This window comes from Kineococcus rubinsiae (assembly GCF_011839805.1).
Lineage (GTDB): Bacteria > Actinomycetota > Actinomycetes > Actinomycetales > Kineococcaceae > Kineococcus > Kineococcus rubinsiae.
Genome location: NZ_VWPY01000004.1, coordinates 115,344 through 159,051, shown reverse-complemented (window position 1 = coordinate 159,051; position 43,708 = coordinate 115,344). Strand labels below are relative to the sequence as shown.

General features: G+C 73.5%; 47 protein-coding genes (1 of these 47 running past the window's edge). 23 read left to right on the top strand and 24 right to left on the bottom strand.

The features are described 5' to 3' along the window. Positions 1 to 228, top strand: a 228-nt coding sequence (locus F1544_RS04585) for an integrase core domain-containing protein (RefSeq protein WP_167582534.1), incomplete at its 5' end; no start/stop codon positions are given. A gap of 432 nt (positions 229 to 660) precedes the next feature. Here the strand turns inward: F1544_RS04585 and F1544_RS04580 are convergent. The 5 genes from F1544_RS04580 to F1544_RS04560 form a co-directional block, all read right to left on the bottom strand. Next, on the bottom strand, positions 661 to 1,722 hold the full coding sequence (locus tag F1544_RS04580) for an aminoglycoside phosphotransferase/kinase family protein (protein WP_167582531.1): 1,062 nt from the start codon (positions 1,720 to 1,722) through the stop codon (positions 661 to 663). 85 nt (positions 1,723 to 1,807) lie between these two features. Further along, positions 1,808 to 2,638, bottom strand: coding sequence for a carbon-nitrogen hydrolase family protein (locus tag F1544_RS04575; RefSeq protein WP_208971273.1), 831 nt, complete (start codon positions 2,636 to 2,638; stop codon positions 1,808 to 1,810). Positions 2,639 to 3,102: 464 nt separating this feature from the next. Beyond that, positions 3,103 to 3,552, bottom strand: a complete 450-nt coding sequence (locus F1544_RS04570) for a hypothetical protein (protein WP_167582293.1) — start codon at positions 3,550 to 3,552, stop codon at positions 3,103 to 3,105. Positions 3,553 to 3,787: 235 nt separating this feature from the next. Next, the gene (locus tag F1544_RS04565) at positions 3,788 to 4,549 is read right to left on the bottom strand and encodes a hypothetical protein (RefSeq protein ID WP_167582527.1); all 762 of its coding nucleotides are present in this window, start codon (positions 4,547 to 4,549) and stop codon (positions 3,788 to 3,790) included. Between the two features lie 35 nt (positions 4,550 to 4,584). Then, positions 4,585 to 5,400: a hypothetical protein gene (locus F1544_RS04560; protein WP_167582525.1), complete on the bottom strand. Its 816-nt coding sequence runs from the start codon at positions 5,398 to 5,400 to the stop codon at positions 4,585 to 4,587. 158 nt (positions 5,401 to 5,558) lie between these two features. Here F1544_RS04560 and F1544_RS04555 point away from each other — a divergent pair, with 158 nt between their 5' ends. Together F1544_RS04555 and F1544_RS04550 are read left to right on the top strand one after the other, a co-directional pair. Beyond that, the gene (locus F1544_RS04555) at positions 5,559 to 5,999 is read left to right on the top strand and encodes a hypothetical protein (RefSeq protein ID WP_167582524.1); all 441 of its coding nucleotides are present in this window, start codon (positions 5,559 to 5,561) and stop codon (positions 5,997 to 5,999) included. A gap of 171 nt (positions 6,000 to 6,170) precedes the next feature. Then, positions 6,171 to 7,028 carry a hypothetical protein gene (locus F1544_RS04550; RefSeq protein ID WP_167582522.1) on the top strand — a complete coding sequence of 286 codons (858 nt, stop codon included), beginning with the start codon at positions 6,171 to 6,173 and terminating at the stop codon, positions 7,026 to 7,028. 205 nt (positions 7,029 to 7,233) lie between these two features. On the opposite strand, the gene F1544_RS04545 is transcribed toward F1544_RS04550, so the two are convergent. The 4 genes from F1544_RS04545 to F1544_RS04530 form a co-directional block, all read right to left on the bottom strand. Then, complete coding sequence (locus tag F1544_RS04545; protein WP_167582520.1) at positions 7,234 to 7,833, bottom strand: hypothetical protein; 600 nt, start codon at positions 7,831 to 7,833, stop codon at positions 7,234 to 7,236. Between the two features lie 89 nt (positions 7,834 to 7,922). Next, positions 7,923 to 8,357, bottom strand: a complete 435-nt coding sequence (locus F1544_RS04540; RefSeq protein ID WP_167582518.1) for a hypothetical protein — start codon at positions 8,355 to 8,357, stop codon at positions 7,923 to 7,925. A gap of 94 nt (positions 8,358 to 8,451) precedes the next feature. Then, a complete protein-coding gene (locus tag F1544_RS04535; RefSeq protein WP_167582516.1) occupies positions 8,452 to 8,934 on the bottom strand; it encodes a hypothetical protein in 483 nt (160 codons plus the stop codon). Positions 8,935 to 9,219: 285 nt separating this feature from the next. Then, complete coding sequence (locus F1544_RS04530; protein ID WP_167582514.1) at positions 9,220 to 9,633, bottom strand: hypothetical protein; 414 nt, start codon at positions 9,631 to 9,633, stop codon at positions 9,220 to 9,222. Positions 9,634 to 9,765: 132 nt separating this feature from the next. Here F1544_RS04530 and F1544_RS04525 point away from each other — a divergent pair, with 132 nt between their 5' ends. The 3 genes from F1544_RS04525 to F1544_RS04515 all read left to right on the top strand — a co-directional run bounded on the left by F1544_RS04525 (position 9,766) and on the right by F1544_RS04515 (position 11,783). Next, positions 9,766 to 10,491: a hypothetical protein gene (locus tag F1544_RS04525; protein WP_167582512.1), complete on the top strand. Its 726-nt coding sequence runs from the start codon at positions 9,766 to 9,768 to the stop codon at positions 10,489 to 10,491. Positions 10,492 to 10,641: 150 nt separating this feature from the next. Next, positions 10,642 to 11,181, top strand: coding sequence for a hypothetical protein (locus F1544_RS04520; RefSeq protein WP_167582510.1), 540 nt, complete (start codon positions 10,642 to 10,644; stop codon positions 11,179 to 11,181). A 59-nt stretch (positions 11,182 to 11,240) separates the two neighbouring features. Beyond that, on the top strand, positions 11,241 to 11,783 hold the full coding sequence (locus tag F1544_RS04515) for a hypothetical protein (RefSeq protein ID WP_167582508.1): 543 nt from the start codon (positions 11,241 to 11,243) through the stop codon (positions 11,781 to 11,783). A 59-nt stretch (positions 11,784 to 11,842) separates the two neighbouring features. Here F1544_RS04515 and F1544_RS04510 read toward each other — a convergent pair whose 3' ends face one another. Together F1544_RS04510 and F1544_RS04505 are read right to left on the bottom strand one after the other, a co-directional pair. Continuing rightward, positions 11,843 to 12,595: a hypothetical protein gene (locus F1544_RS04510; protein WP_167582506.1), complete on the bottom strand. Its 753-nt coding sequence runs from the start codon at positions 12,593 to 12,595 to the stop codon at positions 11,843 to 11,845. A 121-nt stretch (positions 12,596 to 12,716) separates the two neighbouring features. Next, positions 12,717 to 13,100: a hypothetical protein gene (locus F1544_RS04505; protein WP_167582504.1), complete on the bottom strand. Its 384-nt coding sequence runs from the start codon at positions 13,098 to 13,100 to the stop codon at positions 12,717 to 12,719. A 158-nt stretch (positions 13,101 to 13,258) separates the two neighbouring features. On the opposite strand from F1544_RS04505, the gene F1544_RS04500 reads away from it, so the two are divergent. After that, a complete protein-coding gene (locus tag F1544_RS04500) occupies positions 13,259 to 14,641 on the top strand; it encodes a hypothetical protein (protein WP_167582502.1) in 1,383 nt (460 codons plus the stop codon). 105 nt (positions 14,642 to 14,746) lie between these two features. Further along, on the top strand, positions 14,747 to 15,187 hold the full coding sequence (locus F1544_RS04495) for a hypothetical protein (protein WP_167582500.1): 441 nt from the start codon (positions 14,747 to 14,749) through the stop codon (positions 15,185 to 15,187). Between the two features lie 61 nt (positions 15,188 to 15,248). Here F1544_RS04495 and F1544_RS04490 read toward each other — a convergent pair whose 3' ends face one another. From F1544_RS04490 to F1544_RS23325, 3 genes are all read right to left on the bottom strand, one after another. Beyond that, positions 15,249 to 15,569 (bottom strand): hypothetical protein, encoded by a 321-nt coding sequence (locus F1544_RS04490; protein WP_167582498.1) that lies wholly within the window; start codon positions 15,567 to 15,569, stop codon positions 15,249 to 15,251. Between the two features lie 62 nt (positions 15,570 to 15,631). After that, on the bottom strand, positions 15,632 to 15,838 hold the full coding sequence (locus F1544_RS26790; protein WP_208971306.1) for an MBL fold metallo-hydrolase: 207 nt from the start codon (positions 15,836 to 15,838) through the stop codon (positions 15,632 to 15,634). Continuing rightward, complete coding sequence (locus F1544_RS23325; RefSeq protein ID WP_208971272.1) at positions 15,835 to 16,002, bottom strand: hypothetical protein; 168 nt, start codon at positions 16,000 to 16,002, stop codon at positions 15,835 to 15,837. The genes F1544_RS26790 and F1544_RS23325 overlap by 4 nt, the downstream gene beginning before the upstream one ends. 277 nt (positions 16,003 to 16,279) lie before the next feature. Here F1544_RS23325 and F1544_RS04480 point away from each other — a divergent pair, with 277 nt between their 5' ends. Then, the gene (locus F1544_RS04480) at positions 16,280 to 17,224 is read left to right on the top strand and encodes a phosphotriesterase family protein (protein WP_167582496.1); all 945 of its coding nucleotides are present in this window, start codon (positions 16,280 to 16,282) and stop codon (positions 17,222 to 17,224) included. Between the two features lie 469 nt (positions 17,225 to 17,693). After that, positions 17,694 to 18,011, top strand: a complete 318-nt coding sequence (locus tag F1544_RS04475) for a hypothetical protein (RefSeq protein WP_167582494.1) — start codon at positions 17,694 to 17,696, stop codon at positions 18,009 to 18,011. 5 nt (positions 18,012 to 18,016) lie between these two features. Here F1544_RS04475 and F1544_RS04470 read toward each other — a convergent pair whose 3' ends face one another. Further along, positions 18,017 to 19,597: an FAD-dependent monooxygenase gene (locus tag F1544_RS04470; RefSeq protein WP_167582492.1), complete on the bottom strand. Its 1,581-nt coding sequence runs from the start codon at positions 19,595 to 19,597 to the stop codon at positions 18,017 to 18,019. Positions 19,598 to 20,032: 435 nt separating this feature from the next. On the opposite strand from F1544_RS04470, the gene F1544_RS23320 reads away from it, so the two are divergent. The 4 genes from F1544_RS23320 (at position 20,033) to F1544_RS04455 (ending at position 24,998) form a co-directional block, all read left to right on the top strand. Beyond that, complete coding sequence (locus F1544_RS23320) at positions 20,033 to 20,488, top strand: alpha/beta fold hydrolase (RefSeq protein ID WP_208971270.1); 456 nt, start codon at positions 20,033 to 20,035, stop codon at positions 20,486 to 20,488. A gap of 36 nt (positions 20,489 to 20,524) precedes the next feature. Beyond that, a complete protein-coding gene (locus F1544_RS23315) occupies positions 20,525 to 20,941 on the top strand; it encodes a hypothetical protein (RefSeq protein WP_208971269.1) in 417 nt (138 codons plus the stop codon). Positions 20,942 to 21,023: 82 nt separating this feature from the next. Then, positions 21,024 to 23,603, top strand: a complete 2,580-nt coding sequence (gene mprF / locus F1544_RS04460) for a bifunctional lysylphosphatidylglycerol flippase/synthetase MprF (RefSeq protein ID WP_167582490.1) — start codon at positions 21,024 to 21,026, stop codon at positions 23,601 to 23,603. Positions 23,604 to 24,014: 411 nt separating this feature from the next. Continuing rightward, positions 24,015 to 24,998: an aldo/keto reductase gene (locus F1544_RS04455; RefSeq protein WP_167582488.1), complete on the top strand. Its 984-nt coding sequence runs from the start codon at positions 24,015 to 24,017 to the stop codon at positions 24,996 to 24,998. Positions 24,999 to 25,062: 64 nt separating this feature from the next. Here F1544_RS04455 and F1544_RS04450 read toward each other — a convergent pair whose 3' ends face one another. Beyond that, a complete protein-coding gene (locus F1544_RS04450; RefSeq protein ID WP_167582487.1) occupies positions 25,063 to 26,109 on the bottom strand; it encodes a glutathione S-transferase family protein in 1,047 nt (348 codons plus the stop codon). A gap of 154 nt (positions 26,110 to 26,263) precedes the next feature. Here F1544_RS04450 and F1544_RS04445 point away from each other — a divergent pair, with 154 nt between their 5' ends. After that, entirely contained in the window at positions 26,264 to 27,052 is a 789-nt protein-coding gene (locus F1544_RS04445) for an MBL fold metallo-hydrolase (RefSeq protein ID WP_167582485.1), read from the top strand. 18 nt (positions 27,053 to 27,070) lie between these two features. On the opposite strand, the gene F1544_RS04440 is transcribed toward F1544_RS04445, so the two are convergent. After that, positions 27,071 to 28,366: a DUF445 domain-containing protein gene (locus F1544_RS04440; protein ID WP_308469876.1), complete on the bottom strand. Its 1,296-nt coding sequence runs from the start codon at positions 28,364 to 28,366 to the stop codon at positions 27,071 to 27,073. A gap of 127 nt (positions 28,367 to 28,493) precedes the next feature. Between F1544_RS04440 and F1544_RS04435 the strand changes: the two genes are divergently transcribed. The 3 genes from F1544_RS04435 to ligA are packed head-to-tail and all read left to right on the top strand — an operon-like array spanning position 28,494 to position 32,402. Beyond that, entirely contained in the window at positions 28,494 to 29,519 is a 1,026-nt protein-coding gene (locus tag F1544_RS04435; RefSeq protein WP_208971268.1) for a uroporphyrinogen decarboxylase/cobalamine-independent methonine synthase family protein, read from the top strand. A 42-nt stretch (positions 29,520 to 29,561) separates the two neighbouring features. Continuing rightward, positions 29,562 to 30,098, top strand: coding sequence for a GNAT family N-acetyltransferase (locus F1544_RS04430; protein ID WP_167582483.1), 537 nt, complete (start codon positions 29,562 to 29,564; stop codon positions 30,096 to 30,098). 45 nt (positions 30,099 to 30,143) lie between these two features. Continuing rightward, positions 30,144 to 32,402 (top strand): NAD-dependent DNA ligase LigA, encoded by a 2,259-nt coding sequence (gene ligA, locus F1544_RS04425; RefSeq protein WP_167582481.1) that lies wholly within the window; start codon positions 30,144 to 30,146, stop codon positions 32,400 to 32,402. Between the two features lie 43 nt (positions 32,403 to 32,445). On the opposite strand, the gene F1544_RS04420 is transcribed toward ligA, so the two are convergent. Continuing rightward, positions 32,446 to 33,399: an AraC family transcriptional regulator gene (locus F1544_RS04420; protein WP_167582479.1), complete on the bottom strand. Its 954-nt coding sequence runs from the start codon at positions 33,397 to 33,399 to the stop codon at positions 32,446 to 32,448. Between the two features lie 91 nt (positions 33,400 to 33,490). Here F1544_RS04420 and F1544_RS04415 point away from each other — a divergent pair, with 91 nt between their 5' ends. Further along, positions 33,491 to 34,219: an SDR family NAD(P)-dependent oxidoreductase gene (locus F1544_RS04415; RefSeq protein ID WP_167582477.1), complete on the top strand. Its 729-nt coding sequence runs from the start codon at positions 33,491 to 33,493 to the stop codon at positions 34,217 to 34,219. Between the two features lie 82 nt (positions 34,220 to 34,301). On the opposite strand, the gene F1544_RS04410 is transcribed toward F1544_RS04415, so the two are convergent. Together F1544_RS04410 and F1544_RS26135 are read right to left on the bottom strand one after the other, a co-directional pair. Beyond that, entirely contained in the window at positions 34,302 to 34,682 is a 381-nt protein-coding gene (locus F1544_RS04410) for a RidA family protein (protein ID WP_167582475.1), read from the bottom strand. A 101-nt stretch (positions 34,683 to 34,783) separates the two neighbouring features. Then, a complete protein-coding gene (locus F1544_RS26135; protein ID WP_167582473.1) occupies positions 34,784 to 35,995 on the bottom strand; it encodes a methyl-accepting chemotaxis protein in 1,212 nt (403 codons plus the stop codon). Between the two features lie 81 nt (positions 35,996 to 36,076). Here F1544_RS26135 and F1544_RS04400 point away from each other — a divergent pair, with 81 nt between their 5' ends. Continuing rightward, entirely contained in the window at positions 36,077 to 37,891 is a 1,815-nt protein-coding gene (locus F1544_RS04400) for an ABC transporter ATP-binding protein (RefSeq protein ID WP_208971267.1), read from the top strand. Between the two features lie 50 nt (positions 37,892 to 37,941). After that, positions 37,942 to 38,955: an ABC transporter substrate-binding protein gene (locus F1544_RS04395; RefSeq protein WP_167582471.1), complete on the top strand. Its 1,014-nt coding sequence runs from the start codon at positions 37,942 to 37,944 to the stop codon at positions 38,953 to 38,955. A 44-nt stretch (positions 38,956 to 38,999) separates the two neighbouring features. Here F1544_RS04395 and F1544_RS04390 read toward each other — a convergent pair whose 3' ends face one another. Further along, the gene (locus F1544_RS04390; RefSeq protein WP_167582469.1) at positions 39,000 to 39,980 is read right to left on the bottom strand and encodes an EamA family transporter; all 981 of its coding nucleotides are present in this window, start codon (positions 39,978 to 39,980) and stop codon (positions 39,000 to 39,002) included. Positions 39,981 to 40,018: 38 nt separating this feature from the next. Here F1544_RS04390 and F1544_RS04385 point away from each other — a divergent pair, with 38 nt between their 5' ends. Further along, the gene (locus tag F1544_RS04385; protein WP_167582467.1) at positions 40,019 to 40,558 is read left to right on the top strand and encodes a CGNR zinc finger domain-containing protein; all 540 of its coding nucleotides are present in this window, start codon (positions 40,019 to 40,021) and stop codon (positions 40,556 to 40,558) included. A gap of 51 nt (positions 40,559 to 40,609) precedes the next feature. Then, positions 40,610 to 41,455, top strand: coding sequence for an FRG domain-containing protein (locus F1544_RS04380; RefSeq protein ID WP_208971266.1), 846 nt, complete (start codon positions 40,610 to 40,612; stop codon positions 41,453 to 41,455). Positions 41,456 to 41,509: 54 nt separating this feature from the next. Here the strand turns inward: F1544_RS04380 and F1544_RS04375 are convergent, their stop codons facing one another. The 3 genes in view from F1544_RS04375 to F1544_RS04365 are tightly spaced (each overlapping or abutting the next) and all read right to left on the bottom strand, a layout consistent with a single transcriptional unit that may run on beyond the window. After that, positions 41,510 to 42,583 carry a zinc-binding dehydrogenase gene (locus F1544_RS04375; RefSeq protein ID WP_167582465.1) on the bottom strand — a complete coding sequence of 358 codons (1,074 nt, stop codon included), beginning with the start codon at positions 42,581 to 42,583 and terminating at the stop codon, positions 41,510 to 41,512. Further along, positions 42,580 to 43,509, bottom strand: coding sequence for an alpha/beta fold hydrolase (locus F1544_RS04370; protein ID WP_208971265.1), 930 nt, complete (start codon positions 43,507 to 43,509; stop codon positions 42,580 to 42,582). Before F1544_RS04370 ends, F1544_RS04375 begins: the two co-directional genes overlap by 4 nt. Next, positions 43,502 to 43,708: the 3' end of a flavin-containing monooxygenase gene (locus tag F1544_RS04365; protein ID WP_167582463.1), read on the bottom strand. Its footprint extends 1,317 nt past the window's final position; 207 of the gene's 1,524 nt are visible here — the last part of the coding sequence; its start codon lies beyond the right edge, outside the window — the gene reads right to left on this strand; it ends in the stop codon at positions 43,502 to 43,504. The genes F1544_RS04370 and F1544_RS04365 overlap by 8 nt, the downstream gene beginning before the upstream one ends.

Genomic DNA, 43,708 nt, shown 5'->3' with positions numbered 1-43,708 from the left:
GCACTGGGTGCCCGGCAGAAGTTCATCCGCCCGCACTGCCCCTGGCAGAACGGCAAGGTGGAGCGGTTGAACCGGACCCTGGCCACCGAGTGGGCCTACCGGCAGGTCTTCACCAGCAACGCCGAACGGGCCGCAGCCCTTGCCCCGTGGATCGAGCACTACAACACTCAACGCCGTCACAGCGCACTCGGTGGCCTCCCGCCGGTCAGCCGCCTGTCACCAACGTGATGGCCAGGTACATCTAGCCGGTGGGCGTGTGGAAGTCGGCCCAGCGGTCGGCGTTCCCCACATCCCAGGTGCTCGCGACGCTGGACAGCAGAAAAAGGTAGGCGACCAGCTCGTTCTCAGAGCGTGGGGTCGTGGACCAGGTCACGGTGTGCTCGCGCCGCAGGTGAGAGCCGTCGAGCTTGCTGCGGCGGACCTGCTCGTCCCTGGGGTCACCCTCGATGAGCCGCGGGTGGTCTCGGCCCGGGCGCAGGCCGCGTCCTGCTCGACGCCGTGCGTCCGAGGTGTCTCGGTGAGCCGGTGCCGCAGCAGGGCCCTCGGATCCTGACCGCACGGATGGCGCGGATGCGGGTGATCCTCTTGCTCAGCTTGCGCTCGCACATCGGCATGACCGGGCGTCAGCGGTCGCGCGACCAGCGGCACGACCGCGCGTCCTCACCAGGTCAGGGACAGGTAGTCCTCCCCGCGGGCCCGCAGCAGGGCCGTGGTCGCCCCGTCCTCGAGGCCGGGACGCATGGCGGTCTCCCACCGGGCGTTGAACGCCACGATCCACCCCGCCGCCGCACCTGCGGCCCTCCGCTCCGCCTCGTCGAAGGGGACGCCGCGAGCCTGTTCGTAGTCCTGCAGGAACACCGCCGTCTCCTCCGGGGTGGACAACCCGCCACCGCTGCTGGAGCTGGAGGCGAACCCGGCGGCGCTGAAGGCGGCCACGACAGCCTCGGCGTCCGCGACGAGCTCCCAGTCGAAGGTGCCCACCAGCTGCCCGTCGGCGACGGCCACGTTGCCGGCGTACCAGTCGGCATGCCCGACCACGACGTCGTGGCTGCGGTGGGCGAGGACCTGCTCACTCGCCCGCCGCGCGAAGTCGTCCAGCCACTCGCAGCCCGGCGGGCAGGCGGTGAAGTCCACGATCGGATCGTGCGGGACCGGCCAGGGACCGTGCTGGTAGCGGCACCACGACGGGCCGGTGCCGGCTCCTTCGACCAAGGCGCTGTCGGGGTCCTCGGAGGTCGCCTGACGCAGGAGGTCGACGTGCCGGGCTAGTCCTCGGGCCAGCAGTCGGCGCACCACCGGGTCACGCCCGTCCGGCGCCTGGCCGGTGCTCAGCCGCGTCTCGGCCACCAGGACGTGCCCGGCCACCTCGAGGGGCCCGGCCAGCGGCTGAGGGCAGGGGAACCCGGCCGCGACCAGCAGGTCCTTCGCTCTCGTCGCTGCGACGACGGCGGGCACGTCGACCGGGCGACGGTGCGCCTTGATCACCACGTCCCGGCCGTCGGTGAGCCGGACGCCCCAGACGACGTCGATGCGACCGGCCCGGAACGTCACGTGGTCGATGGATCGAGCGAGGTGGTCGCGGGTGAAGCCGTCGAACAGGGAGAGGACCTGTGCCGTCGAGAGGTCGCCCAGGACGGCCCTCTCGGTGTCGGACAGCGTGGCCGGTGCGCCGGTCAAGGCGCGCGCGGGCTCGTCATCGGTCGCACCGGTGGGGAGGTCCACGGCGGGAACGTTCTCACGAGCTCACCGGCACGGGAAGCGTCGACCGATCCCGCGAGCACCTGGCGCGGTCGGGGAGCGAACCGAGTCAGAGCGCGGTCCTGTCGCTGCTGCGAGGGTCCCGCACGTGGTGCCCTCGGTAGAAGCTGCCGTCGAGGGCGCTGGAGCGCCAGGGACGTGCCAGGTCCAGCGCGATGTGGAACTCCGGGTCCGTGCGGTCCAGGTCGGCGAGGACGATCTCCTCACCAGCGGACGCCGCCGCCAGAGACGTCCCGTCGGGGCCGAAGAGTTCCGAGGGCACGAGGTGGTGGGTCTGGGCGACGGAGCAGACGGCGACCCAGTAGTTGTTGATGGCGGCCAGGGCTTGCGCCTTCGTCCGGAAGATCGCGTCGACGGGGTAGGTGGGCAGGAGCAGGCAGTCCACCCCGAGGGCGGCGTACTCACTGAACACCTCGAGGAAGTTGATCTCCACGCACACGGCGATGCCGAAGCGGTACCCGTCGACCTCGAACACCGTCGGCTCGGTCCCGGGGGTGTAGAAGTGCAGGGTCTCAGTGGCCGAGCAGAAGCGCTTGTCGTAGCGGTCCACCACCTGCCCGGTGTCGGAGATGACGTACACGCTGTTGTGCGGTCGGTGCGGAGGCGTCAGCGGGTGGGCGGAACCCAGGACCACCCACACTCCGAGCTCGGCCGCGAGATCGGCCACGGCCTGCGTCTCCGCCCGCACCGTCGGCCAGTCCGTGTCCGCGAAGTCGTGGACCTGCTCCTTGGCGTACCCGGAGAGGTGGCCTTCGGGGAACAGCACCAGCCGCGCTCCCTGCGCCGCCGCGGTCCGCATCAGCCGGCGGGTGACCTCTCCGTTGCGGTGGGGGTCCGGGCTGGCGTCGGGCTGGGTGACGGCGATGCGGAGGGTGCTCACACGCCCAGTCTGTCGGCGCGAGCTGACGTCGAGGTGGACGCCGGGCGCGGTGGCGGCGCGCGATCCACGGTCGTTCGTCACGCACGACCGCGCGGGTTCCCAGGACCACGCGGATCGCGGCACGACCGGGAGGGCGAGGGGGCCGCTGATCTGCGTGTCCACCACCGTCTCGCGGTGGAGGATCACCGGCTCAGGTTCCGAGCGGAACGAGGGCGCCGGAGGCGCCTGACTCCGCAGCGTCGAGCACGACGGCTGCGACACTCGCCCGGCTGGTGGAGGCGGGGAGGAGCCGTCGAGGAACCCCTTCGAGCGCGACCGACCGGGGTTACGCGCCGCCTGGGCGGTGGGTCGGCGGACCGGGGATCGGCCCGCGACGCGGTTGCACCTCACCGCTGGAGAACGCCAGGGACGGCTTCTCGGACGTGTGACCCAGCTGCGGTAGGGGGACTGCGGTGCAACGCGTCTCAGCCGGTGGGCCCGTCGTCGGTGCGCAAGGGCCGGAAGCACCAGGAAGCGCTGAGCCAGGCCGCTGCCACCGCGGCTGCCGTGGCGAGCACGGTGCCCACCAGGTGGACCGGGCCTGGCGGCAGGCTCCACGCGGAGGCGGCGGCGATGAGCGCGCCACAGCACACCGCCAGCACGGCTCGGGCCAGGACGACGTGCTCACGCACCAGGTGGACGGCCAGGCATCCACCGACCGTGCCGCTGACGAGGCCGGAGGCTGCACCGAACAGCGCACCGAAGGGAGCCCCGTAGAACACGCCGAGAGCCAGCTCGGATCCGGTGCTCAGCTCGGGATCGCCGACCAGTGCCAGGGCGCCGGTGACGGCCCCGCCGACGGTACCCAGCAGCGTGCCCGCCAGAGCGGTTCGACGGGTGCCGGCCCACCGCTGAGCGCGTCCGTGCCTGTCCATGGGAGAAGGCTCCTCAGGGTGGGGACCACGCGACCGCGGTACGCGGTGGGCGATGAGCTGGGGACATCGTGGCACTCGTGGCTCACCACCGGAGTCGAAGACCGAGTTCGAGTGTCCGAGCCGACGGCGCGATCTTCGCCACGACCGCCAGGCCGCGGCCGCGCGGATCGCGGCGCGGCCGTGCGTTCAGCACCGCGGCCCGAGCGCGCTGCTCGCGACGGGCGACGCGGAGACGTCAGAACGGCGGCGTCGTGTCCTGCGGCTGGGCTTCGAGCCGGGGATCGGCGAGGACGGCGTCCAGGAGCACGCGTGGGCCGGCGATGTAGGTGTAGTCCTGGTCGAGGTCGGTGAGGACCAGCCAGGACCGGTCGAGGGGCCAGAGCAGGCTGGGGCTGTGCCGCTCGAACCAGCGCTGGTCCTGGTACCGCCATGTCCGCCCGACGGTTCGCAGCGCGTCCAGCGGGGCGGTCAGCAGCAGGTAGCTGCGCGAGGAGACCCGCAGACGGGGCGTGGAGTTCAGCAGCCAGGAGGAGAACGCCGGGTCCTGGGGTGGCTCGACGTGGTGGGGGTCGCCGGAGAACTGCACGCCGGGCCCGCCGGTCACCCAGGTCAAGGAGTCGTCGACGGCGATGAGGCAGCGGGTGCTGGACCCGGAGTACCGGGCGAGGTGGCTCAGCAGGGCGTCCCACCCGGTGTCGCCCAGTTCGCCGAGATCGGGTGGGCCGCCGGGCCAGTCGTTGCGGGTGGTGCGGCGGGTGTGCACGGTGCCGGCGATGTCGTCGAAGGTGCTGTCGGGGTTCAGCGAGTGGCCGGTGACGGCGGCGACGTCGGCCCAGCCGACGGGGTCGAGGTCGGCGTCGGTGGCGGGGTGCAGCAGGCGGGCGGCGGCGGAGAAGCCGCGCGGGGCGCCGGGGCCGGGCGCCTCGAGCTTGGACAGCCAGGCAGCGGTGGGCGCGGTCGCGCTGGGCGGGGCCGGTTGCAGCTGCTGTTCGTCCACAGGGTCAGTCTGCGCGTGCGTGGCTGCCCCCGAGGTCAGGTGTTGAGGTGATCAGCGAAGGCGGACAGGTCGTCGTCCTCGTGCACGGGCCACGCCTCGAGCGCCGGCGCGGCCAGGACGGCGTCGACCAGGTCGACCGGGCCGGCGACGAGGGTGGAGTCGAAGTCGATCTCGGTGGCCAGGCACCAGGAGCGGTTCGCCGGCCACGACAGGTTGGGTGACTGCGGGTCGAACCAGTCGTCGGTGACCTGGTGCCCCATGCCGAGGGCGGCGTGCAGGGAACCGGTGAACAGCAGGTACTCCCTTCCCGGCAGCGACAACCGGGAGGCGTCCAGGGCCTGCTCGAGCACATCGGGTGTGGCCGCATGGCTCGGCACCGGCAGTTCAGGGCCGGCGGCGGGGGAGGAGGTGAGGAAGACGCTGCCGCCGCTCAGCCACCCCCACCCCTCCCACAGCGCGTGGTGGCACCGGTCGCCGGTGAAGGGGGCCAAGACGTCCAGCAACGGGCTCAGCGCCTGCGGGCTGAGGGTGCCGCGGCGGACCTGGACCTCGGCCCAGCGACCTTCGCGCGAGAGGGGAACCTCCCCACCGGAGCGCGGTGGCGGGGCGGGAGTGGTGATGGCCTCCCACTGCATCAGGGCGTGCGGGATGCGACCGGTGCGGGCGCAGACCCCGGCCCACGTGGTCGGCTCGACCGCAGGTTCGGGCTCCACCGGGTGCAGCACGCGGGCGTAGGCGGGGTAACCGCGCGGGACCGTGCGGCACACCGCGCCGAAGCCGCCGCGCAGGCGGGGGGCGATCCAGTCACCGACAGCGGGGTCGGCTGCCGTCTGCAGGCCCTCCATGCTCACCCGGTCATCGTGCCCGTCCGCATCACCAGCCACCAGGTACGGGGCGGACGGCGACATGACCGCATGTTCGAGCGGGCACTCCCTGGGTGGGGGAACGCCGTGACTGCCGCGTGCGTCCACGAGGCGTGGGAGCTCGTCGAGTCTTCGCGGCCACCGGAGTGCTGGCCTTCGTCTGCGCCGCGCTGGGCATGCTGCCGGCGGCGTCGGCAGCAGCCAGTTGCGTGGGCCCGCAGCTGGTGATCGGCACCGACCCGGAGGCAGCATCGGTGGGCGGTGGGGAGGGTTCGGCCCCGGTGACGGTGGAGCGGGGCGGGCATCTGCAGGTCGCCGGACAGTGGTTCCGCGACGGTTGCGACGACACCAGTGCGGGGGGCGCGGGGTGCGCCGGTCCGCCGGCCAGCTCGGAGAGGCCCCTGCGCGGGGTGGACCTGGTGCTGGAGCAGGGCTTCTCGTCGTGGATGCTGGGCACTGCCGACGCAGCCGGTCGCGGTGAGGGCTACTCCATCGCGTGGGAGGTGGACCTGCCTCCAGGGGCCGTACCGGGTCCGGCGGTGGTGAGCGCTGCGGGCGTGGAGGTAGCTGTCGAGATCAGCGACTGACGACGCGCGACGATGAACTCGCACGCCCGCGACAGACCGTGAAGTCGTCGCCGCGGGGGTCGCGTCCGCCACGCAGGAGTCGCGAGGTCGTCGAGCCTCGCCTGAGCGGTTGGTGTCGGATCCGTCGGGCACAGTGCTCGGCATGAACTCCACGGGGGAGGGTGGGCGCTGGTGATCGACCTCCGTGATGTCGCCGCACCACCGTGGGAAGACGATCTGCTGGTCACGGCTCAGCTCAAGGGGGTCGTGGACGTGTGGTCGCTGGCGCGTGGTGCGCGCTGCGCCACGCTCGAGACGGTCTGGGGCTCCGGCGGCGGTTGGCGGGGGGCGCTGGTGTCCGGTGAACGTCCTCTCGTGGTTGCCGGCGCGTGGGAGCGCCACGGCGTGTGCGGGTACGACCTGTCGGGGCAGCGGCTGTGGCAGGACCGCAGCCGCACGAACGAGGAGGCCGTCACAGCCCTGGCTGGAGGTCGGGTGGCCGTCACCTACCTCCGGAGAGCCACCCGCGTGCTGGAGGCCGCGTCCGGGGAGGAGGTGCGCTCCCTGCGGGGGGCGTTGCAGGTGTTCGCGCTGCGTCCAGACGTCTTGCTGGCGTTGGGCAGCGACTGGTGCCGCCTGCTGGACGGTTCGCTGGATCCGCTGGGGTCGAGGATCTCGACGTCCGGCCGTGGCGGGTTCGTGTCCGCGGCCACCGACGGCGAACACCTGGCGGTCGCGGAGATCGGGGGACCGTTGCGCATCATCGACCCCGACGGGCGGGAGCGGGCGAGGGTGGCCGAGCACTTCCGTCATGTCCTCCACGACCCCGTGACGGAGACCTGGGTCGCAGTCCACGAGACCTCCGAGGGGAGGAACTCCCTGTTCCGGTTCAGCGACGACGGGGAGGTCCTGGAGCGACGTCCCTCAGACCACCGCGTCGGCGGTACAGCGACGATGCGCGGGGGCAGGACGTTGATCCTCATCACGGCTGAAGGCGTCGAGGTCATCGACTGCGCGGACTGGAGCGTGCGGCAACTCGAGGCGACGTGAGTCCGCGCGCCTGTTCGGGGTTCCGCTCGAGCAAGTCGTGGACCGTCACACGCACAGGTCAGGTGACCAAGTTCGAGAGCAGCATCGACCGCCGCTGAGGCGCCTGTGCGCCGCGCTGATCCAGTGCTCGCCCCAGACGTGTCGAGATGTCGGCGACGTCCTGGTCGCGGCATGAACACGCGAGGTGTGCGGTGCCGTGCGTGGCTCAGGAGTAGTGCGGTGGCGTGTCCGCTGGGTCGGAGAGGACGAGATCCAGTCCCGACCGGACCAGCAGGTCCTCGATGGCGGCACCGGAGGCGCCGATGCTGGCGTAGTGCGGGTCGACGTCCTTGGTCAGGCACCAGGCCCGGTCCGCGGGCCACACGAAGGCGGGGACGGGCAACCACCATCGGGCGTCCGACGTCCGCAGTGCCTCGCGCCACTGGTCCTCGTCGCCGAGGGCGGACAGAGGGCCCTGGAAGAGGAAGTAGTCGCGGTCGGGAAGCTGCCAGGTCGGGCGGGCTGATCCACCGGCTGGGGTGACGCCCCAGCCGTCCCAGAGGGCGAAGTAGCAGGCGTCGACGGTCGTGGTGTGGGCGCTCAGGACATCCACGGCGGTACGCAACTGCTCGGTCTCCGTCCCACGGTCCTCGTCGCCGGCTACGTCGCCCTCTCGCTGGCCGGTCTCGGTGGGGTCGGGGATGAAGCGCAACCGGGCGTAGCGCTCGAAGCCGTCGGGTCCCAGGCAGACCAGCTTCCCCCACGAGGAGTCGGTGCTGTCGAGCCAGGCAGCCGCGGAGACATCGCAGCACAGGGTGACGGTCACCGGTACACAGTCGCGTGTGGTGCCCCCTCACGTCACGCCCGCCGGACGTTGCGCGCGACCAGCGGCGTGAGCGTAACCATCACCGTTCGTCAGGAGTCTCCGAGCATCGGGGCTCCTCCTGCATGGGGCAGTGTCGCCGAGGCCAGCGCGTAGGCGCCGTCGGTGGTCTCGATGTGCATGTTGAAGGTGACTTCGGCGATCAGCTGACCGTCGTCGTCGAGAGCTCGCATCGGGGCATCGAGAGCGGGACGAGGTGTCTGACGAGCGACGTCCAGCAGAGCGGTGAAGCCTTCGATGGCCCCCTGGGCGTGCTCCAGGTCCCCCTGGAAGTAGGGGTCGCTGCTGATCTCCGGAGCTCGGGCGGTGAGGTCGTCGATGGTGGCTCGGGCGCCCTCCAGACAGGCGCGCATGAGGTCGTCAGCGGTGGGGAAGCCGGAGACGGTCTCGTAGATGTTTCCGCTGTAGCGCCGGGCGGGGCTGCGCTGCTGGGCCGGACGCGGCGTGTCAGACGCGGCTGAGGACATGAAGCTCCAACGCCGCAGCTAGAGGGCGCGTTCCAACCCGCCGGAGTGGCATGAGGGCGCGTGCGCGCGAAGGCGGCATGACCGCGCGGCCGAGTCAGCTGGCCTCTACCGCCCAATCGGGCACGGCAGATGTGAAGGCCACCGTGGTCCAGAACTGCTCCTGAGCGGGCGTGAGCTCACCGGTGGTACCGGGTTCGGCGGGGGGCTTGAGCAGGATGTGGAAGGGGGTCGAGTCCAGCTCACCGCTGCGGACCACGACGACCGGGGCGTCACCCAGAGCCGCTTCGCAGGCGGGTAGCTCGCCTCGGCACACGATGACGCCAGACCCGTCGCTCATGACGTCGAGGACCGGGTGTCCCCACCAGGCGCTGGTGAAGGCCAGGGAGATGTCTGCGGGTAGCTCGACGGGGACGGCGAAGGTGGCGGGGTAGCGCTGCATCGACTCCCTCACCTGACCTCGCCAGTCGATGAGGTCGTCACCGGGACGGTCTGGGCTGTCGATCGGTAGCTCGACCAACGCTGGCTGGGTGTAGACGCCTGGCTCCGGCGCGGCAATCGTGCTGGGGGTGGTCGTCACGCTCTCAGCTGGGAGTACCGGCGCCGCGCTGGTACCTGGGTCAGCGCACGCGCTCGACATCAACGCGGTCGCCAGCGCAGTCGCGGCAAGAGCATGAAGCGTTCGCACCCCCCGACTATGCGGCATCAGTCGCCGGCACGTCATCGATCGCCACATGCGGCTCGTCACCCGAAGGAGCGAACGCCGCGGGCGCCCGTAGCGCGCGACCAGCGGTACGAGCGCGTGCTCCGCGCGACCAGCGGCGTGACCGTGCGTTCCGAAGCGCGCGGCATGGCCCTCGGGGAGCTACATCACCCAGACATCGTCGTTCTCCGGTGCATTGCACTCGGCGAACGCCTGGGCAAGATCCTTTGAGTTCTCGGCGAGCGTCTTCTGGGAGATGCTGCCGCCACCCGTCTCAAGCTCTTGGCCCAGTGTGTAGGACTTCCCCCCGGGAAGGGTGAGGGTGGAGGTGGAGGACTCCCATGTGGTGTGAGCTGGCCAGACGACGAGGACGCTCCCGATGCCGATGCATGCTCCGACCCGTTCGAGGGGGCCGGTCATGGCGGCGGTCATGGTGGCGTCCTTCTCATCGCCGATGATGAGCTCACCTTGGAGAGATCCGTTGGGACCGCCCGCGTCTCCGCAGGAACTGAGGAGCAAGCCGGCCGTCCCCGCCGCCGCGGTGAGGAGCGCAGACACCACGGCGTCACGTCTCATGATCGAGAGTCGCACACCTGTTGGACGTAGACGAGAACCGGCGGGTCGCAGCCCCATGTGCGCGACCAGCGGCATGAGCGTGAACCTGAGCATTGGCGTCGCATCTCGATGACCTCGCGGGATCATGGGTGTGTGAGCGAGCGCAGTAATGGCCGGCGCGTCTGGGCCGTGGCCGAGAGCGACCTTGCGCGCGAGGCGGCAGTGCAGGTGTGCTCCGCGATGCTGCAGGTCCTAGTCAGCCAGGCGCCGTGGGCGTACGTGGACGCCTGGAGCGACTACCGCGATGAGCTGCCACTGCAGGTGCAGCAGGCGCAGGAGGATCTGCGGCGCCTGCAGCGTGAGCGGGACGGTGTGGACACCGGCATGGGCATCGACATCGACCGGACCGACGCCGCTCAGGAGGCACTGCTACGGACCTATGCGGCGTGGTCGATCCACGTGGAGCTGCTGTCCGCCGCGGGGCAGCCCGCCTTGGCGGTGCTGCATGACGGTGCGTCTTCCATCACCGCAGAGCTGACCGACGCCGAGGTTGGACAGCTACGCGGTCGCATAAAGGGCGTCGCCACGGTGGAGCTGTTGCAGCATCTGCACGGCCGAGCTCGACTGCAGGGTGAGCGCCAGGAGGGGCAGCGGCGGGCTCGGCGTCTTGGGCGTTGGTTGGGCTCCCTGCGTGCGTCCGTCGCGAGACCCGCGCACGGTGACGAGCCGGCGTGCGGGCAGTGCGGGCATCCGCAGGGTGCTCATCCCTGGCCGGGGCGGCGCGGTCTGACGACATGCGCGCTGTGCGTGTATGAGGAGGACCACGAGATGCGCACGGAAGCTGAGATGTGCCGGCGCACCTTCTCCGAACCGGTGTGAGTCCGCGCGACCAGCGGCATGAGCGCGCCATCGCGCGACCAGCGGCATGAGCGCGCCATCGCGCGACCAGCGGCATGTGCGTGAAGTCGGTGGTGGATGCCGATGTGTTCGTGCGACGTTGACGGGGTGTCTACTCCGCCTCGTCCCACCGTGAAGCAGCTGGCCTCCGCCCGAGCTGCGTCCCTCCTGGTCCGGGTGCACCGCGGGGAGGACATGGACTCACTCGACGGCTACGTCGCAGGGGTGGGGCGCCGCTGGCTGCTGCTGGCCCGGGTCTCCGACGACATCTGGCTGACGGGCTGGAGCGCGGTCCGCCTGCGCGACGTGAGCGTCGTCGAACCACGCGCTAACGCCCGCTTCACCACCGAAGCCCTCCGACGGCGCAAGCAGTGGCCACTGCCGACGCTGGAGGTTGATCTCGACCTGGACTCCCGCCGAGGCCTGTTGACCAGCCTGGCCGGCAGCGAGCAGGTCGCCGCGCTGCACCCTGAGCGGCGAGACCCCGATGTCTGCTTCGTCGGGGTCGTGCGCGGGGTGAACCGGCACTGGGTGGACCTGCTGGAGGTCACCATCCGGGCGCAGTGGGACGCCGAAACCACCAAGCGTGCGGTAGAGGCCATCACCCGGGTGGACATCGCCGGCGGTTACGAGCGTGCCCTGCGCCTGGTGGCCGGCCCCGCGCCACGGTGAAGCGCATCTGGGGCAGTCCCTCACCGTCGACCGCACGGTCCCCGCTGAACGGGCAGCCGGTGCCGGTGCGCCTGGATGGGCGGACCCTGTTCCTGTGGTGGGGCCAAGACCGCGACGACAACGACTGCCTGGCTACCCACGCGGGGCGGTTGCAGGTCGCTGACTCCGAGATCGGCATCCGGAGCGCCGCGGCGTTGCACAGGTGGCAGGCGACTGCCCCAAAGGTGCAGTACGAACAGGTCACCGATTTTGGTCAGAACGATGCCGAGGGCGTGAGGGTGATCGACGTCGATGAGGTCCGGGACTGGCTGTCTCACCCCGGGAGGGCGGTGCCTGTCGCGGCTGGACTAAACGTGTGGAACTTCGCGACCGACGTCGCCTACACCTTCGGGCGAGCGCGGGCTGATCGGGGGTACTGGGTGGACCGCTCCTACGACAAGCTGTTCGCGGCGAACGTGCCGTGGGCCTTCGGGTTGGAGTCCTACCGCCCTCGCTGGACCCGTCAGGAGCTGACGGCGCTGCGTCGCGTCCAAGGGGATGTCGTGGGCCTGCTGCGGAGCATGCTCACCGTGTCCTACCGACCCGCGCGACCAGCGGCATGAGCGCGCGACCAGCGGCGTGAACGCTTTCGCACGACCAGCGTCACGGGCGGTGGTGTGGCTCAGTCCAGCTCGAGCTCCGAGGCCTGGTGCTTGGCCTCCGCGTAGCGGCGCTGGATGCTCAGCTCTTGCAGCAGGCCTTGCTGCACGTCGGACTGCAGCAGTCGTGCTCCCTGCAGCAGGTGATCCGCGGTGGCGAGGACCTCAGCGCCCAGCGCGGTGTCACTGGGATCCTCGACGGTCTCAACCAGCAGGACGAGGCCGGCTGAGCGGTGCAGCTGCCGAAGGCTGGCACGCAGGTCCAACAGGCGGGCCTGTTCGGTGGCGGGTAGGGGCAGGTACTCAGCCAATGACTCGATCACGGTCAGGGTGTCCTCGACGTGCTGCAGGCGTTGCCCCAGCTGGCCGCCGATGACGGGCAGCTGGTTGCCGCCGCCCCGCGGTGACGCAGTCGCGAGGCCGCCGGGGTCCTGCAGGTGCGCGAGGCCCGTCAGGTGCGCGAGGCCCGTGTCGACGGCCTCTCCACCGGAGGAGCGGTCGAGGTCGTCACCGCTGGCCTCGCTGCGGCGGCGCCAAGACCGGCGACGGGCGCGCTGGTGGGTGAGGTAGGCCTGCAGATTGTCGCGGTAGTAGTCCGCGACAGCGTGAGCGCCAGCTTCGCTGGTGTAGTGGTCGTCTACGTCGACGCTGACCCGCACGGTCCAGGTGCCGTCCTCGGCCGCCGCGACCGTGACCGCGCTACGCCCCTCGCGCAGGTGTGGCAACAGCATCAGCTCCAGGAAGTTGGCGGGGTTGCGGAGCAGGTCGTCGGCCACGTCTCTGACTCTGCCAGCTGAGCTTCGCCATGCGTGGCCTGACGCTCCCGACTCCTTGACACCGTCGTAGGTGAGGGGCTGAGCGGTACCGCGGTATGTCCGTGAAGTCCACGAGCCGTCATCACCGGCAGAAGTGGACCGCCGTCGGACCTTCGTCACCCTGGAGAGCTTGGACCCAGGCGGCGTCGTCGAGGCCGATGTGCTGGTCGAGGGCGGCGATGAAGATGAGCTTGGTCGGCGCTGGCTGGCTCTCGACCCAGTCGCGGACCTGCCGGTAGGAACCTTCGACGTCGCTCATGCGATTGCCGTCGTCTTGCCAGCTGCCGCTCCAGGTGTCGTCGTCGTGGGGTGGCATGACCCACACGGTGCCGTGGCCGGGCCGCGGTGGCGGATAGGTCTTGGGTTGGCGGGCCTCTTCCATCAGTCGGGCGCGGTCTTCGGCGGTCTGGGCGCGCAGCTCTGATGGCAGGTAGTCCTGGTAAGGCGGACCGCTGAACATGGACATGTGATCAGGATGACCGCAGGCGAAGGCGGCCAGCACCTTCCCGTCGAGGCGGGCCAGCGGCTGCAGGGCTCGCGGACGGCGCCATGACCGCGAAGTCGGCCGTGCTGACGGCGTCTGTCCGCCAGGATCGTCTAGTGCGGACACTGCGGCCAGGACGGATGATCGTCACCACCAGCGGGGTGTGGGTGCTCGATGAGCTCCAGCCGGTGGCCGCGGTGCTCGACCCCGACACCGGGGCTCTGCGTCGGCTGGTCTCTTGGGCGCAACTGCCACCGCCGCCGCCGGGTGAGGACGTCGTGGTCTGCGCCGACGGCGACGGGTTGTGGGTTCAGCACGGTCGCCTGGGGCCCCTGGTGCGGGTGGACCTGGACGGGGTCAGCACCACCGTGTGGACTGAGTGTCTGGTGTTGACCGCGGCCGGCGCAGGCAGCGCCTGGTGTACCTCACCGGCACCGGCGCAGGAGCTGGTGCACGGCGCCGAGGCCGAACCTGTGGTCTTCGTCAGCGGCGCGGTGGTGGCCCGTGTCGATCGCGACGGTCGGGTGCAGAGGGTGTTCACCGATGCGCCGGTCCGTGCTGTGCTCACCAGCGAGGAGGCGCTGTGGGTGCAGCTGGACGTCGCGCCGTGGTCGCTGCGCAACCTGGGCACGGAGACCCACGAGGTGGTCTGGTCCAGTTGTTGGCTTTCCCTGGCCTGGACCGGCGACCTGCCGGACCGTGTGGAAGCCGCGACCGGACAGTCCGAGCAGCCGACCGCAGCCCCTGCTCCTCTGGGTGGTGATGGTCGCTGGCACGGCTACCTCTACGACCCCGAAGGGGACCCGGACAGCGACGAAGTCGTGGCGGCGGCCGGGTTGCTATGGCGGCTGGGCTGGGAGGCTCCCACTGAGGACGGACCCCGTCGGGGGACCATCGCTGCGGCCTTCGCGACCGGTACGGCCGGCGATGATCAGGACACCCCCGAACCGTTGCAGGTCTTCCAGCTGGGTGATGGGATTCGGGCGGCCGCGGCCGTTCGTGAGCACCTGGTCGTGGTGACCAACGGTGTCCCGCCCGGCAGGGAGTCGTCTCGAGTCGGTGACCTGCACTCGGGGGAGACGCTTGTCCCGTGCGTGGTCGCCTTGCGGCCGGGCGTGGAGCCGGCGCAGGTGTGGCTCACTAGCGACGACGTCGACATCAGCGACCTGTCGTGGCCGCTGCCCCCACGGCCGCTGGATGCGGACTCTTACACCCAGCAGGTCCTCGCCCGGTGGAACCGGATGGACCAGTACTGGCTTGGTCCCGACGGGTGGCACCCGTTGACGCAGGGGATGAGCGGTAGTCGGGCGCGGTTGGTCGGGGACTGGCCGGCGACGCAGCTGGAGTTCACCTTCGACTACGCACCTCGTCCCGGTGTTCGGCTGCGGCGGAGCATTCCTCTGTTCGACGAGGTGGGGGCCATCGCCAACCCGGAGTACGCCGACATCGGGCTGATGGAAGACCTGGACACCGGGCGAACCCCACCTCTGGAGGACGCCAGGGACGGCTACCTCGATATGTGACGCAGCCGCGGTGCCGGCCCTGCGGCCAGCGAACTCGACCGCGCGCTTCTCGGCATGACCGTGACGTGCCTGGTGCTCGAGGACCTTCGAGGAGATGCTGCGGGGATGGCTGAGGTGACGGGTGTCAGGGCGCGGGTGAGGCACGAAGACGATCGCTCGTACACCGTGCTCGTCGTCGGACCCACCGGCGAGGTGGAGGTCGGGACCACCACCGAGACCGGGCAGCTGCACCGGTTGGCCGAGGAGGGTGCGGCGCGGCTGCTGCGCGTGCGGCGGGAGCAGGTCGTGGTGGAGCTGTTGGTGCCGCGTCCAGCTTACGGACGCGACGGGCAGCTGGTTCGCATCACGAGCCGGGACGTACCCGAGGACCACGGGGCGCTGGGGCAGGCGAACTGGTTCGGGGCGGAGGGAGCCTGGTTCGTCACCGTCGCGGGCAGCGGTACGGGCATCGTGCCGACGGAGGGGTTGGACTTCGCGCCGACAGTGGGCGACGTCGAGCTCGCTGAGCTCACGGCCTCCCTGGAGCGGGCCGGTCAGGAGGACTGACGGTGTCCAGCTGCGGCATGTGCGCGTCTTCGCGCGACCGGCGGCATGAGCGTGAGGTGGCTCAGTGGTCGGTGTGGGGCCGCAGATCGACCTCCTGGTCGTGGATGACGACCTCCTGGTCCGGGCACACGGGGCCTGTGAGCGTGACGGTCCTGCCCCAGGGGAAGGTGACCAGGACATCCCCGTCCGTGCATCCCGCGTCGAGGATCACCATCCCACCGTCCGCCTCGACGGTGGAGGTCTGGTCATCGGAGACGACGCTCACGTCGTCGGGACCCTCGTTGCGGAAGGACAGGTCGCCACCGCCGCCGCAGCCGGACAGCACCACCACCAGGACGGCCACGGTCACGACGCTGTGCCGGCTCGCCGGTGTCCGTCCCACGAGCAGATCCTGCGCGGTGGCCGACGTCGCGGCTCGGCGGTGAGAGAGACTCCACGCCCTGATCACCGAACCACCGCCCGCTCGGACGTCGGCACGACCGTGGAGTCGCTCCTGGGGTCCTCACGCGACTCGCGGATCGTGTCGTCCTGGCTCTTCGCGTCGTCGAGCTCGCGGCGCTGGATGTGGACGGGGCGGCCGGGGAAGAGGTGGTTGCCGCCGCAGTCGTCGAAGTGCGGGTGCGTGGTGACGACGACGTCGACGGTGCTCAGGTCGAGGCCGGCGTAGGTGCCGAGGGGGTGAGGCGCGGGTCCCTGTCGGCCACCGCCGGGCGCAGCCGTGTCATGCCGGTGTCGACGAGCACGCGCGCAGCCGGGTGGTCGATGACTCGGACGTGGAGCGGCATCCGCTCGCCCTCGGCGAGCAGTTCCGCCACCAGGACCGGGGTGACGGTCGTCGGCGGGCTCTCGTCCCTCGCGCCCGACTGCGCTCGCCCCCCGTCGTGACCCCGTCCACGGGTGGCCCCGGATGAGTCCACGCCCGCTCGTGTCCCCCTGTGGTGCGGCTGTCGAGGTGATGACTGCGCGGCTGCGCGGGAGTCATCGTGCGGAACCCTGTCGACACCGGACACCGGAGGAGCAGCACGCGACTCGCGCACTCCTAGGATGTCCAGCCGTGGACCAGGTCCACGCCCACCGGACCCGGGAGACGACGTGGCAGAACCCCTCGGCACCGACGCACGCGAACCGCGCCTGCACACGACGCTCGGTCCCCTCCGCGCGCAGGACGTCGGCCTCGTCCTGCCGCACGAGCACCTGCTCGTCGACTTCCGCCCGGCCGGCTCCCCGGGTTTCGCCCAGGCCGACCCGGTGGAGTTCGCTTCGGTCGTGGAACCCCTGCTGGCCGGGGCGGCCGCCGCCGGGGTCACCGCGCTCGTCGAGTGCACGCCTCCCGGCCTCGGGCGGCGCGTCGACCTCGTCCTCGACGTGAGCTGCCGCACGGGCGTGCCCGTGGTGGTCGCGACCGGCGTCTACCGGGAACCGTGGGTTCCGGACTGGGTCTACGGCGCGAGCGACGACGAGCTCGAGGCGTGGATGCACCGTGAGCTCACCGAGGGCGTCGACGACTCCGGTGTCCTCGCGGGGTTCATCAAGATCTCGGCGGCCGAGGACGGCATCCGCCCGGTCGAGGAGCGTGTCGTGCGCGCGGCGGCCCGGGCCGCGGCGCGCACCGGGGCGCTCGTCGGCTCCCACACCACGGACGGGGCGGTCGTGTTGGGCCAGATCGACCTCGCCGTGGCCGAGGGGCTGGCGCCGGACCGCTTCCTGTCGATCCACACGCAGACCATCCCCGATCCCGCGCTGCGGCAGGCGATCGTCGACCGCGGCGCGTGGATCGAGTTCGACGACGTCGGGCAGGCCGACGACGCGCGGACGCTCCAGCTGGTGCTCGACAGCCTGGAGGCGGGGCAGGTCGGCCGGGTCCTGCTGTCCCACGACGCGGGGTGGTTCGACCCGGCGCTGCCGGGCGGTGGAACGCCCCGGCCGTTCACGCACCTGACGGGTTCGTTCCTGCCGGCGCTGCGGGCTGCGGGTGTCGGGCAGGACGTCGTCGACGAGCTCTGCGTCGGCAACCCGTTCCGCGCCTTCGGGCGGTAGTCACACCGCGGGCCGGGATCGTCGCCCGGTCCGCGAGGAGGTTCGGAACTCCGCCGCGATCCCCAGGCTGTCCCCCTCGACCAGCACCAGTTCGGCGTCGACGCCGGCCGTGGTCGTGCCGGTGAGCAGCTGCCTCCCCAGGTGGCGCAGGAGAACGGCCTGGCCTGCCGCGCCCGGTGTGGAGGTGAGCCTCGAGAGGCGGGTCAGCTCGGATCGAGGAGCCCACCCCGGAACCTGAGGGGCGGCGGAGACGACTGAGCGGGGAGCACGGCCAGCGTCGGTGACCGGCCCAGCGGGCGTCACCGTCGACGAGCGACACAGCTGACCTCTCGAGCCGGTCGTCCGTCCGAGGGCTGACCTGTGTCGCCGTGTCCACCGTCGAGCGCGCCAGGTGCGTGGCCACGAGCAGCGGGCGCGGGCGGCTTCCGACCAGCCCGATCGGTCACACGTGTCATCGACACACTTCCCCGTGCTTGAGCTCTGCAGCGCCTGCGAGCGGTCCGTCGTCTCGGCGCAGGTGCTCGACGTGGCCGGGTGCGATGACGAGGACGGGGAACCAGACCTCGAGCAGTGCATCGACGACGGGTCCGTCGCCGCGTTCGGTAGCGAGCTCGTCGACACCAGCACGGGTCAGCAGGCGGGTCGTGCGGGTGAGGCCGGCGGTGGGGTGCTCGACCATCCCCCGGACGACCTGGGTGCCCGAGGCGTCGACGACGGCGATGGCATGGTCGGCGACGTCCAGCTCACCGGCGCTGCCCCCGTCGGCGTTCCCAGCAGGTGGGTCTGAGGTCCTCAGGTGGCCAGCTGATGCGCCCGCGCTGCGGAGCGGAGGGCTGCTGCGTCGGCGACACCCCCGCGCACGGGGAGGGATGCGGCGACGAAACCATCCGGGCGGATGAGGTAGAGCCGGTCGGGACGCAGGCGCGCTGCCGGGTCGACTCCGAAGTCGCGGGGGCCCTCGATCCAGCTCGGGGCGTCGGGTCGTTCGACGGGGTTCCCGTAGCTGTGCAACTGCCAGGTGAAGCTCCGCAGGGCGTCGGTGTTGTCACCCGCCGGAGGCAGGCGCCGTCCCACGGCCCGGTCGGTGGCCCACGGGGGGGTCGGCGCCCCCTCAGGGGCGAAGGAGTAGTGGATGCGGTACTGCCCCAGCCACCCCGCGACCCGAGCGCCGATCGAGGTGCTCAGGACCTTCGGGGCCAGCGGCCCGATCAGCGAGACGGCCCGTCGGCGGATCCACGCGGTTCCGCGCGTGCTGCGGGAGACGAGGCCGAAGGCTCGATCGGTGACCTCGACCAGGTGAACCGCTACGGCGCGGCGTTCGCGCTCGTACCGTGGCAACGCATCCGGCCGGGCGAAGCCGTGGGTGACGTCCGCGAGGAGGTTGGCGAGGTCGTGGGCGTCTTGCAGACCGGTGTTCATGCCCTGCCCACCGACGGGTGAGTGGACGTGGGCGGCGTCACCGGCCAGGAACACCGACCCTCTGGCGAAGTGGGCGGCGACGCGGTGGTGCACGCGGTAGGTGGAGAACCACTCGACCGCGGTGAACTCCAGTCCGAGATCGGTGCGGGCGGCGGCGAGCACCGGCGTCTGCTCCGCACTGTCGCCGTTGACCATGGAGACCACGCGGGCGTGGCCGTCCGGGCCCAGGGGGAAGAGCAGGGCGAAGGACGCCTTCCCCATCCGGGCCGCCAGGGAGTTCTCCGGCAGTCCCTGGACGCCGCGCAGGTCGGCCACCCAGAACACCGCGTCGTTCGTGGTCCCTTCGAAGGGGAGGTTCAGGGTGCCTCGCACTGCGGATCCCGCTCCGTCGGCACCGATGCACCAGCGGGCCCGCACGCGGACCAGTCGACCTCCCGGTCCTTCGAGGAGAGCCTCGACGCGGCCGCCGGGGCGGTCGGTGTGGTCGTCGAGGTGGAGGAGGCGGTGCTGCCAGCGCACTCCCCGCTCCTCGCGCCCACCGTCGCCGACATCGTCGTGGTCGCTGTCGACTGCGGCGAGGGCGGAGGACAGCAGTTCCTCGTTGCGGCTCTGCTCGAAGATGTGGATCCCGGGGTAGCGGGTGAAGGGTCGTTGAGCCGGTCCCAGATCGAGAGCGGCCGGCTCGCCCGCGGCCCGCAGCTGCATCCCGGTGGCCAGGTAGGCCCCGGCGATCACGTCCTCGACGAGGCCGAGCTGGTCGTAGATCTCCATGGTGCGGGCCTGCACCGCCAGCGCCCTGGACTCCCGCGTCGGTCCCGCCTTCTGGTCGATGACCACGCTGGTGACACCCCGGCGGGACAGGACGAGACCGGCCATGAGACCGGTGGGTCCGGCGCCGACGACGAGGACGTCGGTCTCCTCGACGGGCAGGTCGTCCATGCTCACGGTGCTCATGTGTCGCTTCCACGGTGGTCGGGACGAGGAGCGGTCCGGAAGTTCCGGCACCGGTGGCACCAGAGCGATCAGCAGAGAGGGGCGACGGCGAGCGGTCCAGCTTCGTCGGCCAGGCGGGAGAGTCTCGCAGGATCCCGGGCAGGGCGCAGCCCTGCAGGGCGTCCCGATCTCGGGGCGCGCGAGGGTCGGGTGCCGTCCGGCGGGGTGCAGCCGGAGAGGGTCCGTCTGATGCGTGCAACCACACTCGTCCACCTCGGCCGGACCGGCCTACGACCAGGCCGTCGACAGCGCCGGCAACGACGCCCAGCGCACCTTCCTGGTCCGGCGCCGCGACGAGCTCCAGGTGTGATCGGTCGCCCTCTCCTCGTGGGGCCCGGCGTTCCGGCGGTGGAGCTCGTGTCGCCTCCCCACCGGTGCCCGCCTAGCGTCGGCCCCGTGACGTTCACCCGCACCGTCGTGTCCAGCGGACTGCTCGAGGTGGGGGTGGAGACGGCGGGGACCGAGGACGGCTGGCCCGTCCTGCTCCTGCACGGGTTCCCCTACGGCCCGGACTCCTTCGAGGCCGTCGCGGCCGAGCTCGCCGACGCGGGTGCGCGGGTCCTCGCGCCCTGGTCCCGCGGCTTCGGGCCGACCCGGTTCACGTCCGAGGTGACGCCGCGCTCCGGCCAGCAGGCGGCGATCGGCCGTGACGTCCTAGACCTGGTGGACGCGCTGCACCTGCAGGCCCCGATCCTCGTGGGCTTCGACTGGGGCGGTCGGGCCGCGTGCGTGGCGGCGGCGCTGCGCCCGGACCTCGTCGGCGGGGTGGTCGCCCTCGGGGGGTGCTCGGTGCAGAACATCGCCGCCTTCCGCGACCCCGCGCCGCCGCTGCAGGAGAGCCGCGACTGGTAGCAGTACTACTTCCACGGCGAGCGCGGGCGGGCCGGGTTGAGCCGCTACCGCCGGGACCTGGCGCGGCAGCTGTGGACCGAGTGGTCGCCCGCGCGGGCGATCTCGGAGGCGCACTTCGAGCGGGTGGCGCCCGCCTTCGACAACCCCGACTTCGTCGACGTCGTCGTCCACTCCTACCGGCACCGCTTCGGGCTGGTGCCCGGCGCGGCCCGCTACGAGGACGACGAGCGGTTCCTGGCGACCCTGCCGGCGCTCGAGGTGCCCGCGATCGTCCTGGACCCGACCGAGGACCCGGCTCTGCGACCCCGCCCGTGCCAGGAGCACGCCCGGTCGTTCCCGCGCCTGGTCGACCACCGGCGCATCGCCAGCGGCCACGACCAGCCCTTCGACGCTCCGGCGGAGGTCGCCGACGCCGTCCGCCGACTGCACGCCCACCTGGTGGAGCGCGGGTAGGTCGACGCCGACCTCACGGCCGGTACGAGGGGGCCCACCCCCTCGCTTCAAGGACGTGCTCTGGACTGCCGAGGCCTGGGGGGTGAGTCTCCCGCCGACGGTGTCAGCTCCTCCTCTGCGTCGTCTGCTCGTCCCCCTGCTCGTGGTGGGGTTGCTCGCCGTTGCCGTGGCCGTGCTGCACCGGACCTTCCGCGGGCTGTCCTGGGCCGGGGTGGCCGGTGACGTGCTGACGGTCGGTCCGGGCGTCGTGGTGGCCGCCCTGGTCCTCACCGCGGTGTCGTACCTGGCCATGACGGGCTACGACGCCGTCGCGCTGCGCTGCGTCGGGCACCCGCTGCCCTACCGCCGCTACGGCACGGCCTCCTTCATCGCCACGGCCTTCGGCAACAACCTGGGCGCCTCGGCGCTGGTGGGGGCGGCGCTGCGGGTGCGCGTCTACTCCAGCTGGCAGGTCCCGGTCTCGACCATCACCAGGGTCGTCGGCATCAACGCGGTCACCCTGGCGCTGGGTGCCGCCGTCCTGGCCGGCGGCGGAGTGCTGCACGACCCGACCGGTGTCGCCGTGGCGCTGCACCTGCCGGTGACCGCGGTGCTCGCCGTCGGTGCGCTGCTGGTGGCGGCGGTCCTCGGCTACCTCGCCTGGACCGCGGCGGGTCGACCGTCCGGCCGGCGCCGGCTCCGCGTCGACCGGCCGTCCCCCCGCCTGGCGCTGGTTCAGGTCCTGCTGTCCACGTTCGAGTGGCTGAGCATGGCGGCGGTTCTGCACGTGCTCCTGCCCGCCGAGGGCCGGGTCGCCTTCCTCCCCTTCGCCGCGGCCTTCGCGATCGCGGTCGTCGCCGGCCTGGTGAGCAACCTCCCCGGTGGGCTGGGGGTCTTCGAGACAACCCTGGTCGTGCTGATCGGCTCCACCACGTCACCCGCAGGACTCGCGGCGGCCCTGGTGGTCTACCGGCTCTGCTACTACGTGCTGCCGCTGCTCCTGGCCGCTGCCCTGCTCGTGGTGCACGAGGCGCGACGCGCCTCCGGGGCCGTCGCAGCGAGCCGTGCCGTCACAGCGAGCCGCTCCGCCGCGGCGGTCGTGCCGGTGAGCGCGGGGCCGCGCTCACCGCGGTGGGTCCCCTCCGTGCGCACCCCGGCGGTGCTGGCGCTGAGCGTCGCCGGAGCCGGGGTCTTCATGGTGGTGGCCGGAGACCTGCCGGGGTCCGCGACGCTCGACCCCTCGGCCGTCACGACCAGCCTCGTCGGGGTGGCCGCCCTGCTCGTGGCCGGGGGCCTGCACCGGCGGTTGCGCGGCGCCTGGATCGCCGCCCTGACGCTCCTGGGCGGCGTCGCGGCGCTCGCGGCCACGCACGGTGACCTCGTCCTGGCGGCCGCGGCCGCCGTGCTCGCCCTGCCCCTCCTCCGCACCCGGTCGGCGTTCCACCGCGGTGGCTGCCCGGTCCACCGGCGCACGGTCCTCCGGCCGGTCCTGGCGACGGTGCTGGTCGGGACCGCCGTCTGGTGGCACGAGCTCAGCGGCTTGGGCGCCGCCGTCGACGCACCGCTCCTGGTGGCGTCCCTCTCGCAGGACACTCCGGCGCTGGACCGGCTCGTGATGGCGGCGGGCACCGTGGGCGTCCTCATCGGCGGGCGCCGCGCCTTCTCGGCCACCGCCCCTGCTCCGCGGGCCGCGGACGAGCAGGAGATGGCCAGGGTCGCGACGATCGTGGCCCGGTCGGGGCGCTGCGTGTCGCACCTGGCCTTCACCGGCGACAAGCGGTTCCACTTCAGCCCCGACGGCACGGCCTTCCTCATGTACCAGGTCGAGGGGCGCAGCTGGGTGGTGATGGGGGACCCGGTCGGCGACCCGGACGCCTTCCGGGGGCTCGTCCTCAGCTTCCTGGCCGAGATCGACCGGCACGGGGGCCGGCCGGCGTTCTACAACGTGCTCACCGACCACGTCGACCTGTACCGCGAGTGCGGGCTGAGCCTGGCCAAGCTCGGGGAGGAGGCCGTCGTCCCGCTCGCGGGGTTCACGCTCGCCGGCAAGGCCAGGATGGGGCTGCGCAACTGCCGCAACAAGTCTCAGCGCCTCGGGCTGGTCGTCGAGTTCGTCGCCGCCGCGGACGTCGCGCCGCTGCTGAGCGAGCTGCGCGAGGTCTCCGAGGTCTGGCTCGCCCACCGCAACGGCAGGGAGAAGCGCTTCTCCCTGGGCGCGTTCGACGAGGACTACGTCTGCCGCTTCCCCCTGGTCGTGATCCGGCACGAGGGTCGGATCACCGCCTTCGCGACCCTGTGGGTCGGTGGCGACGGCCGCGAGGTGCAGGTCGACCTCATGCGTCGCCTGCCCGACGGTCCACGCACCGTGATGACCTTCCTCTTCGTCGAGTGCATCCTGTGGGCCAAGGACAACGGCTTCGCGACGTTCAACCTGGGGATGGCGCCCCTGTCGGGGTTGCGGACCGACGCCGCGGCGTCCCCGTGGGACCGTCTCGGCCACCTGCTGTGGACCTACGGCGAGCGCTTCTACAACTTCAAGGGCCTGCGCACCTTCAAGCAGGGCTTCGACCCGGACTGGCGGACCTGCTACGTGGCTGCGCCCGGTGGACTGGCCCTGCCCAACGTCATGACCGACGTCGCCACGCTCGTCGGGGGAGGTCTGCGGGGCGTCCTCCGAGGCTGATCGAGTCGGGCGGGCGGGCCCGGGAGCGTCGGAACCCGTCGTCCGTGCGTCGGCCGTCCGCCGGCGCTACTGCTCGGGCAGGGGTGCCGGGGCGCCGGGGGAGGAGGCGTCCCAGCGGGCCTGGTGCAGGGCGCGGTGGGTGGCGAGGAAGGCGGCGTCCTGGGAGGCGCCGGACGATGACCCCGCTGATCGATGCTCTCGACGTCCGCGCCATCTCCGCCCACCAGCGCGAGGACGCCTCGGCCCTCCCGGGACTCCGCTCCCTGGGCGCGGCGCTGGCCCTGCAGGGCATCGCCGACGACGGCGGGCTGGTTGCCGCGGTCCTGAGCGAGCGCTCGCACTCACCGGTACCGCGGACGGGCGCCGGTCTCGTCGGGTCGTCGCCCCCGGCAGGCCGTAGGGTCGGCCAACGTGAAGACGCAGACGCTGGGAAGGACCGGCCGCGAGGTCGGCGTGGTGGGGCTGGGCTGCTGGCAGCTCGGCGGTGACTGGGGCACGGTCGTCGAGGACGACGCGCTCGCGACCCTGCGGGGCGCGGCCGAGTCCGGGGTGACGTTCTTCGACACCGCGGACGTCTACGGCGACGGGCGCAGCGAGCAGCTGCTCGGCCGGTTCCTCGCCGACGGCGCCCCCGAGGGCACGTTCGTGGCCACGAAGATGGGCCGGCGCGCCGACCCGCACGCGCCGGCGGCCTACACGCTCGACGCGTTCCGCGCGTGGAACGACCGCAGCCGCCGCAACCTCGGTGTCGACACCCTCGACCTGGTGCAGCTGCACTGCCCGCCGACGCCCGTGTACTCCACCGACGCGGTCTACGACGCGCTCGACACCCTCGTCGAGGAGGGCCGGATCAGGAACTACGGCGTCTCCGTCGAGACCGTCGCCGAGGGGCTGACCGCCGTGGCCCGCCCGAACGTGGCCAGCGTGCAGATCATCCTCAACCCGCTGCGGCTCAAGCCCGTCACGGAGTTCCTGCCCGCGGCCGCCGCCGCCGGCGTCGGGGTCGTCGTGCGCGTCCCGCTCGCCTCGGGCCTGCTGTCGGGCCGCTACGACGAGAACACCACCTTCGGCGCCGACGACCACCGCACCTACAACCGCGACGGCTCCGCCTTCGACATCGGCGAGACCTTCGCGGGCGTGCCGTTCCCCGTCGGGGTCGAGGCCGCGCGGCGCCTGAAGGCCGTCGCCGGCGACGTCCCGCTCGCGGCGTTCTCGCTGCGCTGGATCGTCGAGCAGCCCGGCGTCAGCGTCGTGATCCCCGGGGCGCGCAACGCGGGCCAGGCCCAGGGCAACGCCGCCGCCGCGGACCTGCCGGCGCCGACCGCGGAGCAGTCCGCGGCCGTGCGGGCCGTCTACGACGAGCTCGTCGCGGAGCACGTGCACGACCGCTGGTGACACGAGCGCGCGCGGTGGTCCGGGTCGTCCCGGGCCACCGCGCGCGTCGCGTCGGGGGCGTCCCTCAGCTGGTGTGCGGCGAGTGCCCGGCGGGGACCTCTTCGCCGGCCACGGGCGGCGGCGGGGGCGTCCCGTCGCCGAAGGGCCTGCCGCCCAGCGCCTCCCGGCCGTGCGGCTCCAGCCAGCCCGACAGGTCCGGCCCCTTCGGGAAGATCCCCGTCGGGTTGATGTCGCGGTGCACGACGTAGTAGTGCTGCTTGATGTGCAGCACGTCCGTCGTGTCGCCGAAGCCCGGGGTCTGGTACAGGTCGCGGAAGTACGCCGACAGCACCGGCATCTCGGCGAGCTTGGACCGGTTGCACTTGAAGTGCCCGTGGTAGACGGCGTCGAAGCGCGCGAGCGTGGTGAACAGCCGCACGTCGGCCTCGGTGATCGTGTCGCCCACGAGGTAGCGCTGGCGCTCCAGGCGCTCGGACAGCTGGTCCAGGCGGGCGAACAACCGGTCGTAGGCCTTCTCGTACGCCTCCTGGGTGCCCGCGAAGCCCGCGCGGTAGACGCCGTTGTTCACGTCGCGGAACACGTCGCGGTTGACGGCGTCGATCTCCTCGCGCAGGTGCTCCGGGTACAGCTGCGGCGCACCCTCGCGGTGGAACTCCATCCACTCCAGCGAGAGGTCGATCGTCATCTGCGGGAAGTCGTTGGTGACGACCTGACCGGTCGGGACGTCGACGATCGCCGGGACCGTGATGCCGCGGTCGTAGCCCGGGATGCGCGCGAAGAACGCCTCCTGCAGCCGCTCGATGCCGAGCACCGGGTCGCGTCCGTCCGGGTCCAGGTCGAACGTCCAGCTGCGCTCGTCGTGCGTCGGGCCGCAGACGCCCATCGACAGCGCGGACTCCAGCCCGAGCAGGCGGCGCACGATGATCGCCCGGTTGGCCCAGGGGCAGGCCCGGCTGACGACGAGGCGGTAGCGGCCGGCCTCGACGGGGTAGCCGTCGCGGCCGTCGGCGGTGATCCGTGTCTCGATGTAGCGCTGGTCGCGCCGGAAGTCACCCGTCGGGTTCACGTACCCCGTGCTGCCGCCCGGAGTGCCCGTGCTGGTCTCGCTCATGCTGCTCCTCCGCTGGTCGAGCTCCGACGGTAGCTCCGCACGGCGACCCGCCGCACCGCGCGGTCGCCCGACCGGCGGCCGTCGCGGTCGCCGGAGGGCAGGATGGGCGCAGAGGCGGTCCGCCGGGACCACCGGGACGAGGGGGTCCACCGAGATGGCCAAGGCCACCGTGCACACGCTCCTGCAGGGCTACCAGGTCGAGTCCACCGTGGGTGACATCGCGTTCTGCAGCGTCAACCTCATCGAGGCGCCCGACGGGGCCGGCGGGGTGACACGCATCGTCGTCGACACCGGCCACTTCGGTCGCGGGGTCGTGCTGCGCCAGGCGCTCGCGGCCCGCGGGCTGACCGCCTCCGACATCGACGTCCTGCTGCTCACCCACGCCCACTGGGACCACGTGCAGGGCATCCAGTACTTCGACAACGCGGTGGTGCTGGCGCACCCGAAGGAGCTCGACTACATCTCCAACCCCCACGGCGGGGACCACGCGACGCCGGCGTGGACGAAGGCCGTGCTCGACCGGTACGACATCCGCTCCGTCACCGAGGGGCACGACCTGGCGCCCGGGGTCTCGGTCGTCGAGGCGGCCGGGCACTCGCCCGGCACGATCGCGGCCTCCGTCGACACGGACGACGGCGTCGTCGTGGTCACCGGCGACGCGATCCAGAACGCGATGGTCGCCCAGCAGCGGCGCAACGCCCTGGTGTTCTGGAACGAGGAGCAGGCCAACCGCTCCGTGGGCAAGCTCGTCGACCTCTCCGACGTCGTCCGCCCCGGCCACGACCAGCCCTTCCGGCTGTCGGCGACCGGCGAGGTCGAGTACCTCGAGGAGTTCTCGTTCGGGCTGCGCCGCGTGCTGCCCGACACCCCGGGCCTGACGTTCGACCTGCAGCCCGAGCTCACGCCCGTGATCTCCGAGGCCCCGCCGGGCTGGATGGACTGACGGGCCGAGCGGGCCGGCTCAGGTGGCCAGCACCGTCACGGCGTGGATGACGATACCCACCAGCCCGCCGACGACGGTGCCGTTGATGCGGATGAACTGCAGGTCGCGCCCGACGTGCAGCTCGATGCGCTTGGCGGCGTCGGCGCCGTCCCAGCGGGCGACGGTGTCGGAGATGACGGTGGCGATCTCGGGGGCGAAGCGCCGGACGACGTGGCCCGCGGCGTCCGTCAGGTGGCCCTGGACGCGCGTGGCGAACGAGGCGTCGTCGAGCATGCGCTGCCCCACGTCGCGCAGGGCCTCGACGCTGCGCTGGCGCAGCGAGGAGCCCGGGTCGTCGAGGGCGTCGACGAGGTAGCCGCGCAGCGCCGACCACACGCCCTGCACGGTGTCGGCCAGCCCGGGGGAGTTCAGCAGCCGGTACTGGAACTCGTCGGCCTTGGCCCGGGTCTCCGGGTCGTGCTGCAGCGCGTCGGCGTAGCGGGCCAGCAGGTCGTCGATGGCCTGCCGGCCGGGGTGGTTCTCGTCGTCGAGGACGTCGCCGACCCAGCGCAGCGCCTCCGTGTGCACGCGGCGCCCGAGCCGCTCGTTCAGCCAGTCCGGCGCCCACAGGGGGGCGCGCTCCTCGACCAGGCGGCGCACCGTGTCCTCGTTGTTCACGAGCCACGTCCGGGCCTCGGCCAGGGTGAGGTCGACGACGGGGTGGTGGCTGCCGTCGCGGACGACCTCGCCGAGCAGGCGGCCGAGCGTCGGGCTCCACGGCTCGGCGGCGAAGCGGCGGATGACGACCTGGTCCAGGACCGCCGTGACCTCCTCGTCGCGCAGGACGCCCAGCGCCCCGGTCAGGACCGTCGACGCCTCGACCACGACGCGCTCGGCCCCGCCGCGCTGCACCAGCCAGGAGCCGACGCGGGCGGGCACGCCGGCGCGCTCCACCTTGTCCCGCACCACGTCCTCGGCCAGGAAGTTCTCCGCGACGAACTGCTCGAGGCTCTTGCCCAGGGCCTCCTTGCGGTTCGGGATGAGGCCCGTGTGCGGGATCGGCAGGCCCAGGGGACGGCGGAAGATCGCCGTGACCGCGAACCAGTCGGCGACGGCCCCGACCATGGCGGCCTCGGCCCCCGCGTTGACGAAGCCGAGCACGCCGTCGCGCCCGATCGTCAGCGCGTAGACGACCGCGGCGAGCACGAGCAGTGCCGTGGCCGTGGTGCGCATGGCCCGCAGGCCCCGGCGGCGCTCCGCGTCACCCGGCGCGTCGAGCGCGTCCAGGCGCGGGGCGGAGGGTGCTGCCGGGCGGGTCGGCGTCGTGGTGCTCACGGGGTCATCCTCGCCGACGCGGGGCGCCCCGTCCCGCCACTGACGGCTCGGACCGGGGCGCCGACCGGCTGCCGCGGGCGCCGGGCGGAGCGACGGTCGGGCGACCCCCGGCGGGTAGCGTGCGCGCGTGCCCGATCCCGCCGCCCTCCTCACCGCCCCCGGCGCCGTCACCGGCCTCGGGCCGCTGCCCGGCGAGGACCCGCGCGCCGCCGCCCGGATGGTCCTCGCCGACCTCGGCGAGGACCCGCACCTCCCGCACCTGCCGCAGCTGCCCGCCCGCGGTCCCGGCGCGGACCCCGTGGGCCGCACGGCCGCGCTCCTCGTCGACCTCGCCGTCGACCTGCAGCCCGCCGGCTGGCGCTTCGTCGACGCGCCGGGCCGCGACCACCACCGGGCCCGGGCCTTCCTGGCCAACGACCTCGACGAGTTCGCCGAGGCCGCCGACGGCTGGGGCGGCCCGCTCGTCGTGCAGGTGCTCGGCCCCTGGTCGCTGCTCGCGGGCGTCGAGCTCACCCGCGGCGAGCTCGCGGCCTCCGACCACGGCGCGCGCCGCGACGTCGTCACCTCGCTGGCCGAGGGCGTCGCGCAGCACGTCGCCGACGTCCGCCGCCTCGTGCCGGGCGCCCGCGTCGTCGTCCAGGTCGACGAGCCGTCGATCCCCGCGGTCCTGGCGGGCCGGCTCCCCACCGCCTCGGGCTACGGGACGCTGCGCGCCGTCCACGAGCCGGAGGTGCGGGCGGGACTGCGCGAGGTGCTCGACGCCGTCCGGCGCGCCGGGGCCGAGCCCGTCGTGCGGGTCGCGGTGCAGGACGCGCCCTTCGCCCTCGTGCGCGAGGCCGGCGCCGCGGGCATCGCCCTCGACGTCACGGCCCTGGACGACCGCGGGTGGGAGTCGGTGGCCGCCACGGTCGAGGACGGCGTGCGCCTGTGGGCCGGGGTCGCCCCCGTCGCGGGCGACCTGCCGTCCACGGCCGACCTGCGCGACCGCGTCCGCGTCCCCTGGCGGCAGGTGGGGCTGCCCGCCGCGGCGCTCGCCGGGGTCGTCCTCACGCCCGTGTCCGGCCTCGCGGCGATGAGCCCCGACGCCGTCCGGCCGCTGCTGCGGCGGCTGCGCGAGGCCGGCGCCGCCCTGGAGGAGTCCACGGCCGACTGACGTCCCGTCCGCGGGGGCCCGGCGGTCGGGCACCATGACGGCGTGGACTCCGAGACCCTCACCTTCCGCGACGCCGGCCCGGAGGACGTCCAGGACGTCCTCGTCCTCGTCGAGTCCGCCTACCGCGGCCTCAGCAGCCGCGAGGGCTGGACCACCGAGGCCGACCTGCTGGAGGGCCAGCGCACCGACGCGGAGTCCGTCGCGGCGATCGTCGCGGACCCCGACGCCGCGGTCCTGCTCGCCGAGGGCGCCGACGGCCTCCTGGGCTGCTGCGAGCTGCGGCGCTCGGAAGCCGGCGCCTACTTCGGGATGTTCGCGGTGCGCCCGAAGCTGCAGGGCCGCGGCGTGGGGCGCCGGCTCCTCACCCACGCCGACGCCGAGGCCGTGCGCCGGTGGAACGCCCCGGCGCTGGAGATGACGGTCATCGGCCAGCGCACCGACCTCATCGCCTGGTACGAGCGGCTCGGCTTCGCCGCGACGGGGGAGCGCAAGCCCTTCCCGCACGGCGACGAGCGGTTCGGCCAGCCGCGCCGCGACGACCTCGAGTTCGTGGTGCTGCGCCGGCCGACCACCCGCTGAGCGCCCCCGCGCCGCCGGGAGCGCCTGTCGCAGGGGCACGGCAGGATGGTCGGCGTGAGCGAGACGACGGCGGACCAGACGACGGCGAGCGGCACCACGGCCGGTGACACGACGGAGAGCTCCAGCGTCCCCCCGGCGGCGCGGCACCGCTGGGACGACCTGGTGCAGCAGGTCAACGCGGCCCGGTTCGCCTACTACGTCCGCAACGCCTCGCCGCTGACGGACGGCGAGTACGACGCGCTCGAGAAGGAGCTGCGCGCGCTCGAGGACGAGCACCCCGAGCTGCGCGTCCCGGACTCCCCGACCCAGACCGTCGGCGGCACGTTCTCCACCGAGTTCACGGCGGTCGACCACCCCGAGCGGATGCTCAGCCTCGACAACGCGTTCTCCCTCGACGAGCTGTCCGCGTGGGCCGGCCGGGTCGAGAAGGAGGTCGGCGCCGGCGTCCGCTACCTCTGCGAACCGAAGATCGACGGCCTGGCCATCGACCTCGTCTACGAGGACGGCCGGCTCGTGCGCGCCGTCACGCGCGGCGACGGGCGCACGGGGGAGGACGTCACCCTGAACGTGCGCACCATCGACGACGTCCCGCAGGTCCTGCGCGGCGACGACGGGAACCCCGTGCCGGAGTTCCTCGAGGTCCGCGGCGAGGTGTTCTTCCACGTGAAGGCGTTCGAGGAGCTGAACGCCGGGCTCGTCGAGGCGGGCCGCCCGCCGTTCGCGAACCCCCGCAACGCGGCTGCGGGGTCGTTGCGGCAGAAGGACCCCCGCGTCACCGCGACGCGCCCGCTGCGCATGCTCGTGCACGGCATCGGCGCCCGGCGCGGCCTGGAGAACTCCACCCAGTCCGACGCCTACGCCAAGCTGAAGGCGTGGGGCCTCGCGACCCCGGCCCGCGCGCGGGTCGTCGAGACGCTGCCCGAGGTCGCCGACTACGTGCGCCACTACGGCGAGCACCGCCACGACGTCGAGCACGAGATCGACGGCGTGGTCGTCAAGGTCGACGACGTCGCGCTGCAGCGCCGGCTGGGTTCCACCAGCCGCGCACCGCGCTGGGCGATCGCCTACAAGTACCCGCCCGAGGAGGTCACGACGACGCTGCTGGACATCCGCGTCAACGTGGGCCGCACCGGCCGGGTCACGCCGTTCGCGTTCCTGGAACCCGTGAAGGTGTCGGGTTCCACGGTCGGGCTCTCCACGCTGCACAACGCCGACGAGGTCAAGCGCAAGGGCGTCCTCATCGGGGACACGGTCGTCGTCCGCAAGGCCGGGGACGTCATCCCCGAGGTCGTCGGGCCGGTCGTGGAGAAGCGCACCGGCGACGAGCGCGAGTTCGTCATGCCGACCGAGTGCCCCGAGTGCGGGACCCCGCTGCGCCACGAGCGCGCCGACGACGTCGACATCCGCTGCCCCAACGCGCGCAGCTGCCCCGCCCAGCTGCGCGAGCGCGTGTTCCACGTCGCCGGCCGCGGCGCGTTCGACATCGAGTCCCTCGGCTACGAGGCCGCCACCGCGCTGCTGCAGGCCGGGGTGCTGACCGACGAGGGCGACGTGTTCACCCTCACCGAGGACGACCTCCTGCGCGTGCCGCTGTTCACGAACAAGAGCGGGTCGATGTCGGCGAACGGCCGGCGCCTGCTGACCAACCTCGACGGCGCGAAGGCCCAGCCGCTGTGGCGCGTCCTCGTCGCGCTGTCGGTCCGCCACGTCGGGCCCACGGCCGCGCGGGCGCTCGCGGGCCGCTTCGGCAGCATGGCCGCGATCGAGGCGGCCTCGGTGGAGGAGCTCGCGTCCACCGAGGGCGTCGGCCCCGTCATCGCCGAGGCGCTCGTGGAGTGGCTGGAGGTGGACTGGCACCGCGAGGTCGTCGAGAAGTGGCGCCGCGCCGGGGTCCGCATGGAGGACCCGCACGACGAGTCGACGCCGCGGACGCTGGAGGGCCTGACGCTCGTCGTGACGGGGTCGCTCACCGGGTTCTCCCGCGACGAGGCCAAGGAGGCGATCCTCAGCCGCGGCGGCAAGGCGTCCAGCGGCGTGTCGAAGAAGACGTCCTACGTCGTCGTCGGCGACGCCCCGGGCACGAAGGCCGACAAGGCGCAGCAGCTGGGCGTCCGGATCCTCGACGAGGACGCGTTCCGCGCCCTGCTCGAGGGCGGGCCGGACGCGGTCGCGCTGCCGGTCGAGGAGGAGCCCGCGCCCGACGGGGAGGAGTCCGCCGCCGGCGGGGAGGAGCCTGCCGCCGGCGGGGAGCCGGGGACCACCGCACCCGAGGAGGACGCCGCGACCGCGGAACCCCGCGCCTGAGGAACGCCTGACCGACGTATCCCCGGGCCGGGTGCAGGAGCTCCTACGCGGTGGCGCCCTCCGGCGCCTGCGCCGCGCGCCGCGCCTCCGTGCGGTACCGCCCGGGCGTCTGGCCGTGCGCCCGGGTGAAGGCCCGCGTGAAGGCGGGGACGGAGGTGTACCCGACCGCTGGGGCGACCACCTCCACCGGTTCGCGCCCCTGCCGCAGGCGGACCGCCGCGAGGTCCATGCGCCACGTCGTCAGGTAGGCCGCGGGGGTCTGGCCGATGACCGCGGGGAAGCGCCGGGCGAGCGTCGCGCGGGACACCGAGACCGCGCCGGCCAGGGACGACGTCGTCCACGCCCGCGCCGGGTCGGCGTGCAGCTGCTCGAGGGCCCGGCCGACCACCGGGTCCTGGGTCATCGCCAGCCACGTCCCCCGGCACGTGGCCGGGCGCGTGTCCAGCCACGCCCGCAGCAGCTGCACGAGCACGACGTCGACGAGGCGGCTCAGCACCGCGGTCGAGGCGATCCGGGGGTCGGCCAGCTCCTCGCGCAGCAGCCGGACGGTGGCGTCGAGGCCCGGGGTGCCGGTGCCGGCCCGGACGTGCACGAGGTCCGGCAGGCCGAGCACCACCTGGGTGAGGGCCGTGCGGTCGCAGGTGTAGGCGAGGGTGACGACGCCCGTCGTGGCGGGGGCGGTGCCCAGCGTGAGGACCTCGCCCGTGCGACCGCGGCGCACGGCCGCGGCGCGGTCGCAGCGCGGTCCCACCGCCACGGCGGAGTCGCCCAGGGTGTGGCGGACACCGGCGCCCACCAGGACGACGTCACCCGCGGCCAGCTCCAGCGGGTCGCGCCCCGGCACGCTCAGCCACGCGCTGCCCGACGTGACGGTGTGCAGCACGGCTTCCCCGGCGCAGTCGTCCAGGGCCATCGCCCAGCGGCCGCCGGCGGCGACGCGGTTGCCCAGCGCCCCCCGCACGCCCGACACGGACAGGACGTCGCTCAGGGGATCCACGGCGCCACCTCACCACGGCGTGAGGCGGACGAGCAAGAAGACGAGTCGTCCGGGCATCGATCCGCGCACCCGAGCTCCCTACGGTCGAACCATGAACCTCCACGGCAGCACCGCACTGGTCACCGGCTCCAACCGCGGCATCGGCCGCGCCTTCACCACCGAGCTCCTGCGCCGCGGCGCCAAGGTCTACGCCACCGCCCGGCGCCCGGAGCTCGTCGACGTCCCCGGGGTCGAGGTCCTCCGCCTCGACATCACCGACCAGGCCTCCGTCGAGGCGGCCGCCGCGGCCGCCGGCGACGTCGACGTCCTGATCAACAACGCGGCGTCCACCGCCGGCGGCGACCTGCTCGGGGGTGACCTGCGCGCGGTCCGCGAGGTGGTCGACTCGAACTTCTGGGGGACCCTGGCGATGGTCCGCGCCTTCGCGCCCGTCCTGGCCCGCAACGGCGGCGGCGCGATCCTCAACGTCCTCTCGGCCGCGGCGTGGACCACGGTCGAGGGCAACTCCGCCTACGCGGCGGCCAAGTCCGCGCAGTGGGGCCTGACCAACGGGATCCGGGCCGAGCTGGCCGCGCAGGGGACCCAGGTGACCGCCCTCGTGCCGGGGTTGACGGCCACGGAGTCGATGGAGGCCTTCGCTCGGGAGCACGGCCTGGACCTGCCCGAGGGGGCCCTGAACGACCCTGCCGACCTCGTGCGGCTGGCGCTGGACGGGCTGGAGGCCGGTGAGGTCGAGGTCCTCGACCGCTACGGCGTCCAGGCCAAGGCGCTCCTCGCGGGCCCGCCGCGGTCCTTCGACCTCAGCGGCATCTCCGGGTGACGTCGCCGGCGTGAACCGGCGGGGCGGGGGGCCGCGCGAGCGGCTCCCCGCCCCGCCCCCGCAGTCGCCGGCGAGGCGGGGGTCAGGCCGTGGACGCCGTCATGCGGATCGAGACGAGCAGCCCGGGCAGCGCGGCGCCGAGCCGCGCCGCGTAGCGGGCCGGTGGGTCGACCGGGAACCACCGCGCGTACTCCTCGTTCATGCCGGCGAAGTCGTCCGGGTCGGTGAGCAGCACGCCCACCTCCACGACGTCGTCGAGGCTGGCGCCGCCCGCCCGCAGGACGGCCTCGCAGTTGCGCAGCGCCTGGCGCGTCTGGGCCTGGACGGTGTCGCCGGCGAAGGAGCCCGTGGCCGGGTCGACGCCCGTCGTCCCCGACACGAGCACGAGCGTCCCGGCCCGCACGCCCTGGCTGTAGAACGGCGAGCGGGGTGCGTCGGGGGTGGTGATGACCTGTCGCGGCACGGCGCCTCCTCGGTGAGGCGGTCACTGTCCCGCGCCGGTCCGGGCGCGTCCAGGGTCCGGCGGGTCCAGGGGGGTCCAGGGGGTCCAGCGCCCGGCGGGTCCTAGTGGAGGCGGAAGCGGGCGACGACCTGCCCGAGCTCGTCGGAGAGGCGGGTGAGCTCCGCGGCCGAGGCGCGCGAGGCGCCGACGGCCTCGGTCGTGCCGCGGGCGGCGCCCGCGACGCTGTCGATGCCCGCGGAGATCTCCGCGGAACCGCGGGCGGCGTCGGAGATGTCCTCGCCCATGCTCGCGGTGGTCGCGGTCTGCTGCTCCGCGGAGGCGGCGATGCCGCCCTGCAGGTCGTTGATGCGGTCGATGGTCGCGGCGATGCGGCCGATGGCCTCGACCGCGGACTCGGTGTCGCTCTGGATCGCGGAGACCTTGCGGGAGATGTCCTCCGTGGCCGCGGCGGTCTCCATGGCGAGCTCCTTGACCTCGGCGGCGACGACCGCGAAGCCCTTGCCGGCCTCGCCCGCCCGGGCCGCCTCGATCGTGGCGTTCAGCGCGAGCAGGTTGGTCTGCTGGGCGATCGCGGTGATGGCCTTCACCGTGCTGCCGATCTCGGCGCTGGACGCGCCCAGGCGGCTGATCGACTCGGTCGTGCTGTGGACCTCGGTGACGGCGGTCGCGGCCATCACGGCGGCCTCGGCGGAGCTGGTGGCGATGTCCCCGACCGAGGAGCCCATGTCGGCGGTCGCCGTCGCGACGGCGCGGACGTTGACGGAGACGTGGCCGGCCGCGGTGGCGACGTCGGTGGCGCGCGACGCGGCGTCCTCGGCGGACTCGGCGATGCGCCCCGACACGGCGGTCAGGTCGTGGGAGGACGTGGCCAGCGCGGCCGCGGAGCGGGAGATGACGCCGATGGCGTCGGCGACGCCGTGCTGCGCCATGCGCAGCGTGGACGCCAGGGTGCCCAGCTCGCAGGAGCTCGCGACGCCGATGCTCCGCGTCATGTCCCCGTCGGCCATGCCCTGCAGGGCGTAGCTGACGCGGCGCAGGGTCATGACGACCATCTGCGACACGAAGTAGGACGCGAAGACGGCCACCGCGAGCAGCAGGACGGCACCGGCCACCCAGAGCGGCCCGCGCTCGCCCGCGAGGACCTGCTGCACGCCCAGGGCCGTCGCGGCCCCCGCGATCCCGGTCAGGACCGCCGCGCCGATGATGCGCGTGCCGACGGTGAGGTTGCTGACGACGCGGAACGCGGCGGTCGACTCGATCCAGTAGGACGGAGGCGGCGCGGCGACGGTGCTGCAGGAAGGGGTGGAGGCCACACCGGTCCATCGGCGCCCCGGCGGTTGCGCTTGAGGCGGAGCGGGGGTTCCGCGTCCGCGGCCCCGGGTGAGGATGCACGGGTGAGCTCCGAGCCCGGTCCCGTCCGCACCCGCCGCGGGCGCCCCACCCTGCGCGGGCGCAGCACGGCCGAGCGGCCCCAGGTCCTGCCGTGGCGCGAGGCGGGGCGGCTGCTGCTCCCGCACCTGCTGCCGCACCGGCCCGCGATCGCCGTGGCGGTCGCGCTGTCGCTGGTGAGCGCCGTGACGTCGCTGGCGCAGCCCCTGCTGATCGGCCGCGTCGTCGCGGTCGTCGGCGAGGACGGGGTGCTGCGCCGGGTGGCGGTGCTGCTGGTCGCCGTCGTGCTCGTGGGGGCCGTCGTCGGCGGGTTCCGGCAGTTCCTGCTCGAGCGCGCGGGGGCCGGGGTCGTGCTGGGCCTGCGCACCTCGCTCGTCTCGCGCCTGGCCCGCATCACGGTCGCCTCGCGCGACGCCCGCACGTCCGGTGACCTCCTCTCCCGCGTCGGCAGCGACACCACGGCCCTGTCGGGCGTCGTCACCTCGGGGCTGTTCGACCTGCTCGGGACCCTGCTGACGCTGCTCGGGTCCATCGTGCTCATGGCGCGCATCGACCTGGTGCTGCTCGCGGTGACCCTGGTCGCGGTGTCGCTCGCCGGGGCCGTCATCGGGGTCGTGTCCTCCCGGCTCGGCGGGCTGGAGCTCGTGACGCAGCGGCAGGTGGGGGAGATGAGCTCCTCGGTGGGCCGGATGATCTCCGCGCTGCGGACCATCCGCGCCAGCGGGGCCACGGACCGGGAGCTGGACGTCGTGGTCGCGGCGGCCGGGCGCGCCCGGGCCGCCGCGGTGCGCGCCTCGAAGCTGCGCGCGCTCATCACGCCGGCGCTGCAGATCTCCGTGCAGGGCGCCTTCGTGGCCGTGCTCGGCGTCGGCGGCGCGCGGGTGGCGTCGGGTGCGACGTCGGTCGCCGACCTCGTCACCTTCGTGCTGCTGCTCTTCACCCTGGTCGCCCCGCTGGGGTCCGTGCTGCGGGTCTGGACGGTCGTGCAGGCCGGCCTCGCGGCCCTGACCCGCATCCAGGAGGTCGTCGTCCTGCCCGTGGAGGAGGACGACCCCGCCGTCGTCGGCGCCCCCGTGCGCGACGTGCCCGGCGCGCCGCTGCTCGAGCTCGACGACGTGAGCTTCAGCTACCCCGACGGCACCCCGGCCCTGCGCGGGGTCAGCTTCACCGTCCCCGCGGGGACGCGGACGGCGCTGGTCGGGCCCTCGGGGGCGGGGAAGTCGACGCTGCTGGGCCTGGTCGAGCGCTTCCACGACGTCGACGGCGGGGCGGTGCGCGTCGGGGGCGTCGACGTGCGGGCCGTGCCGCGGGCGCAGCTGCGGGCCCGGCTCGGCTACGTCGAGCAGGACGCGCCGGTGCTGTCCGGCACGCTGCGGGCGACCATCACGCTCGCCCGGCCCGGGGCCGACGACGCCGAGGTCATGGCCGTGCTGGCCGAGGTGGGGCTGACGGAGCTGGTGCAGCGCTCCCCGCAGGGGTTGGACGCCGAGGTCGGGGAGGGCGGGGTGCTGCTCTCGGGCGGGCAGCGGCAGCGGCTCGCGATCGCCCGCGCGCTGCTGGCCCCCGCCGAGCTGCTCCTGCTCGACGAGCCGACGGCCAGCCTCGACGCCCGCAACGAGGCGCTGCTGCGCGACTCCCTCGCGGCCGCCGCGCACCGCCGCACCCTGGTCGTCGTCGCGCACCGGCTGTCGACCGTCGTGGACTCCGACCAGATCGTCGTGGTCGACGACGGCCGGGTGCTGGCGCGCGGCACCCACGCGGAGCTGCTCGACAGCTCACCGCTGTACCGCGAGCTGGCGACGACCCAGCTCCTCGTCTGAGGCTCGGGGCGGTTTTGAGTCCCTGGTCAGGGTGAGGATAGCCTCACCTCATGCATCGTCGATCCGTCCTCGCCGCCCTGGCCGCCTCCGGCGTGCTGGCCACCCTCTCCGCCTGCGGGAGCGACGACCCCGCCGTGGCGGAGTCCCCGGCCTCGACCCCCTCCGCGGGCGCCGCCGGCTCGTTCCCGGTGACCATCGAGCACCAGCTGGGGTCCACCACGGTCCCGGCCGCGCCCACCCGCGTCGTGACCGTCGGCTACAACGAGGAGGACTTCGTCCTCGCGCTCGGCGTGACCCCGGTCGGCAGCCGCACCCCGCTCGGCACCTACGACGCGACGCGCCGCCCGTGGGCCGTGGACCGGCTCCCGGCGGACGGCATCGCCTCCGTCGGCCAGGCCGAGCTGAACTTCGAGGCCATCGCCGCGCTGCAGCCCGACCTCATCATCGGGGCCTACGCGTACCTGCAGCAGGCCGACTACGACAAGCTCTCCGCGATCGCGCCCACCATCGGTGACGTGATCCCCGGCGCGGGCGCCGACGCCGCCGCGGCCGCGACGTGGCAGGAGGAGCTGGCCGTCATCGGGCGCGCGCTCGGGCGGGCGGACGCGGCGGACGCGCTCACCGACGAGGTCGAGGCCGGCTTCCGGGCCGCCGAGGACGAGCACCCCGAGTTCGCGGGCAAGACCGTCAGCGTCGTGCTCTTCAACCAGGGCTACTACCTGCTCGACTCGACCGACCCGCGCGGGGAGTTCTTCCTGCAGCTGGGCTTCGACGAGAACCCGGTCTCGGGGGAGCTGAGCGAGGAGCGGGTCGCCGAGCTCGACACCGACGTCCTCGTGGTGCTCGGGCGCAGCGCGGCGGAGTTCACGGCCAGCGCGGTCGCCGCGCAGCTGGCGGTCGTCACGGAGGGCCGGACCGTCTTCGTGCCGACGTTCGACAGCGACGCCGCCGGGGCGCTCGGCTACTCCAGCCCGCTGTCGCTGCCCTACGCGGTGGAGCAGTTCGTCCCGGCGCTCGCCGCGGCGGCCGACGGGGACCCGGCCACGGTGCCCGCCACCGTCTGAGCCCAGAACCCTCTGAGGAACCCCGAGGGCCCCGCGCCGTCGCCTCAGGCGGCGCGGGGCTCGCCGAGCTTGACGGTCACGACGCCCGCGAGCACGAGCACGCCGCCGAGCAGCTGCACGGCCGCGGGCAGCTGGCCGAGCAGCAGCCACGCGGCCACGACCCCCGCGACGACCTCGAGCAGCGCGACGAACGAGGCGAGCCGGGAGCCGAGGCGGCGGCTGGCCAGCACCCCGGTCGTGTAGGCGAGCCCGGCCGTGACGACGCCCAGGACGAGCAGCGGCACCCACCAGGTGACGGTGCGGTCCGCGTAGGTCACCGCCGCGGTCGTGGCCCGCAGGGGCAGCACCCCGACGGCACCCAGCAGCCCCAGGGCGACCGCGCCCGTCAGCAGCCCGCCGCCGGCGAGGGCCAGCGGTGGCAGGCCTGTCGTGTCGTCGGCGGACAGGACGAAGTAGGTCGTCGCGCCGACCATGGCGCCCAGGGCCCACAGCACCCCGACGGGGTCGAGGTCGGCGCCCGAGAACAGGTCGAGCACCAGCAGGAGCCCCACGGCGGCCAGGGCCGCCCCGGCCAGCGTCACGGCGCCGGGTCGCTGGGCGTGGCGCAGCCAGAGCCAGACGACGACCGCGGCCGGCGCCGTGTACTCGATGAGCAGCGCCGGGCCGACGTCCATCCGCGCGACGGCCGAGAAGTAGCAGAACTGCGCGCCCGCGACGGCCAGCGCGCCGTAGGCGAGGACGGTCAGGGCGTTGCGGCGCAGCGCGGGCCAGTGCCCGCGCAGGCTGACGGCGGCGAACGGAGCGACGACGAGGGCGGCGATCGTGACGCGCACGAGCACCACGGCGCCGGGGCTCCAGCCGGTCGCGAGCAGCCCTCCGGCCAGCGGTCCGGCGCTGCCGAACGAGGCCGCGGACAGGACCGCGAGCACGAGGCCGCTGCCGGTCCGCGAGCGGCCGCGCGTCCCGCCGGCGACGACACCGCCGTCGACGCTCGTCCGCACCGCGTCATGACCGAAGTCGCCCATGAGTGATGACGCTAGGGACGCTGCCGTAAGCTGTCAACATGCTCTTCACCCATGACACGACGACGGCCCTGCAGGCCGCCGTCGACCTGGTGAACACCGCGGAGCCGCCCGACACCCTCACCACCGCCGAGCAGCTCGACGCCTGGTACGCCGGGTTCGGCTACACGGGCCGCCACGAGGGGTCCGCGGCCGAGCTCGCCGCGGTCCGCGACGTCCGGCCGCAGGTGCGCGAGCTGCTCACGAGCGAGCGCGACCACGGCGTCGCGCTGCTGAACCGGGTCCTCGCGCAGGCGGCGGCCGTGCCGCAGCTCGTGCGTCACGACGCCCTCGACTGGCACGTGCACGCCGTCGCCCCCGAGACCGGGCTCGCGACGCGGATCCTCGTCGAGACGGCCATGGCCATGATCGACGTCGTGCGCGCTGACGAGGGCTCGCGCCTGTCGGTCTGCGCCGACGACGGGTGCTCCGGCGTGGTGCTCGACCTGTCCCGCAACCGGTCCCGGCGCTACTGCAGCACCGCCTGCGGCAACCGCAACGCCGTCGCGGCGTACCGCGCGCGCCGGGCGGCTCCCTCCTAGGCTGGAGGGGGTCGAGCCGGGGCCGCGCAGCACCGCCCCGGAAGGACGACCGTGCCCCCCGCGAACCGCCTGCCGCCCGAGACCTTCGCGCTGTCCGACGACCTCGACGTCCCCACGACGACGCCCGGTTCGTGGGCGGAGCTGCAGGACCTGCTGTTCTCCGACCCGTGGCCCGAGGCCGCCGGCCGCTACCACGCGAACCTCGTCCACCGCGGGCTGCCGGACGCCTGCTTCGGGCTGGTCACGTCGATCCAGCGCCTCGGCCGCACGCAGCGCGAAGGCGACTTCCTGCGCAACTTCCGCAAGTACTCCCGGATGCCGTTCCACCGCCAGGACAGCGACTGGGAGTGGCTGACCCTCGCCCAGCACCACGGCCTGCCGACCCGCGTGCTCGACTGGACGTACTCGCCGCTGGTGGCCCTGCACTTCGCGACGGCGGACCCGGCGTTCGCCGAGCGCGACGGGGCGGTGTGGTCCGTCGACTTCGTGCAGGTCCACGAGCGGCTGCCGGAGGAGGTGCGCTCGGCGCTCGCGGGTTCCGGGGGGACGGCGTTCACGGTGGACCTGCTGCACGAGGTCGCGCAGGGCCTCGGCGCCTTCGACGCGCTGGGCACCGAGCCGTTCATGGCCTTCTTCGAACCGCCGTCGCTGGACGAGCGGATCGTCAACCAGTACGCGAGCTTCTCGGTCGTGTCCTCACCCGACGTGCGCCCCGACGCGTGGCTGGCCCGCGTCCGGCCGCCGCTGCTGCGCCGCGTCGTGGTCCCGGCGGCGCTGAAGCCCCTGGTGCGCGAGCGCCTCGACCAGGCGAACATCACCGAGCGCGTGCTGTTCCCGGGGCTGGACGGGCTGAGCCGGTGGCTGACCCGCTACTACTCGTCCCCGCCCCGGGTGTGACCGCCCCGGGTGTGACCGCCCCGGGTGTGACGGCCCCGGGTGTGACGCGGTCCCTCAAGGCTGCACGAGGATCCGCACCGGGTTGCCCTCGTGCTCCTGCAGCTGGCGGATCCCCTCGCCGACGTCCTCCAGCGACACGATCCGGCTCACCGAGCGGGAGAGGTCGAGCCGGCCCGTGGCGAGCATCTTCACCAGGACCCCGATGTCCTCGTTGCGGTAGCCGAGGTGGCCGAGGACCTGCTTGCGGGACAGGTTGAACGCCAGCGTGCTGCCGAGGGAGACCTCCTGCCCGCTGAGCCCGACGCCGATGACGCGGCCGCCCGGGGTGAGCATCGCCAGGCTCTGCTCGAACGTCGCCTTGATGCCGACCGCGTCGAACGCGACGTCCAGCAGGTGCCCGCCGGTGGCGGCGGCGATCTTCTCCCGCAGCTGCGGGTCGCGGGAGTCGAACGCGAAGTCGGCGCCGACGGCGAGGGCCCGCGTGCGGACCTCCTCGTCGAGGTCGACGGCGATGACCGGCACGGCACCGACGAGGCGGGCGAGCTGCACGACGTGGGTCCCGACGCCGCCGACGCCCCAGATACCGACGGCCTCGCCGACGCGGACGCGGGCGGTGTGCACGACGGCGCCGAACGGGGTCGCGACCGCGTCGGCGAGCAGCGCCGCCTGCTCCAGCGGGACGTCGTCGGGGACGCGGGTGAGGCCGCCGGCCTGGGCGACGGTGAACTGCGCCCACCCGCCGTCGTAGGCGAAGGCCATGAGCTGCAGGTCGTTGCAGTGCGGCAGGTCGCCGCGGCGGCAGTGCTCGCAGCGGCCGCAGGGCCGGCCCGCGGCGGGGACGACGCGGTCGCCCACCGCCCAGCCGCCGACCCCGGGCCCGAGGGCCGCGATCGTGCCCGAGGCCTCGTGCCCCTGGGTGACGACCTCGGGGACCGAGGCGCTGGGGAACGTGCCGTCGATCAGGCTGAGGTCGGAGTGGCAGATCCCGCAGAACGCGACGCGGACCAGGACCTGCCCGGGGCCCGGCGTCGGGACGGGGACGTCCTCGACGGCGAACGTGCGGCTGTCGCGGTGGAAGCGCTGCGCGCGCATCGTCGCGGGGACGTCGTTCTCGGGGGTGGTGGTCATGCTCGTCCTCCGGGGTGGGTGCGCTGGGGGTGGGGGTCGGGCGCCGGGAGGCGGGACCAGAACTCCTCGGCGAGGGCGGCGAACTCGGCGGCCCGCTCGATCTGCGGCATGTGGCCGGTGCCGGGGAACACGTGGGTCTCCGCGTGCGGCAGGAGCCGGCGGACGGCGTCGAGGTGGTCGGCGGGCAGGACCAGGTCCTCCGCGCCCCACACGACGAGGGTGGGCAGGTGCAGCGCCGCGACGGCCGGGACGAGCCGCCGCCGCCAGCCGGGACGGACGCCGAGGACGGTGCCGAGGTCGTGCGCGGTCTCGGCCATGACCTGCGGTCCGTGCGGGCGCGAGGCGAGCCGGAACGCGCGCTCGACGCGCTCGGGGGTGACCATCGCGCGGTCGTGGAAGATGCCGCGCTGGTTGCGGCGGGCGGCCTGCAGGCTCGGGGTGAGCAGCCGCTTCGCCAGCGGCCGGACCGCGACGATCCGCAGCGCCCACGTCACCGTGCGGCCGAAGCCCGCGGGGTCGGCCAGCAGGAGGCTGCGGACCCGGGAGGGGATCCGCACGGCCACGGCCTGGGCCACGGCCCCGCCGAGGGAGTTCCCGACGACGTGCAGGGGTTCCTCGACGGCGAGGCCCGTCGCCGCCAGCGCGTCGAGGAACGCGACGACGGTGTCGGCGAGGCGGTCCAGCGTGTTCGGCACGGGCAGCGGGTCGGACTCCCCGAACCCCGCCAGGTCGACGCTGAGGCAGCGGTAGCGCCCGCGCAGCAGGCGGTGCTGCTCGTCGAAGTCCTCGAGGCTGCAGCCGATCCCGTGCAGCATCAGCACCGTCGGCCCGGAACCCTCGAGGCGGTAGCGGACCCGCAGCCCCGTCGGCAGCGTCAGGAACGCGGCCGGGGCGAGGGGGCCGCCGTCCGCCGGCACGTCAGCCACGGGCCCCGCCCGCCCCGGTGGTCGCGGGTTCGCGGTCGCCCGCAGGCGCAGCGGCCGCGGCCCGGGAGAACGTGAGCCCGACGTCGGCGGGGGAGCGGTGGCGCAGCAGGAGCACGTCGCGCGGGTAGTTCTGGTGCAGCAGCCACGGCGTGGTGGAACCCTGCTTCGGCAGCTGGTCCTGGCTGCGCCGCACGTAGCC

Coding starts and splice junctions, on each gene's coding strand:
- F1544_RS04570 (WP_167582293.1), bottom strand. CDS start 3,552: ATGGACAGGCACGGACGCGCTCAGCGGTGGGCCGGCACCCGTCGAACC.
- F1544_RS04540 (WP_167582518.1), bottom strand. CDS start 8,357: ATGTCCTCAGCCGCGTCTGACACGCCGCGTCCGGCCCAGCAGCGCAGC.
- F1544_RS04530 (WP_167582514.1), bottom strand. CDS start 9,633: ATGAGACGTGACGCCGTGGTGTCTGCGCTCCTCACCGCGGCGGCGGGG.
- F1544_RS04505 (WP_167582504.1), bottom strand. CDS start 13,100: ATGTCCATGTTCAGCGGTCCGCCTTACCAGGACTACCTGCCATCAGAG.
- F1544_RS04500 (WP_167582502.1), top strand. CDS start 13,259: ATGATCGTCACCACCAGCGGGGTGTGGGTGCTCGATGAGCTCCAGCCG.
- F1544_RS04495 (WP_167582500.1), top strand. CDS start 14,747: ATGGCTGAGGTGACGGGTGTCAGGGCGCGGGTGAGGCACGAAGACGAT.
- F1544_RS04470 (WP_167582492.1), bottom strand. CDS start 19,597: ATGAGCACCGTGAGCATGGACGACCTGCCCGTCGAGGAGACCGACGTC.
- F1544_RS04450 (WP_167582487.1), bottom strand. CDS start 26,109: ATGAGCGAGACCAGCACGGGCACTCCGGGCGGCAGCACGGGGTACGTG.
- F1544_RS04445 (WP_167582485.1), top strand. CDS start 26,264: ATGGCCAAGGCCACCGTGCACACGCTCCTGCAGGGCTACCAGGTCGAG.
- ligA (WP_167582481.1), top strand. CDS start 30,144: ATGGTCGGCGTGAGCGAGACGACGGCGGACCAGACGACGGCGAGCGGC.
- F1544_RS04415 (WP_167582477.1), top strand. CDS start 33,491: ATGAACCTCCACGGCAGCACCGCACTGGTCACCGGCTCCAACCGCGGC.
- F1544_RS04395 (WP_167582471.1), top strand. CDS start 37,942: ATGCATCGTCGATCCGTCCTCGCCGCCCTGGCCGCCTCCGGCGTGCTG.
- F1544_RS04390 (WP_167582469.1), bottom strand. CDS start 39,980: ATGGGCGACTTCGGTCATGACGCGGTGCGGACGAGCGTCGACGGCGGT.
- F1544_RS04385 (WP_167582467.1), top strand. CDS start 40,019: ATGCTCTTCACCCATGACACGACGACGGCCCTGCAGGCCGCCGTCGAC.
- F1544_RS04375 (WP_167582465.1), bottom strand. CDS start 42,583: ATGACCACCACCCCCGAGAACGACGTCCCCGCGACGATGCGCGCGCAG.